This is a genomic window from Micromonospora sp. DT63 (genome assembly GCF_049841615.1).
Classification (GTDB): Bacteria; Actinomycetota; Actinomycetes; order Mycobacteriales; family Micromonosporaceae; genus Micromonospora.
The window spans coordinates 32010-89680 of the sequence record NZ_JBNCKQ010000004.1 but is presented as its reverse complement, the minus strand read 5'-3'; the positions used below and the strand labels follow the sequence as shown (position 1 = coordinate 89680).

The 57671-nt window shown below is 73.0% G+C and carries 45 protein-coding genes (1 of these 45 only partly in view); 32 read left to right on the top strand and 13 right to left on the bottom strand.

What is annotated here, in order from left to right:
- The 5 genes from ACLQ27_RS16180 to ACLQ27_RS16160 form a co-directional block, all read left to right on the top strand.
- Positions 1 to 1115, top strand: the 3' portion of a protein-coding gene (locus ACLQ27_RS16180) for a cysteine desulfurase family protein (RefSeq protein ID WP_425867419.1). The gene continues 61 nt to the left of window position 1, outside the view; the window shows 1115 of its 1176 coding nt (coding positions 62-1176); its start codon lies beyond the left edge, outside the window; the stop codon is at positions 1113 to 1115.
- A 174-nt stretch (positions 1116 to 1289) separates the two neighbouring features.
- Entirely contained in the window at positions 1290 to 2363 is a 1074-nt protein-coding gene (gene mnmA, locus ACLQ27_RS16175) for a tRNA 2-thiouridine(34) synthase MnmA (RefSeq protein ID WP_425867417.1), read from the top strand.
- Positions 2364 to 2423: 60 nt separating this feature from the next.
- Positions 2424 to 3428: a methionine synthase gene (locus tag ACLQ27_RS16170; RefSeq protein ID WP_234581327.1), complete on the top strand. Its 1005-nt coding sequence runs from the start codon at positions 2424 to 2426 to the stop codon at positions 3426 to 3428.
- Positions 3429 to 3465: 37 nt separating this feature from the next.
- Entirely contained in the window at positions 3466 to 3837 is a 372-nt protein-coding gene (locus ACLQ27_RS16165; RefSeq protein WP_234581326.1) for a VOC family protein, read from the top strand.
- Positions 3838 to 3867: 30 nt separating this feature from the next.
- Complete coding sequence (locus tag ACLQ27_RS16160) at positions 3868 to 4878, top strand: ADP-ribosylglycohydrolase family protein (protein ID WP_425867415.1); 1011 nt, start codon at positions 3868 to 3870, stop codon at positions 4876 to 4878.
- 161 nt (positions 4879 to 5039) lie between these two features.
- On the opposite strand, the gene ACLQ27_RS16155 is transcribed toward ACLQ27_RS16160, so the two are convergent.
- Complete coding sequence (locus ACLQ27_RS16155; RefSeq protein ID WP_357494155.1) at positions 5040 to 5585, bottom strand: type II toxin-antitoxin system PemK/MazF family toxin; 546 nt, start codon at positions 5583 to 5585, stop codon at positions 5040 to 5042.
- 694 nt (positions 5586 to 6279) lie between these two features.
- On the opposite strand from ACLQ27_RS16155, the gene ligA reads away from it, so the two are divergent.
- From ligA to ACLQ27_RS16125, 6 genes are all read left to right on the top strand, one after another.
- Complete coding sequence (gene ligA, locus ACLQ27_RS16150) at positions 6280 to 8415, top strand: NAD-dependent DNA ligase LigA (RefSeq protein WP_357494157.1); 2136 nt, start codon at positions 6280 to 6282, stop codon at positions 8413 to 8415.
- 157 nt (positions 8416 to 8572) lie between these two features.
- Positions 8573 to 11131 (top strand): putative bifunctional diguanylate cyclase/phosphodiesterase, encoded by a 2559-nt coding sequence (locus ACLQ27_RS16145; protein WP_425867412.1) that lies wholly within the window; start codon positions 8573 to 8575, stop codon positions 11129 to 11131.
- Positions 11132 to 11253: 122 nt separating this feature from the next.
- Complete coding sequence (gene gatC, locus ACLQ27_RS16140; RefSeq protein WP_210906830.1) at positions 11254 to 11559, top strand: Asp-tRNA(Asn)/Glu-tRNA(Gln) amidotransferase subunit GatC; 306 nt, start codon at positions 11254 to 11256, stop codon at positions 11557 to 11559.
- A 49-nt stretch (positions 11560 to 11608) separates the two neighbouring features.
- Complete coding sequence (gatA, locus tag ACLQ27_RS16135; RefSeq protein ID WP_425867410.1) at positions 11609 to 13084, top strand: Asp-tRNA(Asn)/Glu-tRNA(Gln) amidotransferase subunit GatA; 1476 nt, start codon at positions 11609 to 11611, stop codon at positions 13082 to 13084.
- Between the two features lie 13 nt (positions 13085 to 13097).
- A complete protein-coding gene (gatB, locus tag ACLQ27_RS16130; protein WP_425867408.1) occupies positions 13098 to 14597 on the top strand; it encodes an Asp-tRNA(Asn)/Glu-tRNA(Gln) amidotransferase subunit GatB in 1500 nt (499 codons plus the stop codon).
- A gap of 105 nt (positions 14598 to 14702) precedes the next feature.
- Positions 14703 to 17060 carry a transketolase-like TK C-terminal-containing protein gene (locus ACLQ27_RS16125; RefSeq protein WP_425867406.1) on the top strand — a complete coding sequence of 786 codons (2358 nt, stop codon included), beginning with the start codon at positions 14703 to 14705 and terminating at the stop codon, positions 17058 to 17060.
- A gap of 26 nt (positions 17061 to 17086) precedes the next feature.
- Here ACLQ27_RS16125 and ACLQ27_RS16120 read toward each other — a convergent pair whose 3' ends face one another.
- The 3 genes from ACLQ27_RS16120 to ACLQ27_RS16110 all read right to left on the bottom strand — a co-directional run bounded on the left by ACLQ27_RS16120 (position 17087) and on the right by ACLQ27_RS16110 (position 21781).
- The gene (locus tag ACLQ27_RS16120; protein ID WP_234581315.1) at positions 17087 to 18658 is read right to left on the bottom strand and encodes a metallophosphoesterase; all 1572 of its coding nucleotides are present in this window, start codon (positions 18656 to 18658) and stop codon (positions 17087 to 17089) included.
- Positions 18659 to 18719: 61 nt separating this feature from the next.
- Positions 18720 to 19892, bottom strand: coding sequence for a PQQ-dependent sugar dehydrogenase (locus ACLQ27_RS16115; RefSeq protein WP_357494166.1), 1173 nt, complete (start codon positions 19890 to 19892; stop codon positions 18720 to 18722).
- Between the two features lie 71 nt (positions 19893 to 19963).
- Entirely contained in the window at positions 19964 to 21781 is a 1818-nt protein-coding gene (locus ACLQ27_RS16110; protein ID WP_357494168.1) for a SpoIIE family protein phosphatase, read from the bottom strand.
- 186 nt (positions 21782 to 21967) lie between these two features.
- Between ACLQ27_RS16110 and ACLQ27_RS16105 the strand changes: the two genes are divergently transcribed.
- Entirely contained in the window at positions 21968 to 22894 is a 927-nt protein-coding gene (locus ACLQ27_RS16105; protein ID WP_357494170.1) for a 2-hydroxyacid dehydrogenase, read from the top strand.
- 25 nt (positions 22895 to 22919) lie between these two features.
- Here ACLQ27_RS16105 and ACLQ27_RS16100 read toward each other — a convergent pair whose 3' ends face one another.
- Complete coding sequence (locus tag ACLQ27_RS16100) at positions 22920 to 23312, bottom strand: PH domain-containing protein (RefSeq protein ID WP_425867403.1); 393 nt, start codon at positions 23310 to 23312, stop codon at positions 22920 to 22922.
- A 215-nt stretch (positions 23313 to 23527) separates the two neighbouring features.
- Between ACLQ27_RS16100 and ACLQ27_RS16095 the strand changes: the two genes are divergently transcribed.
- Complete coding sequence (locus ACLQ27_RS16095; protein WP_425867401.1) at positions 23528 to 25987, top strand: EAL domain-containing protein; 2460 nt, start codon at positions 23528 to 23530, stop codon at positions 25985 to 25987.
- Positions 25988 to 26001: 14 nt separating this feature from the next.
- On the opposite strand, the gene ACLQ27_RS16090 is transcribed toward ACLQ27_RS16095, so the two are convergent.
- A complete protein-coding gene (locus ACLQ27_RS16090; RefSeq protein ID WP_425867399.1) occupies positions 26002 to 27021 on the bottom strand; it encodes a LacI family DNA-binding transcriptional regulator in 1020 nt (339 codons plus the stop codon).
- 135 nt (positions 27022 to 27156) lie between these two features.
- Between ACLQ27_RS16090 and ACLQ27_RS16085 the strand changes: the two genes are divergently transcribed.
- From ACLQ27_RS16085 to ACLQ27_RS16075, 3 genes are all read left to right on the top strand, one after another.
- Positions 27157 to 29607, top strand: coding sequence for a glycoside hydrolase family 2 protein (locus tag ACLQ27_RS16085; protein ID WP_425867397.1), 2451 nt, complete (start codon positions 27157 to 27159; stop codon positions 29605 to 29607).
- A 184-nt stretch (positions 29608 to 29791) separates the two neighbouring features.
- Positions 29792 to 30130 carry an ArsR/SmtB family transcription factor gene (locus ACLQ27_RS16080; RefSeq protein ID WP_357494178.1) on the top strand — a complete coding sequence of 113 codons (339 nt, stop codon included), beginning with the start codon at positions 29792 to 29794 and terminating at the stop codon, positions 30128 to 30130.
- Complete coding sequence (locus ACLQ27_RS16075; protein ID WP_425867395.1) at positions 30127 to 31806, top strand: SulP family inorganic anion transporter; 1680 nt, start codon at positions 30127 to 30129, stop codon at positions 31804 to 31806. The genes ACLQ27_RS16080 and ACLQ27_RS16075 overlap by 4 nt, the downstream gene beginning before the upstream one ends.
- Before the next feature lie 66 nt (positions 31807 to 31872).
- Here the strand turns inward: ACLQ27_RS16075 and ilvD are convergent, their stop codons facing one another.
- On the bottom strand, positions 31873 to 33720 hold the full coding sequence (gene ilvD, locus ACLQ27_RS16070) for a dihydroxy-acid dehydratase (RefSeq protein ID WP_234581299.1): 1848 nt from the start codon (positions 33718 to 33720) through the stop codon (positions 31873 to 31875).
- Positions 33721 to 33849: 129 nt separating this feature from the next.
- On the opposite strand from ilvD, the gene ACLQ27_RS16065 reads away from it, so the two are divergent.
- From ACLQ27_RS16065 to serA, 5 genes are all read left to right on the top strand, one after another.
- Positions 33850 to 36204 carry a putative bifunctional diguanylate cyclase/phosphodiesterase gene (locus tag ACLQ27_RS16065; protein WP_425867863.1) on the top strand — a complete coding sequence of 785 codons (2355 nt, stop codon included), beginning with the start codon at positions 33850 to 33852 and terminating at the stop codon, positions 36202 to 36204.
- Positions 36205 to 36392: 188 nt separating this feature from the next.
- Positions 36393 to 38276: an acetolactate synthase large subunit gene (locus ACLQ27_RS16060; protein ID WP_357494184.1), complete on the top strand. Its 1884-nt coding sequence runs from the start codon at positions 36393 to 36395 to the stop codon at positions 38274 to 38276.
- 82 nt (positions 38277 to 38358) lie between these two features.
- Complete coding sequence (gene ilvN, locus ACLQ27_RS16055) at positions 38359 to 38874, top strand: acetolactate synthase small subunit (protein ID WP_124815780.1); 516 nt, start codon at positions 38359 to 38361, stop codon at positions 38872 to 38874.
- Between the two features lie 56 nt (positions 38875 to 38930).
- Positions 38931 to 39944 carry a ketol-acid reductoisomerase gene (gene ilvC / locus ACLQ27_RS16050; RefSeq protein ID WP_234581295.1) on the top strand — a complete coding sequence of 338 codons (1014 nt, stop codon included), beginning with the start codon at positions 38931 to 38933 and terminating at the stop codon, positions 39942 to 39944.
- A gap of 431 nt (positions 39945 to 40375) precedes the next feature.
- On the top strand, positions 40376 to 41974 hold the full coding sequence (serA, locus tag ACLQ27_RS16045; protein ID WP_357494189.1) for a phosphoglycerate dehydrogenase: 1599 nt from the start codon (positions 40376 to 40378) through the stop codon (positions 41972 to 41974).
- 168 nt (positions 41975 to 42142) lie between these two features.
- Here serA and ACLQ27_RS16040 read toward each other — a convergent pair whose 3' ends face one another.
- Both ACLQ27_RS16040 and ACLQ27_RS16035 read right to left on the bottom strand, forming a co-directional pair.
- Complete coding sequence (locus ACLQ27_RS16040; RefSeq protein ID WP_234581292.1) at positions 42143 to 42499, bottom strand: hypothetical protein; 357 nt, start codon at positions 42497 to 42499, stop codon at positions 42143 to 42145.
- Positions 42500 to 42903: 404 nt separating this feature from the next.
- Positions 42904 to 43746 carry an FAD:protein FMN transferase gene (locus tag ACLQ27_RS16035; RefSeq protein ID WP_425867392.1) on the bottom strand — a complete coding sequence of 281 codons (843 nt, stop codon included), beginning with the start codon at positions 43744 to 43746 and terminating at the stop codon, positions 42904 to 42906.
- A 224-nt stretch (positions 43747 to 43970) separates the two neighbouring features.
- On the opposite strand from ACLQ27_RS16035, the gene ACLQ27_RS16030 reads away from it, so the two are divergent.
- Positions 43971 to 45002, top strand: a complete 1032-nt coding sequence (locus ACLQ27_RS16030) for a 3-isopropylmalate dehydrogenase (protein WP_234581289.1) — start codon at positions 43971 to 43973, stop codon at positions 45000 to 45002.
- 162 nt (positions 45003 to 45164) lie between these two features.
- On the top strand, positions 45165 to 46262 hold the full coding sequence (locus ACLQ27_RS16025) for a branched-chain amino acid aminotransferase (protein WP_357494193.1): 1098 nt from the start codon (positions 45165 to 45167) through the stop codon (positions 46260 to 46262).
- 48 nt (positions 46263 to 46310) lie between these two features.
- Here the strand turns inward: ACLQ27_RS16025 and ACLQ27_RS16020 are convergent, their stop codons facing one another.
- Together ACLQ27_RS16020 and ACLQ27_RS16015 are read right to left on the bottom strand one after the other, a co-directional pair.
- Positions 46311 to 47093, bottom strand: coding sequence for a tyrosine-protein phosphatase (locus ACLQ27_RS16020; protein WP_425867389.1), 783 nt, complete (start codon positions 47091 to 47093; stop codon positions 46311 to 46313).
- A 20-nt stretch (positions 47094 to 47113) separates the two neighbouring features.
- On the bottom strand, positions 47114 to 47572 hold the full coding sequence (locus ACLQ27_RS16015) for a PRC-barrel domain containing protein (protein WP_234581286.1): 459 nt from the start codon (positions 47570 to 47572) through the stop codon (positions 47114 to 47116).
- A 344-nt stretch (positions 47573 to 47916) separates the two neighbouring features.
- On the opposite strand from ACLQ27_RS16015, the gene cimA reads away from it, so the two are divergent.
- Positions 47917 to 49515 (top strand): citramalate synthase, encoded by a 1599-nt coding sequence (cimA, locus tag ACLQ27_RS16010; protein ID WP_425867387.1) that lies wholly within the window; start codon positions 47917 to 47919, stop codon positions 49513 to 49515.
- An 82-nt stretch (positions 49516 to 49597) separates the two neighbouring features.
- Here cimA and ACLQ27_RS16005 read toward each other — a convergent pair whose 3' ends face one another.
- The gene (locus ACLQ27_RS16005; protein ID WP_425867861.1) at positions 49598 to 50017 is read right to left on the bottom strand and encodes an endonuclease/exonuclease/phosphatase family protein; all 420 of its coding nucleotides are present in this window, start codon (positions 50015 to 50017) and stop codon (positions 49598 to 49600) included.
- The gene (locus tag ACLQ27_RS16000; RefSeq protein WP_425867385.1) at positions 49900 to 50589 is read right to left on the bottom strand and encodes an endonuclease/exonuclease/phosphatase family protein; all 690 of its coding nucleotides are present in this window, start codon (positions 50587 to 50589) and stop codon (positions 49900 to 49902) included. Before ACLQ27_RS16000 ends, ACLQ27_RS16005 begins: the two co-directional genes overlap by 118 nt.
- Positions 50590 to 50929: 340 nt before the next feature.
- On the opposite strand from ACLQ27_RS16000, the gene ACLQ27_RS15995 reads away from it, so the two are divergent.
- From ACLQ27_RS15995 to ACLQ27_RS15960, 8 genes are all read left to right on the top strand, one after another.
- Positions 50930 to 51433, top strand: a complete 504-nt coding sequence (locus tag ACLQ27_RS15995; protein ID WP_357573127.1) for a hypothetical protein — start codon at positions 50930 to 50932, stop codon at positions 51431 to 51433.
- Between the two features lie 229 nt (positions 51434 to 51662).
- A complete protein-coding gene (locus ACLQ27_RS15990) occupies positions 51663 to 52712 on the top strand; it encodes an AAA family ATPase (protein ID WP_234581276.1) in 1050 nt (349 codons plus the stop codon).
- On the top strand, positions 52709 to 53746 hold the full coding sequence (locus ACLQ27_RS15985) for a DUF58 domain-containing protein (RefSeq protein WP_357494205.1): 1038 nt from the start codon (positions 52709 to 52711) through the stop codon (positions 53744 to 53746). The genes ACLQ27_RS15990 and ACLQ27_RS15985 overlap by 4 nt, the downstream gene beginning before the upstream one ends.
- Positions 53743 to 54702 carry a VWA domain-containing protein gene (locus tag ACLQ27_RS15980; protein WP_234581272.1) on the top strand — a complete coding sequence of 320 codons (960 nt, stop codon included), beginning with the start codon at positions 53743 to 53745 and terminating at the stop codon, positions 54700 to 54702. Before ACLQ27_RS15985 ends, ACLQ27_RS15980 begins: the two co-directional genes overlap by 4 nt.
- 34 nt (positions 54703 to 54736) lie before the next feature.
- Positions 54737 to 55594 carry a S1C family serine protease gene (locus ACLQ27_RS15975; RefSeq protein WP_357494208.1) on the top strand — a complete coding sequence of 286 codons (858 nt, stop codon included), beginning with the start codon at positions 54737 to 54739 and terminating at the stop codon, positions 55592 to 55594.
- A gap of 99 nt (positions 55595 to 55693) precedes the next feature.
- On the top strand, positions 55694 to 55990 hold the full coding sequence (locus ACLQ27_RS15970; RefSeq protein WP_357494210.1) for a hypothetical protein: 297 nt from the start codon (positions 55694 to 55696) through the stop codon (positions 55988 to 55990).
- 34 nt (positions 55991 to 56024) lie between these two features.
- Positions 56025 to 56450 (top strand): alternative ribosome rescue aminoacyl-tRNA hydrolase ArfB, encoded by a 426-nt coding sequence (arfB, locus tag ACLQ27_RS15965; protein WP_234581267.1) that lies wholly within the window; start codon positions 56025 to 56027, stop codon positions 56448 to 56450.
- 113 nt (positions 56451 to 56563) lie between these two features.
- On the top strand, positions 56564 to 57562 hold the full coding sequence (locus ACLQ27_RS15960; RefSeq protein ID WP_357573126.1) for an aldo/keto reductase: 999 nt from the start codon (positions 56564 to 56566) through the stop codon (positions 57560 to 57562).
- Positions 57563 to 57671 lie beyond the last annotated feature (109 nt).

The following is a 57671-nucleotide window of genomic DNA, read 5'->3' as shown; positions in this document are numbered from 1 at the left end:
TCGCTACCGCCCGCGAGGTCGGCAACGCGTCCTCACTGCACGCGGCGGGTCGTCGTGCCCGTCGCCGGGTCGAGGAGTCGCGCGAGCGGGTGGCCGCGGTGCTGGGCGCCCGGCCGTCCGAGGTGATCTTCACCGGTGGCGGCACGGAGAGCGACAACCTCGCGGTCAAGGGCATCTTCTGGGCCCGCCGGGGCGCCGGCCCCGACCGCCGACGGGTGATCTCCAGCGCCGTCGAGCACCACGCCGTGCTGGATTCGGTCGACTGGCTCATCGAGCACGAGAGAGCCGAGGTCGGCTGGCTGCCGGTGGACTCCGCCGGTCGTCTCGACCCGGAGACCCTGCGTGCCGAGCTGACCGCGCATGCCGACCGGGTGGCAGTGGTCACCGCCATGTGGGCCAACAACGAGGTCGGCACCGTACAGCCGGTGGCCGAGCTGGCCGCCGTCGCCGCCGAGCACGGCGTGCCCTTCCACACCGACGCCATCCAGGCCGTCGGTCAGGTGCCCGTCGACTTCGCCGCCAGCGGGGCCGCCGCGCTCACCGTCACCGGGCACAAGCTGGGCGGCCCGATCGGGGTGGGCGCGCTGCTGCTCGGCCGGGACGTCGCGGCCGTCCCGCTGCTGCACGGTGGCGGCCAGGAACGCGACGTCCGTTCCGGCACGCTGGACACCGCGGGCATCGTCGCCTTCGCGGTCGCCGTCGAGACGGCAGTGAAGGGCCAGCAGGAGTACGCGGCCCGGGTCGCCGCGCTCCGCGACGATCTGATCGAGCGGGTCCGTCGGGCGGTGCCCGAGGTGGTCTACAACGGTGATCCGACCGACCGGCTGCCCGGCAACGCGCACTTCTCCTTCCCGGGCTGCGAGGGCGACGCCCTGCTGCTCCTGCTGGACGCCCAGGGCATCGCCTGCTCAACGGGTTCGGCCTGCTCGGCGGGAGTGGCCCAGCCCTCGCACGTCCTGCTGGCGATGGGCGCCGACGACGACCGCGCCCGTTCCTCGCTGCGTTTCACCCTCGGCCACACCAGCACCCAGGCCGAGATCGACGCCCTCGTCGCAGCCCTCCCGGCAGCAGTGGAACGAGCCCGCCGAGCAGCAGCCCCCCGCACCCTCCGCTAACCCCCTGGTGCAGGCCCGGGCGGCTAGCCCCCGTTGATCATGAAGTTGTTGCCGCGACACGCCGATCGGCAGGACAACAACTTCATGATCGACGCGCTGGGGCGTGGGCGCAGGCCGGTGGGGGTGGGGGTTGGGTGGGCTGGTGGTTAGGGTTGGTGGGGGAGGGGATTGCTGGTGAGAGTTCTGGCGGCGATGTCGGGCGGGGTTGACTCGGCCGTGGCGGCGGCGCGGGCGGTGGCGGCCGGGCATGACGTGACAGGCGTGCACCTGGCGCTGGCCCGCAACCCGCAGACGTACCGGACCGGGGCGCGCGGCTGCTGCACCCTGGAGGACTCCCGGGACGCCCGCCGGGCCGCCGACGTGATCGGCATCCCGTTCTACGTGTGGGACATGGCCGACCGTTTCCACGAGGACGTGGTCGACGACTTCGTGGCCGAGTACGCCGCGGGTCGTACGCCGAATCCGTGCCTGCGCTGCAACGAGAAGATCAAGTTCGCGGCGGTGCTGGACCGGGCGGTGGCCCTGGGCTTCGACGCGGTGGTCACCGGCCACCACGCCCGGCTCGGCCCGGACGGGCTGCTGCGCCGCAGCGTCGACGTGGCCAAGGACCAGTCGTACGTGCTGGCGGTCCTCACCCGCGAGCAGCTGGACCGGTCGATGTTCCCGCTCGGCGACTCGACGAAGGCGCAGGTTCGCGCGGAGGCCGCCGAGCGCGGCCTGGCGGTGGCCGACAAGCCGGACTCCCACGACATCTGCTTCATCGCCGACGGCGACACCCGCGGCTTCCTCGCCGGCCGGCTCGGCGAGGCGCCCGGCGACGTCGTCGACGCGAGCACCGGCGCGGTGGTCGGCAGTCACACCGGCGCGTACGCCTACACCGTGGGGCAGCGTCGCGGCCTGCACCTGGACCGGCCCGCCCCCGACGGCCGGCCGCGCTACGTGCTCTCCATCACGCCCAAGACCAACACGGTCACCGTCGGTCCGGCCGAGGCGCTGGAGGTCTCCCAGGTGCGGGCCACCCGCCCGGTGTGGACCGGTGGCCCCCGTCCGGCCGCGCCGCTCGAGTGCGAGGTGCAGTTGCGCGCGCACGGTGACGTGGTGCCGGCGACCGTCGACGTCGACGGCGACACGCTGCACGCCGAGCTGCGTCGGCCGGTCCGCGGTGTGGCCGCCGGGCAGGCCGTGGTGGCGTACCGACCGGACCCGGCCGGCGACATCGTCCTCGGCTCCGCGACCATCACCGGCTGACCGGGCCCTCGGCGCGTGGTCGCCGAGCGGCCGGCGCGGCCAGCGGGATAGCCTTCGGCCGTGACAGATCAGGCGTGGCCCTGGCCGGCCGGCGCGGCGACCGGTATCGGTTCGTTGCCCGGCACCGACATCGCCGAGGCCCAGCGGGTCGTCCTCGGTGAGCTTCCCGAGCTGCCGCACCTGCCCGAGCTGCCCGCACGTGGCCCGGGCGCCGACCTGATCGGCCGCAGCGCCGGGCTGCTGGTCGAGCTGCCCGTCGAGCTGTACACCGGGCGTTGGCGGGTCGCCCCCCGCCCCGGCCGTGACCTGCGCCGGGCCCGGGACCTGATGGAACGCGACCTGGACCAGCTCGCCGAGCAGGCCGAGGGGTACGCCGGCCCGATCAAGGTGCAGGCCGCCGGCCCACTCACCCTGGCCGCTTCGCTGGAACTGCCGATCGGCGGCCGGCTGCTGCGTGACACCGGCGCGGTCCGCGACCTCACCGGCTCCCTCGCCGAAGGGCTGCGCGGGCACGTCGCGGCGGTCGCCCGACGGCTGCCCGGGGCGTCGGTGCTGCTGCAACTGGACGAGCCGTCGCTGCCGACCGTGCTGGCCGGGCGGGTGCCCACCGAGAGCGGGCTGGGCGCGTACCGGGCGGTGGAGTCAGCCGACGCGGCCGCTCTGCTGCGCACTGTCGTCGACGCGGTGGGCGTACCCACCGTGGTGCACTGCTGCGCCCCGCAGGTGCCGCTGGAGCTGATCCGTTCCACCGGCGCCGTCGCGGTCGCCCTCGACCTCGACCTGGTCACCGACCTGGACCCGCTGGGCGAGGCCATCGACGCGGGCCTCGGACTGCTGGCCGGCGCCGCACCGACCCGACCGCCGTCGGCCGGTGGCGCACCGACCTCCGCGCAGGTCGCCGACCGGGTACGCCAGATCTGGGACCGCCTCGGCTTTCCCCGTCGGCAGCTCGCCGAGCAGGTGGTCGTCACCCCGGCGTGCGGCCTGGCCGGAGCCACCCCCCAGTACGCCCGGGCGGTACTCGCGGCCTGCCGGGACGCCGGCCGCCGGTTCACCGAGGAGTGACGTTTTCCTGTCGTACCCCGTGGGCAGGATGACGGTCATGATTGGACAGCTACGTTCAGTGGTGATCGACTGCCCCGATCCGCGGGCGCTGGCCGCGTTCTACTCCGAGCTGCTCGGCATCGCCCTGTTCGAGGCCGAGGGCGAGGCCGATGACGAGTGGGTGGTGCTGGGCGGCCCGCCCGGGCACCAGCCCCGCCTGGCGTTCCAGCGGGCACTCAACCTGCGGCCGCCGGCCTGGCCGGACCCGGAGCGCCCCCAGCAGTTCCACCTCGACGTGACGGTGGACGACATCGAGAGCGCCGAGAAGGCGGCGCTCGCGCTCGGTGCCCGGCGGCTGCCCGGCGAGGGCGAGGGCTTCCGGGTCTACGCCGACCCGGCCGGCCACCCGTTCTGCCTCTGCTGGGACTGAACATGGCGTGGGTTGCGGCGGCCCGGCATCATGGCCGCCGTGATCCACTCCTCTCCGTCGCGCGCCTCCGGTTCGCTCTTCGGCCTCGCCTACGGCGACGCCCTGGGCAAGCCCACCGAGTTCCTGACCGTCGCCGAGATCCAACGCCGCTACGGCCCGACCGGCCCGCGTGAGCTGACCGGCGAGCCGGCGCTGGTCACCGACGACACCCAGATGGCGCTGGCGGTGGGTTGGGCGCTGCACGAGGCGCCGTCGCTCACTCCGCAGGCGGTGGAGCCGCTGCTGCGACAGCGTTTCGTGGCCTGGTCGGTCAGCCCCGACAACAACCGCGCCCCCGGGATGACCTGCCTACGCGCCTGCGCCGACCTGGGCCGAGGGTTGCCCTGGCAGGAGGCGACGATCGCCGACTCCAAGGGCTGCGGCGCCAACATGCGCGTGACGCCGGTAGGGATGCTGGACACCGACCTCGACACACTGGCCGGACTGGCCCAGTTGCAGGCCGGCCTCACCCACGGCCACCCGACCGGGTTGGCCGCCAGCGACCTCACCGCGTACGCCGTCTTCGCCCTGCGTGAGGGCGTCACGCTCGCGGAGCTTCCCGCGACTCTCACCGAGCGGGCGCGGTCCCAGCGCCGCGTCTACCACGGCGAGTGGCTGGGCGATCTCTGGCGGCGCCCCGGGGTCGACACGCCGGAGGAGTTCATCGCTCGCGGCTGGGACGAGTGCCTGGCGGCGCTGCGCCGACTGACCGTCGCCCTCGCCGAGCCGGACGACGGCGGCGACCCGTGCCGGGCAACGGGGGAGGGCTGGGTGGCCGAGGAGGCACTGGCCACCGCGCTGTTCTGCGCCGTACGCCACGCTGACGACCCGGTCGCCGCGCTGGCCCGGGGCGCGGCCACCGCCGGCGACTCCGATTCGATCGCCGCCCTGGCCGGCGCCTTCGTGGGCGCGGCCACCGGGATGGCGGCCTGGCCGCCCGGATGGGCCGACCGCATCGAGTACGCCGATCAACTCGCCACCCTCGGCGCGGCCTGGGACTGACGCCCCCGTGCCCCGGTCGGGGTGGGGTGATCGACTCGGGCTCCTTGAAGTCGGGGTGTTGCTGGCGGGCGGACACCCCGGGTTCCTGGAATCCGAGTCGATCATGGGTGCGGGGCCGGGGTGGCCTGCGGCCGGGGTGGCCGGTGGCCCGTGGCCCGGTGTCAGCTGGTGGGTAGGTGGCGCAGGCTGCGGACCTTGCGCCACAGGTCGGCGTCACAACGGCCGGCGCGGTCGGCGAAGTCGGCCGAGCCGATCCGGATCGGCTCGGTCAGACTCAGGTAGCTGTCGTGCTCGGCGCCGGGATCCCAGTCCCGGGTGGGAATCCGGACGTGGTCGTCCCGGTCGCTCTTGTCCTGACTGGTGATCTTCAGAACATCGGCGCCCCGGGAGTCGGCACGCAGCACCAGGCAGGGCCGCACCTTCGAGCCGCTGCCGTCGACGTACGGCACGTCGGCCCACCAGATCTCGCCGGCCGCCGGAGTGCCGGCCGCCCGATCGGTGTCGCGGGAGCGCGGCGTGGTGGACGGCCGATCGGTGCCGCGTGGCCTCGGCGGCGCGGGACGACGACCACCCGTGCGGGTCGGGGCGCCGCGGCCAGGTCGGCCGGCCGAGCGTCGGCTGTTTGCCCGGTGCCGCCAACTGTTCCACGCCCAGCCGGCGGCCACCGCCAGCAGGATCGCCGCCGCCCAGAGCAACGCCCGGGTCATCGCCACCTCCGCGTCAGGGCGGCACGCCGGCCGCTTCGTTCGGCGATCCTCGCACGTCACCGCCCCTGCCGCCCGTCGACGACACCGCCGCCCGCGCCGCCCGGACCCCTTCCCGCCCGCGGGCCGACCGCGCACACCGGCCGAATCCTCCCGCCGACGGCCGCGCCGCCCGGACCTTCGCGCCTACGGGCCGACCGCCCGCACTGCCCGGACCCTCCCCACTGCTCGCACCGCCCGAACCCCTCCCGTCGCCGGCACCGCCGCACGCGCCGCCGGGACACTCCCGCCCGCGGGCCTCCCGCCCGCGCCCGGCCGGGCCCTCCCGACTGCTGGCCTCCCGCCCGCGCCGGCCGGCCGGGCCCTCTCGACTGCGGGCCGACGGCCTGCGCCGCCCGTGATCCACTCCACATCGCCGAGGTGGGGGCATCAGGGCGCTCGGACACCCCCAGGTCGGCGACCTGGAGTCGATCAACGGCCGGCGCAGGCCGGCGTCGATCGCCGTTCGGCGACGGGTGGGGCGTCGCCGCGCCCCGGGGGCGTGGCCGGGTTGGGCGGGGCGTCGCCGGGTTGGGCGTCGCCGGGCCGCGCGGGGTGGTACCGGTGGCGCAGGTGGGCGTCGGATTGTCACCCCGGACCGATACCGTGCCTTAGTAGCGTGATCAGGGAGGTCGCAGGCGTGTCCGAAGGTGGCGGGGTGTCCGAGGAGCAGATCGGTCAACAGGTCAGCCCGGCTCAGGAGGCGGCGGCCGGCGCGGAGCCGACGCCGCAGGCGCGGGAGCGGCACGCCACGCTGAGCCGTGAGCTGACCGAGCATCAGTACCGCTACTACGTGCTGGACTCGCCGATCGTCACCGATGCCGAGTTCGACAAGCAGTTGCGTGAGCTGGAGGCGTTGGAGGAGGAGTTCCCGGCGCTGCGGACGCCGGATTCGCCGACCCAGCGGGTGGGCGGCACGTTCTCCACCGACTTCACGCCGGTCACGCACGCCGAGCGGATGCTCTCGCTCGACAACGCCTTCGCCGACGAGGAGTTGGCGGCCTGGGCCGAGCGGGTCGAGCGGGACGCGGGCGGGCCGGTTCCCTACCTCTGCGAGTTGAAGGTCGACGGTCTGGCGATCAACCTGACCTACGAGGCCGGTCGACTGGTCCGGGCGGCCACCCGTGGCGACGGCCGCACCGGCGAGGACGTCACCGCCAATGTGCGCAGCATTCGGGACGTGCCCAGCCAGCTCGCGCCGTCCGCCGAGTTCCCGACGGTGCCCGAGCTGCTGGAGGTCCGGGGCGAGATCTACTTCCCGGTGGCCGGGTTCGCCGACCTCAACGCGAGCCTGGTCGAGCAGGGGCGGGCGCCGTTCGCCAACCCGCGTAACGCCGCCGCCGGCAGTCTGCGGCAGAAGGACCCCCGGGTGACCGCCTCCCGACCGTTGCGTCTCGTCGTGCACGGCATCGGCGCCCGCCGAGGGTTCCAGCCCACCGCGCAGTCGGAGTCGTACGCGGCGCTGAAGGCGTGGGGGCTGCCGACGAGTGACAGGTGGCGGGTGGTCCCGGATCTGTCCGGCGTGGCGGAGTACATCGCCTACTACGCCGAGCACCGGCACGACGTCGAGCATGAGATCGACGGTGTGGTGGTCAAGGTCGACCCGGTCTCCATCCAGGGTCGCCTGGGCTCGACCAGCCGTGCACCCCGCTGGGCGATCGCCTTCAAGTACCCGCCGGAGGAGGTGACCACCAAGCTGCTCGACATCGACGTCAACGTGGGGCGCACGGGTCGGGTCACCCCGTTCGCCGTCCTCGAACCGGTGCGGGTGGCCGGTTCCACCGTCGCGCTCGCCACCCTGCACAACGCCCGCGAGGTCGAGCGCAAGGGTGTGCTGATCGGCGACACAGTGGTGCTGCGCAAGGCCGGCGACGTGATTCCCGAGGTGCTCGGCCCGGTGGTCGATCTGCGGCCCGCCGACGCCCGCCCGTTCGTCATGCCGACCACCTGCCCGGCCTGCGGCACCCCGCTCGCGCCGTCCAAGGAGGGCGACGTCGACATCCGGTGCCCGAACACCCGCAGTTGCCCGGCCCAGCTCCGCGAGCGGGTGTTCCACCTCGCCGGTCGTGGCGCGTTCGACATCGAGGTTCTGGGCTACAAGGGCGCGGCGGCGCTGCTGGACGCGGAGATCATCGCCGACGAGGGTGACCTCTTCCAGCTCGACGCCGACCAGCTGTCCCGGTCACCGTTCTTCGTCAACAAGGACGGCAGCCTCGGCAGCAACGCGGTCAAGCTGCTCGACAATCTGGCCGTCGCCCGGGAACGCGACCTGTGGCGGGTGCTGGTGGCGCTCTCCATCCGGCACGTCGGCCCCACCGCCGCCCAGGCGTTGGCCCGGCACTTCCGCTCGATGGAGGCCATCGACGCCGCCAGCGAGGAGGAACTGTCCTCGGTCGACGGGGTCGGGCCGACCATCGCGGCCAGCATCCGGGAGTGGTTCGCCGTGGACTGGCACCGCGAGGTGGTCCGCAAGTGGGCCGAGGCGGGCGTACGGATGGCCGAGGAGGCCGTGGACGAGGGCCCGCGCCCGCTCGAAGGGTTGACGGTCGTGGTGACGGGCACCCTCGCGGGCTTCTCGCGCGACCAGGCCGCCGAGGCCGTGCAGACCAGGGGCGGCAAGGTCAGCGGGTCGGTCTCCAAGAAGACGAGTTTCGTCGTCGTGGGGGACAACCCGGGTTCCAAGGCCGACAAGGCGGCCAGCCTCAAGGTGCCGGTGCTCGACGAGGACGGGTTCCGGGTGCTGTTGGACGACGGTCCGGACGCCGCTCGGGAGGTCGCCCGGGTGGAGGGCTGACCGCGGCGACCTGCCGACGCGGCGGCCCGTCGCGTATACCAACTTAATTACGACTACGACCGATTCGTGACTGTCATACCGGGAAACCCGGGGCCGAGGGCGTTTCATTGGTTCACGGCGTGCTCATCGGCACGTCGACAGTTCCTCGGGAGGTGTGATGGAGGTCGCCGACCCGCGCAACTCCGTCCCACCTGGGCGGGTGACGCCGTTCACCGCCTTCGTCGTCGGCATCCTGGTGGTCGCGGCGGTGACCGCCACGGGTCCACTGACGACGCTCCCCGACGAGCTGCCCCACCTACCTGTGGCGTTCTGGACGATGGCCGCCCTCGCGGTGGTCTGCGACGCGCGCCCGTTCGTCCCGCCGGGGCGACGGCAGACCTCGGCGGTCTTCCCGTCCACCTGTTTCACCTTCGCGATCCTGCTCGGTTGGGGGCTCGGCCCGGCGGTGGCGGTGCAGGCCGTGGGGGTGATCGTCTCTGGTTGGCGGATGCGCCACGCCGCGTGGCGGACCGCGTTCAACGTCGGCCAGTACGCCTGCGCCCTCGCCGCCGCGTACGGCGTCATCCACCTCGGGCCGGGCACCGTCTTCGACGGCGGTCGCCTGCACGGCACCGACGTGGCAGCCGTCGGAGGGGCGACGTTGGCCTGGTTCGTCGTGAACTACGGCCTGGTGAGCTGGGCGGTACGACTGCGCTTCGGCGGCCGCTGGTGGCCCACCGTCCGTCAGGGCGTCGGTTTCGAACTGCTCTCCACCGGCTCGCTGCTGCTGCTCGCCCCGGTGCTGGTCGCGGCCGCCCGTCTCAGCGCGGCGCTGATCCCGCTGGTCCTGGTGCCGCTCTTCGCCGTGTACCGGATGGCCCGGCTGACCGTCGAGCAGCAGCACCTCGCCGCCGCCGACCCGCTGACCGGCCTGCCCAACCGCAAGGCGTTGCTGGCCGAAGTGGCCGAGCAGGTGCACCTGCACGCCGAGCGGACCGCCCGCGGCGAGCCCGGCGGGCACCTGGCGCTGCTGCTCATCGACCTGGACCGCTTCAAGAACGTCAACGACGCGCTCGGGCACGCGGTGGGCGACCGGCTGCTGGTCGAGGTCAGCGCCCGGCTCACCGACGTGGAGCCTCGGCCGCAGATGATCGCCCGGCTGGGTGGGGACGAGTTCGCCATCGTGATGACCGGGCTGACCGACGCCAGCCAGGCGCGTGAGATGGCCGACCGGGTGGTCGGGGCGCTGGCCGAGCCGGTGCCGTTGGACGGGTTGCCGTTGGACGTCGGCGGCTCCATCGGGATCGCCCTCTTCCCGGAGCACGGCGAGGACTTCGCCACGCTGATGCGGCACGCCGACGTGGCGATGTACGACGCGAAGCACCGCAACGACACGGTCGCCGTGTACGCCCCGGAGTCGGACCACAACTCGGCCGAGCGGCTCGGTCTGCTCGCCGACCTCCGCCGGGTACTGGAATCCGGCCCGTCGGCACCCGAGCCGGGTGAGCCCGAGCGGACGGCAGACGTACCCCTCGCCGTGGAGGCCGAGGTGCGCGGCGGTGACGGTGCGGCGCTGCCCACCCCGGCGGCGGCCAAGGCCGCGCCGCATCCGGGCGGTGCGCCGGTGCTCGGCCCGGCGTCGCCGGCGGGCGTGCGCTGGTGGGGCCGCCGGCGACGGTCCGGCGCCGAGCTGCTGCACGACGACGAGCTGATCAACCGGATCGCCACCGCCGCCGACCCGATCCGGGGCCGCAACAGCCGCGCGACGATCCCCGGCACCCGTTCCGGCCCGTTCCGGGATCGGCACGCCGGTGGCCAGGGGCGGCGGTCGCCCAACGGCGGCGCGGTGCCACCGCCGGGCCGGGACCGTCGGGGGCGCGACGGCGGGTCGGCTCCCGAGGTGCAGGCGACCGAGTCGACCGGGTGGGTGCGCGACGGCGGCGAGCCGGTCGACGACGCCGGTGAGATCACCATGTACTACCAACCGCAGATCGCCATCGCGACCGGCGAGGTCGTCGGCGTCGAGGCCCTGCTGCGCTGGCGGCACCCGCGCCGGGGCATGGTCGACCCGGAGGAGCTGATCCGGGTCGCCGAGCAGAGCGCGGTGATGCGGCTGCTCACCCGGCGAGTGGTGGACGACGTGGTGGAGCAGCTCGCCAAGTGGTCGGCGGCCGGCATCGGGTTGCGTGCGGCGCTGAACGTCAGCGTGCGGGATCTGCACACCGGCGAGATCGCCGACCAGATCGCCGACCGGCTGGCCAGCTACGGGGTGCCGGCCGAGCGGCTGCAACTGGAAATCACCGAGGGTGCCCTGATGGCGGATCCGCGCCGGGTGTTGGCCACCATCTCCCGGCTGCACCGCATCGGGGTGGCCATCGCGCTGGACGACTTCGGCACCGGCTACTCGTCCCTGCAACATCTGCGCCGGCTTCCGCTGTCCGAGGTGAAGGTGGACCGGTCGTTCGTGCTTGGCATGGCCGACGACGCCGACGACGCGGCGATCGTCCGGTCGATGATCGAGTTGGCGGGCGCGCTGGGCCTGCGGGTGGTCGCCGAGGGCGTGGAGGACGAGCGGACCTGGCGGATGTTGTACGCCGCCGGCTGCGACGCCGCCCAGGGCTGGTTCTACGCCCGGCCGATGCCAGCCGAGGAGCTGGTCACCTGGCTGGCCCGCTACCGGCCGGTCCGCCCGACGGGTGGCCCCGAGCCGGAGGCCGGCCGCCGGTCGACCCGCTGACCCACCCGAGCAGCCGGCGGAGGGGGCGGAACAATAGACTCGCTCCGGTCACCGCGCGTCACGCCGCACGCGTCGCGCGCCGGCACACCGCCCGACCAGCAGGACATCAGAAGGGGGCACGGATGGCCGCCATCTCCCGCGAGGAGGTCGCGCACCTGGCACGCCTGTCGCGGCTCGCCGTCACCGAGGAGGAGCTGGACACCTTCGCCGGCCAGCTCGACGTGATCCTCCAGGCGGTCGCCCAGGTCGGCGAGGTCGCCGCCGCGGACATCCCGCCGACCTCGCACTCGGTGCCGCTGACCAACATCTTCCGCGAGGACGTCGTCACGCCGTGCCTGACTCCGCAGGAGGCGCTGTCGGGTGCGCCGGACGTCGAGGACCAGCGGTTCCGCGTCCCGCGCATCCTGACCGAGGACGTGGCCTCATGAGCGGACGTGCACGGGCGACTGGCGTCGCGGAGCGAAGCGGAGGGACGGCATGAGCGACCTGACCAGAATGACCGCGACGGAGATCGCCGCGCTGGTCGCCGGCGGCGAGACCTCCGCCGTCGAGGTGACCCGGGCGCACCTGGACCGGATCGCCGCAGTCGACGAGCAGGTGCACGCCTTCCTGCACGTCGACACCGACGGCGCGCTCGCCGCGGCCCGCGACGTGGACGAGCGCCGCGCCGCCGGCGAGGTGCTGGGCCCCCTGGCCGGAGTGCCGGTCGCGGTGAAGGACGTGCTCGCCACCCGTGGCGTGCCGACCACCGTGGGGTCGAAGATCCTGGAGGGCTGGCGCCCGCCGTACGACGCGACGATCGTCCAGCGGCTGCGCGAGGCCGGCACGGTGATGCTCGGCAAGACGAACATGGACGAGTTCGCCATGGGCTCCTCCACGGAGTACTCGGCGTACGGCCCGACGCACAACCCGTGGGACCTGAGCCGGATCCCGGGCGGCTCGGGCGGTGGCAGCGCTGCCGCGCTGGCCGCGTACGAGGCACCGCTGGCGATCGGCTCGGACACCGGCGGCTCGATCCGCCAGCCCGGCGCGGTCACCGGCACCGTCGGCGCGAAGCCCACCTACGGCGGCACCTCCCGCTACGGGCTGGTCGCGTTCTCGTCGTCGCTGGACACCCCCGGCCCGTGCGCCCGCAACGTGCTCGACGCGGCCCTGCTGCACCAGGTGATCGCCGGGCACGACCCGCGTGACTCGACCTCCATCCCGCAGCCGGTGCCGGACGTGGTGGCGGCGGCGAAGCTGGGCGCGACCGGCGACCTGACCGGTGTGCGGCTCGGCATCGTCAGCGAATTCATCGGCGAGGGCGCCGAGCCGGGCGTGATGGCGGCGTTCCGCGAGTCGGTGGACGCGCTGACCAAGATGGGCGCCGAGGTCGTCGAGGTCTCCTGCCCGACGTTCGCGTACGCGCTGCCGGCGTACTACCTGATCGCCCCGAGCGAGTGCTCCTCCAACCTGGCCCGGTTCGACGGCGTCCGGTTCGGCCTGCGGGTCGGCGACGACGGCAACCGGTCGCTGGAGGAGGTCATGTCGCTGACCCGGGAGGCCGGTTTCGGTCCCGAGGTCAAGCGCCGCATCATGGTCGGCACGTACGCGTTGTCGTCGGGCTACTACGACGCGTACTACGGGCAGGCGCAGAAGGTCCGTACGCTGATCACCAGGGACTTCACCGCCGCGTTCGAGCGGGTCGACGCGTTGATCTCGCCGACCACCCCGTTCACGGCCTTCCCGATCGGCGCCCGCACCGCCGACCCGTACCAGATGTACCTGGCCGACCTGTTCACCATCCCGACCAACCTGTACGGCGGGCCGGGCATCTCGGTGCCCTGCGGCCTCTCCGAGGGGCTGCCCGTCGGCCTGCAGGTGATGGCCCCGACGATGGCCGACGACCGGATGTACCGGGTCGCCGCCGCGCTGGAGTCCGCGGTCGGCACGTTCACCCCACCGGCACTGTGAGGCAGGAGCCCAGATGACGACGACGCTTCCCGCGTACGACGAGGTCGTCGCGCGCTACGAACCGGTGATCGGCCTGGAGACCCACGTCGAGTTGGGCACGAACACCAAGATGTGGTGCGGCTGCCCGACGGATTTCGGTGGCGAGCCGAACACCCGGGTCTGCCCGGTGTGCCTGGGTCTGCCGGGGTCGCTGCCGGTGGCCAACAAGGCGGCCATCGAGGCGATCATCCGGATCGGCCTGGCGTTGAACTGCTCGATCGCCGAGTGGTGCCGGTTCGCCCGCAAGAACTACTTCTACCCGGACATGCCGAAGAACTTCCAGATCAGCCAGTACGACGAGCCGATCTGCGTCGACGGCTACCTGGACGTCGAGGTGAACGGCGAGACGGTACGCATCGAGATCGAGCGGGTGCACCTGGAGGAGGACACCGGCAAGACGCTGCACGTCGGTGGCGCGACCGGCCGCATCCACGGTGCGACCGAGTCGCTCGTCGACTACAACCGGGCCGGCATCCCGCTGGTCGAGATCGTCACGAAGCCGGTGACGGGCATCGGTGCGCTCGCCCCCGAGGTGGCCAAGGCGTACGTCACCGAGCTGCGCGACGTGATCCGTACGCTCGGCGTCTCGGACGTGCGGATGGAGGAGGGTTCGCTGCGCTGTGACGTGAACACCTCGCTCAACCTGCCGGGCCAGGAGTGGGGCACCCGCACCGAGACCAAGAACGTGAACTCGCTGCGGTCGGTGGAGCGGGCGGTCCGTTCGGAGATGCTGCGGCAGGCGTCGGTGCTGGACGCGGGCGGCCGGATCACCCAGGAGACCCGGCACTTCCACGAGGACACCGGCGACACCACGCCGGGGCGCTCGAAGGAGACGGCCACCGACTACCGGTACTTCCCGGAGCCGGACCTGGTGCCTGTCGCACCGGACCCGGCCTGGGTCGCCGAGCTGAAGGCCGCCCTGCCGGAGCTGCCCCGGGTGCACCGGCGTCGGCTCCAGGAGCAGTGGGGCCTGTCCGACCTGGACATGCAGTCGGTGCTCAACGCCGGCGCGGTCGAGCTGATCGAGGCCACCGTGGCCGCTGGCACCACCCCGGCGGCGGCCCGCAAGTGGTGGCTGGGCGAGCTGTCCCGGCGGGCCAACGAGAGCGGCGTGGAGCTGGCCGACATCGGTGCCACCCCCGCTCAGGTCGCCGAGTTGCAGGGTCTGGTCGACGCGGGAAAGCTCAACGACAAGATGGCCCGTACGGTGCTGGAGGGCGTGGTCGACGGTGAGGGCTCGCCTACCGAGATCATGACCAGCCGTGGCTTGGAGGTCGTGTCGGACACCGGCGCGCTCACCGCCGCCGTGGACGAGGCGATCGCCGCGAACCCCGGCATCGCCGACAAGATCCGTAGCGGCAAGGTCGCGGCGGCCGGCGCTCTCGTCGGCGCGGTCATGAAGACCACCCGTGGTCAGGCCGACGCGAAGACCGTCCGTGAGTTGATCCTGGAGCGCCTCGGCGTCCAGGGCTGATCCGCAGGGACGAACACCGCTGGCGCAGTGAGCGCCGGCGGTGTTCGTCGTGCACCCCGCCACCCCTCGTGTGGGCGTCAACGGCGACGCCCGGATGGAGCCACCGTGAACCAGCACGACCTCGATGTCCTCGACGAGATCCAGCGGCGGGTGCTCTGGCTCGCCACCCGGATCGTGGACGCCGCCAACCACGATCGGGCCACCGGCGACGGCGTGAAGGTCGGCGGCCACCAGGCGTCCAGCGCGTCCCTCGTCACGGCGATGACCGCGCTGTGGTTCGCGCACCTGGACGCCGAGGACCGTGTCGCCGTCAAGCCGCACGCCTCGCCGGTGTTCCACGCGATCCAGTACCTGCTGGGCAACCTGGACCGCTCGTACCTGCCCCGGCTGCGGGCCCGGGGCGGCCTCCAGTCGTACCCGTCGCGCACCAAGGACCCCGACGAGGTCGACTTCTCCACCGGCTCGGTGGGCCTGGGCGCGGCGGCGCCGCTGTTCGCCGCCGCCACCCGCCGGTACGTCGACGCGCACTTCGGCGCCCGGCCGCACTCCCGGTTCGTGGCGCTGATCGGCGACGCCGAGCTGGACGAGGGCAACATCTGGGAGGCCGTCGCCGATCCGGCCACCACCGGGCTGGGCAACGTGATGTGGCTCGTCGACTTCAACAGGCAGTCGCTGGACCGGGTGGTGCCCGGCATCCGGATCAAGCAGTGGCGGGGTCAGTTCGAGGCGGCCGGCTGGCACGTCGTGGAGGTCAAGTACGGCCGCCGGCTCGCCGAGGCGTACGCCCGGCCGGGTGGCGGGGCGCTGCGCGACTGGATCGACGCGATGCCCAACGAGCAGTACCAGTCGCTGTTCGGGTTGACCGGCCCGGCCCTGCGCAAGCAGTTCCTGGACGGTGCGCCGGCCGAGGTGGGCGCGTTCGTGGCGGGCATCGACGACGAGGAGCTGCGCCCGCTCGTCACCGACCTGGGTGGGCACGACCTGTCCGCGATGCTCGACGCGTACGCCCAGTGCGACGCGGTCACCGGCCGGCCCAGCGTCGTCTTCGCGTACACCGTGAAGGGTTGGGGGTTGCCCATCGCCGGCAATCCGCGCAACCACTCGGCGCTGCTCAGCACCGAGCAGGTCGACGCGCTGCGGGCCGCGCAGGGCCTGACCGCCGAGACCGAGTGGGACCGCCTCGACCCGGCGTCACCGGCCGGCATCCAGGCCGGCGCCCGCCGCGAGGCGCTGTCCCGCGCGCCGCGCGAGCGCGCGCTGGGGGTCACCGTTCCAGAGAGCACGGGAGTACGCGCCAACAAGCCGATCTCCACGCAGGAGGTCTTCGGTCGGGTGCTGGTGGACCTGGCGCGGGACCGGGAGGTCGGCCGCTACCTGGTGACCACCGCCCCGGACGTGGCCACCTCCACCAATCTTGCCGGGTTCATCAACAAGACCGGGGTGTTCGCCCCCACCGAGCAGCGTTCCTGGACCGAGGACCGGATGCTGCGCTGGACCGAGAGCCCGTCCGGGCAGCACATCGAGTTGGGCATCTCGGAGATGAACCTGTTCCTGCTGCTGGGTCAGCTCGGCCTGTCGTGGGACCTGTCGGGGCAGCCGCTGCTGCCGGTCGGCACCGTCTACGACCCGTTCGTGCTGCGCGGCCTGGACGCGTTCCTCTACGGCACGTACTCCGGTTCCCGGTTCGTGGTGGCCGGCACCCCGTCGGGCATCACCCTCGCCCCCGAGGGCGGCGCACACCAGTCCACCATCACCGCCTCCGTCGGCCTGGAACTGCCCGGGGTGACGTTCCTCGAACCGGCGTACGCGGGCAGCCTCGACTGGCTGCTCTGCGACGCGCTCGGACAGATCGCCGGCGGGGTGACCCCGGCCGCGACGGCAGCGCCGACCGAGGACGGGGCGTACTACTTCCGGCTGAGCACCCGCCCACTGGACCAGGCGCCGTTCGAGGCGGCCCGGGCCCGGCTCGGCGACGCGGTGCTGCGCCGCCAGGTGGTCGCCGGGGCGTACCGGCTGGTCGACGCGCACCAGGCGTACCCGCACCTGGCCGACGCCCCGGTGGTGCAGCTGGCCGCCTCCGGCGCGGTGCTGCCGGAGGTGCTGGCCGCCGCCGCGGAGCTGGCCGAGGAGGGCGTCGCCGCGCACGTGGTCGACGTGACGAGTCTCGACCGGCTCTACCGGGCCTGGCAGCGCACCCTGCGTCAGGGCGTACGGACCGCGACCGTGCCCAGCGTGCCGGGCGCCCTGCGGTCCGCGTTCGCCGACCGGGTGCCGGTGGTGACCGTGCACGACGCGGCGTCGCACGCGATGGCCTGGCTCGGGTCGGCGCTCGGCGCCCCGGCGGTGCCGCTCGGGGTGGACGAGTTCGGCCAGTCCGGCAGTGTGGCCGACCTGTACGAGCTGCACGACCTGATGCCGGGCAGCATCGTCAACGCCGCCCTGGCCGCGCTCGCCCTCCGCTGACGCGCCCCGTCCGCCCCGGCCCGCGCTCAGCGGGTCGGGGTGGGGGTGACCGACGCGGGAGTGCCGGCGTTCGGGTCCTGCACGATGTGGCGTTCCAGGTTGACCTGGGCCTGGCCGGTGCCGCCGACGGTGATGTCGTCGTACGCCTGGAGCATCTTCTGCGGGTCGAAGTAGAGCACTGTCATGGACAGCGGGGTCGGCTTCTCACCCTCCAGCCCGCGCAGCCCGGCCCCGCCGGTCGAGCCCTCCACGAACAGGGTGGTGGGCTGCTGGCCGGGGGCCTGCGGCAGCTTGGAGACCTGCCGGGCGTGGGTGTGCCCGGCGAGCACCAGCGGGCAGGTGCCGGCGAGCGGCCCGGCGGACGCCGGGTCGTGCACCAGCGCGATGTTGACCGGCCGGGGCGAGCTGCGCACCGTCGCGGCGAGCTGCGTACCGACGCCGATCACCTGGTCGGCCACCTCCTGGGTCAGCCCGCTGCCGGCCGGTGAGGTGTTCTTGTCCGGGGTGAAGCGCGGGTCGCCGATACCGGCGATGGTCAGCCCGGCGACGGTGGTGGTGGAGTTGTTCAGCACTATCGCGTTCGGCTGGCGGGCCACCGCCGCGGCGGTCTTGCCCGAGTCGTGGTTGCCGCGGATGAACACGTACGGCTTCTTGAGCAGGCTGATCGAGCCGACGAAGGACGCCTCCGGCTCGCTGCCCCAGTCGGTGATGTCCCCGGTGTCGATGACCACGTCGATGCCGAACTGCTCCACCACCGTGCGGATCAGCTGCCAGCCGGTCGGGTTGAGGTGCATGTCGGAGACGTGCAGGACCCGGGTGGTGCCGGGCGCCGGCTCCAGCACCGGCAGCGCCGACACGGTCGTGTAGAGCTGGCTGACGTTGCCGACGATGCGTTGCAGCTGCTCGGCGTACTTGGTGTAGTCGTTGGCGATGCGGCGTGCGTCGCCGACGATGGCGGGGGCGTTGACCAGCAGGCCCTCGTAGCGCGGCTCCTCGATCGCCTGGGGGCGCAGGGTCGCCGCGGCCGTGCCGAGGCTGCCGGCGGTGACCAGCAGCGCCAATCCGCCCGCCCAGGCGGTACGCCGCACATCGCGGAAGATCAACCCGGCCAGGATGAGGGTGACCAGCACCGCCGAGGCGAGGGTCCGCAGGCCCAGCCGCATCACCCCCGAGCGGACGTCCTCCACGGCGCTCTGGCTGGCTCGGCTGATGCTCGCCGGGTCGTCGAGCAGCGCCTCGGTGCGTCCCTGGTCCAGCGCGCCCAGCCGCACGGTGAGGTGGGTCGGCCCGCTGTGGCTGTCCAGCAGCAGGGCGCCGAGCGGTGGCACGTCGATCGTCGTCCCGCCCTCGCTGGCCGGGGAGAGGGTGAGGTTGGCCCGGAACGGGCCGATGTCGGTGTTCACCCGCCCACCGGCCAGCACCCCGAGCACGGCGCCGGCCAGGGCCACCACGAGCACCGCGAGGATCACACCCGTGCGCCGCACCGGCCCGCCGGGCCTACCGATCCGCCGGCGCGACGGGCGCGACGGCTCGCCACCGGTCACCGGGTCACCCCGGCCCTCGGCGTCGTCGTGCTGCTCGTCGCGTTGCCCGTCCATGCTGAGATTCTGACCTGCCCGTCGGAAGATCTTGGCAAACCCGCGCGGAAGGTGACGCAGGTCAGCTGCGACCGCCGTCGCCGCCGGCGAAGACCACCCGCAGGAGGCGGTCGTCGTCGGCCGCCGGGTCACCCCGCCCGTCGTGGTTGGAGGTGCTCACCCAGAGCGAACCGTCCGGTGCGGCGGCCACCGCGCGCAGCCGACCGTACCGGTTGGTGAGCAGCTCGCTGGGCTGCCCGAGCAGCGTGCCGGTGTCGGTCAGCTCCATCACCCAGAGTCGCTTGCCGCGCAGGCAGCCGGTGACCAGCAGCCGGTCCGTCGCCGCGAGCCCGGAGCAGGACGCGTCGGCCGTCGCCCACTGCGTGATCGGGTCGGTGAACCGCTTGTCGCCGGCCCGCCCCTCGACGTCCGGCCACCCGTAGTTGCCGCCCTTGGTGATCTGGTTGATCTCGTCCCAGGTGTTCTGGCCGAACTCCACGGCGTACATCCGCTTGGCGTCGTCCCAGGCGAAGCCCTGCACGTTGCGGTGACCCAGCGACCAGACCGGGGAGCCGGGGTACGGGTTGCCCGGCGCGGGCTTGCCGTCGGCGGTGATCCGCAGGATCTTGCCGCCGAGGCTCTTCGTGTCCTGTGCGTTGGGGCGCTCGCCCGCGTCACCCGTGCTGACGTAGAGCTGCCCGTCCGGGCCGAAGCCCAACCCGCCACCGTTGTGCACGTTCGCCTTCGGGATGCCGGTGAGGATCGCTGTGGGTTGGCCGCCGAGTTGCAGGCGGGCGACCCGGTTGTCCTGCTCGGCGGTGTAGTAGACGAAGACCGTCCGGTCCCGGGCGTAGCCGGGGGAGACGGCGATGCCGAGCAGGCCACCCTCGCCCGCCGCCGCCACGTCGCTGATCGTCTGCACGACCCGCACCCGCAGCCCGTCCGGGCCGGACTCGGGACCGACCTGGAGGATCCGGCCGCTGTCCCGTTCGGTGACCAGCGCGCCGCCGTCGGGCAGGAACGCGATGGCCCACGGCACCCGCAGCCCCTTGGCCAGGACGGTTGTCACCGCCTGCTGGCCCGCGCCGCCGGCGCTCGCCGGCGCCGACGGGGTCGGCAGGTTGGGCGGCTCGCCCGCCGGGTCGGGCTCCGGCTCGCCGAAGCTGCAACCCGTGGCGAGCAGCAGCGCCGCGCAGGACGCCGCGAGGACCACCCGGAGGCGGCGGACGCGAGAATACGGGAGACGGGCTCTCACCCGGCCCAGGGTAGCCCGCCGGACGGCCCGGCCGGGCCCGACGGATGGGCCCCGGCTCGTGCCGCGACCGCTCAGCGGGCCCGCACGGCCAGCAGCGCCGTGTCGTCCTCGCGGTGCTGGATCGAGGCGAGGAGCAGGTCACACAGGTCGTCGAGGGGGACGGTGTCGGTGCCGGTCAACCGGTGCACCAGCTCGGCGAGCCCGTCGTCGATGGACCGGTCCCGACGCTCGATCAGCCCGTCGGTGTAGAGCAGCAGCGTGTCGCCGGTGGCCAGGCTTGTCGAGTGGCTGGTCCGCGGCGTCGGCCGGGCCAGGCCCAGCAACGGCTCCGGCGTCGCTTCGAGGACCTCCACCGCACCGCCGGCCCGCACCACCAGGGCCGGCGGGTGCCCGGCGTTGCACCAGGTCACCGCACGGACGCCGGAGCGCGGGTCACAGATGCGCACCAGCGTCGCGGTGGCCGCGATGGGCAGCCGCAGCCCCCGGATGGCGCTGTCCAGGTGGCTCATCAACGCCCCGACCGCGTCCGGCCGGCCGAACGCGTTGCCACGCACCAGGTTGCGCAGCTGGCCCATGGTCGCCGCCGCCTCGATGTCGTGCCCCGCCACGTCCCCGATCGCCGCGATCAGGTCACCGTCGGGTTGCACGAAGGCGTCGTACCAGTCGCCGCCCACCTCCACCCGGTCGGCCGCCGGCTGGTAGCGGGCCGCCAGCTCCAACTCCGTCACGACCGGCAGCCGCGGCAGCATGCTGTGTTGCAGCACCTCGGCGACGTGCCGCTGCTCGCCGTACATCGAGCTGTTGCCGACGGACTGCCCGGCCCGGCGGCCGATGTCCACGGCGGTGAGCAGGTCGCGGTCGTCGAACTGCTGACGGTCGGCGGCGTTGACCAGCGTGATCGCGCCCAGCACGGTGCCTCCGACGGCGCGCACCGGCACGCTGAGGTAGGAGGCGATGCCCAGCCGCTCGGCGATCGCCGACATCTCCGGATCGGTGGTGCCCCGCGCCACGTCGTCCAGCGACGCCACGCCGCCGAGCCGCGGCTGGCCGGTGCGCAGCACCGCCCGGATGATGGAATCCTGGCTCAGCCCCGTACGCAGCAGTTCGGCGAAGCGGTCGACGTCCGGCGCCCGGGCCGGATCACGGTGCACCGCGACCACCTCCCGGGGCTGTCCCGATGGCCCGACCAGCGTGAGCAGGCACCAGTCGGCGAGCAGCGGCACCATGGTGGCGGCGAGCCGGCGCAGCAACGTGCCCACGTCCAGCGTGCCGGCGAGCGTCTCGCTCACACCGGCCAGCAGCTCCAGCCGCTGGTGTGCCCGGACGACCCGCCGACGCGCCTCCTGCGCGCCGTCGAGCGCGATCCGCAGTCGCAGCTCCGACGAGCAGGCGGCGGCGAGGTCGGCGAGCGTCCGCAGCTGCCCGGCGGTCCACGCCCGGGGCTTGTTGTCGATGGCGCACAGCGAGCCGAGCACCCGGCCGGAGAGGTCGGTCAACGGCATCCCGGCGTACGCGACGACGCCGAGGTCGTCGATGGCCAGGTTGTCGCGTACGCGGGGGTAGAGCCGGGCGTCCGGCAACACCATCGGCACCTCGATGTCCACCACGTGCTGGCAGAACGAGTGGCTCAACGGGGTCTGCCGCCGCTGCGACCACGGCTCGGGCAGACCCACCGCGCCCGGGAAGAACTGTTGGTCGGCGGAGACCAGGGAGACCAGCGCGACCGGGACCTCCAGCAGGTCACTGACCAGTCGGGCGAACCTGTCGAACGCCTCGTCAGGTGCGGCCTCCAGACCGGTGTCGGCCAGCGCGCGCAGCCGCGCCGCGTCGCCGAGCGCCGGGGGTGGGGCGGTCGAACGTCGCGCGCTGGCGGGGGAGCCGTCGGTCATCGAGCACCTGTCTGCCGGGGCGGAGGCCGACCGGCCCTCCGATCCTTGGTTATACCTCGTCAGGGCCGGGACCGAACATCGGTGTGCCGAGTCTCGCCCGCGTCGACGCTGCGCGCCATCCCCCGGGACGCCGGATCACCGCCGTGCCCGCACCGGCCGTCGCGCCGGAGGCTATCGTCGGCGGACGTGAAGGTATGGATCCCGCATCAGGCCGGCCTGAACCTCGTCGGCGAGCTGCCCCCGGACGTGACTGTGGAGGTCGCCGAACACGCCGACCGGTTGCCGTCCGACCCGGCCGACGTCCGTTTCTGGGTGCCGCCGTTCCTGAGCGGGTCGGACGCGACCGCGCTGTTGCACGAACTCCCCGATCTGGAGGCGGTGCAGCTGCTCTCCGCCGGGGCGGACGCCTGGGTCGGCCGGATGCCCGAGGGGGTCACCCTCTGCGACGCCCGAGGGGTGCACGACCCGTCCACGGCCGAGTGGGTGGTCACCGCGATCCTCGCCCAGCTGCGGGCCTTCGGAGCCTTCGCCCGCGCGCAGGCGCAGCGGCGGTGGGCGTACGACGGCAACGCGCCGACCGACGAGCTGACCGGCAAGCGGGTGCTGATCATCGGGGCCGGCTCGATCGGCACGGCGGTGCGGGACCGGCTCGCGCCGTTCGAGGTGAGCTTCACCCTGGTCGCCCGGACGGCCCGGCCCGAGCAGGGCGTGCACGCCGTCGCGGAGCTGCCCCGGCTGCTGCCCGACGCCGACGTGGTGGTCGTGCTGGTGCCGCTCACCGACCAGACCCGTGGCCTGATCGACGAGGACTTCCTGGCGGCGATGCCGGACGGGGCGCTGCTCGTCAACGCGGCGCGCGGCCCGGTGGCCCGTACCGAGGCGCTCGTCGCCGAACTGGCCACCGGTCGGATCTCGGCCGCGCTGGACGTCACCGACCCGGAGCCGCTTCCCGCCGACTCTCCGCTGTGGACGATGCCGAACGTGCTGCTCACCCCGCACGTGGCGGGCTCGGTGCGCGGGCTGCTGCCGCGCGCGTACCGGCTGGTCGGCGACCAGGTACGGCGGTTCGCCGCCGGTCAGCCGCTGATCAACACGGTGGTCGACGGCTACTGATCGGGCCGCGCGGCACGGGTCGGGCTCACGGGCCGGGTGTTTCGGCGGCCCCGTCCGGCAGCGTCTGGCCGGTGGCCGAGACCAGTCGGGGCAGGTCGGTGCCGCGGACTGCCGGTAGGAGGACCTGCTGGCCGTCGTCGAGGCGGGCGACGGCACGCCCGCGCGCGTCGGTGGCCAGCTCGACGACCCGGTCCCAGCCGATCCGACGTTGCCCGAACAGCGCCCGCAGGCGCAGTTCCCGGGCGTCGGCGTCGGTGCCGGCCCGCCAGGCCCACACGCCGACGGCGAGGGGGACGAGCAGCACCGGCAGCAGGTACGCCCGGGCGTTGGCCAGCGGCAGGGCGCCGACGAAGGCGATGACGGCGGCGGCCAGGACGGCTTGGTTGTAGCGGAAGCGGACCGTGTCGGGCGTACTCACCCCGCGATGATCCCACCCCTGGTCGGCGCGGGTCGCGGCGGGCGGCGCCACGGGGCCCGGACGCCGTACAGTGACACAGGTCACTGCTTCGCGCCGGTGATCGACGCGTAACCAATCTGGTCGCCGGTCGTTTCCCTCTGTTGGGCAGCGGACCCGCAACGTCCGCCGCCTCGCACCGCCGCACCGCCCCGTGCCCCCTCACGAAGGCGACCGCCGTGCTCCTCGCGTACCCGTTCCGTGTTCTCGTCCCCCGCCGGGCGGCCCCGGAGGTCGCCGTGTCCACGGCCGTGGCGCTGCTCGTCTTCGCCGGGGCCGCCGATCTGGTCCCGACCCCGGTGGTGATCGCGCTGTCCGGCGGCGCGGGCGCCACGCTCGCCGGCGTACGACTCTCCCGGCTCGCCGGCCACCGATCCGGCGACCCGCCGTCCACCGACCCCTCGTGGCGGACGGCAGCTGTGCTGCTCGACGCGGCGGTGGTGGCGGCCGGCTGCGTGGCCGCCGCGTTGCCGCTGGTCGACGCCGGGCACCGCGCTGCCGCGCTGCTCGGATCGCTGACCGTGGCGGTCCTGTCCGTGGCCGGGCTGCGTCGGCTCCCCGTCCGGCCGCCGCGCGCGGCGCGGCTGCGAGGGCTGGTCGAGGCGACCGGCCCGACTGTCGGTCTGACCCTCGCCGGCTGGTTGCTGCTGCCCCCCGACACTCTGCCGGCGCCGGCCCGACTGGTGGCGGCGCTGGCGCTCGGAGTGTTGGGCATGGCCGCGCTTCACACGTTCACCGGGTCTTCTCGGCGCTCGGGCGACGCGATCTGCCGGGGCGGCGTCCTGCTCACCCTGGTCGGGCTGGCGCTGCTGACGGTCCTGCCACCCGCGCCGACGGGCCGGGCGGCGCTGCTCGCGGTGCCGCCGCTGGTGCTCGGGATGCTGCTGACCGCGCTGGGCGCGAGGTCCGCGGTGGCGACGGCCAGCGCGCAGCCGGTGACCGGGCCGCCCGCCGTGACCTGGCCACGGGTGGTGCTCCCGGCGTCGGTGCTGCTGCTCGCGGCGGGGCTGCACCTGGGATCCGGCCGCACTCCGGACCGGACGAGTGTGCTGCTCGCCCTGGCGGCGGTGCCACCACTGGTCCTGCGGGAGCTGCTGCGCGGCGGCGACGCGGGCGCCGGGGGGCGGCCCGCCGCACACCGCCGACGCCCCGATCGCACGGTCCGACAGCATCGGGCGGCGCAACCGCCCTGGCCGGGTACGACCGAGGGCGCGTCCACGCACGACCTGAGCCCCGACGCCACGCCGTGGTCGTCCGAGCCGGGCGCGACCGCCGGCGTCGACGGCGCCTGGCTTTCCGACGGTGGTGCCGCCGCGATGAACGGTGGTGCCGCCGCGACGAGCGGCGTCGACGAGGCGTGGCCCGACGTGGGTGTCGCCTGGTCGACGTTCGACCACCGGTCCGGTTCGGCCGGGGACCGGGCGGCGCTGCTGGACGCCCTCGCCGCCATCGGCGACGTGCCCGCGCCGACCGGCGCGCTGCTGCTGGTGGAGCTGCACGGCGTGGACGGGCTCGGCCCGGTCGCGCGGGAGGACGTGCTGGCCGAGGCGGTCCGGCGGGCTCGCGCGGTCGTCGGGCCCGACGACCTGGTGACCGGCTGCACCGGCACCGGCTTCGCGGTGGTCACCCCCGCCGGGCCGGTGCTGGCGTACGCGCTGGGCACCCGGCTGCTGACCGCGCTGACTCCGCCCTACCAACCGGCCGGGTCGGTGCTGCGCGTGCAGGCGAGCATCGGGCTGGCCGAGGTCGGTGGGGCGGGGCCTGCCGACGTGCTCCGTCAGGCCGAGCTGGCCCGGCGGCGTGCGGTGCAGCTCGGCCGGGACCGGGTCGAGTGGTACGACGCGTTCCTGGAGGAGCAGTTGGTGCGCCGGCTCGACCTGGAACGTGAGCTGCCCGGCGCGGTGGCGCGGGGGGAGCTGGACCTGGTCTACCAGCCGGTGCTCGACCTGACCGACCGGCAGCCGGTGGGCGCCGAGGCGCTTCTGCGCTGGCGCAGCCCGGTGCTGGGCACGGTGCTTCCGGCCGAGTTGCTGCCGGTCGCCGAGGATCTGGATCTGGTCGGTGAGTTCGAATGGTGGGTGCTGGACCGGGCCTGCCGACAGTTGGCCGACTGGTCGGCGGGCCCCCGTGAGCTGTGGATGGCGATCAACGTGACCACGCGGGAGTTGACCATTCCCGACTTCGTGCAGCGCACCGCCGCGGTGCTGGCCGCGTACGGGGTGTCGCCGGAGCGGTTGGTGGTGGAGGTGGCCGAGCCGCAGATCGGCACCGACCTGTCGACAGTGGTGGCCCGGCTGGCGGGGCTCCGGTCGCTGGGTGTCCGCACCGCGCTCGACGACTTCCGGGCCGAGCACGCGTCACTGGCGCAGCTGCGCCGCCTGCCGATCGACCTGCTGAAGGTGGGCCCCGAGCTGGTGGGGGCACAGCCGGCGGGCCAGCCGCCGTTGATCGACGTGGTGGTCAGCGTGGGCGAGCGGTTGGGTGTGGAGATCGTCGCCGAGGAGTTGGAGTCACCGGCCCAGGTCGAGGGGGCGCGTCGGGCCGGCTGCCGCTACGGGCAGGGCTTCGCGCTGGCCCGTCCGGCCACCGCCGAGCGGGTCGAGGCGTACTTCGAGGAGTTCCCCTCGGCGTCCCGCTGAGGCACTGAACCGGTTCACTTGCCGCGTGGCGGTGCGGTGCTGCCGCGCGGGGTCAGCTGCGGGCTCTCGTCCTGCACGCGCGTCGCCGGTTGCCCCCCGATGACGGCCAGCAGGTGGCGGGCGGCGTGCGCGCCGTACGCCGGGATGTCGCGGCCCAGCGCCGTCAGGGGCGGGTGCACCAGCCGGCACAGGGGCGAGTCGTCCCACGCCACGATGGACAGGTCGTCCGGCACGGTGAGGCCCATCTCCTGGGCGACCGAGAGCCCGGCGACGGCCATCACGTCGTTGTCGTAGATGACCGCCGTGGGCCGCGCGGCGGAGCTGAGCAGTCGGCGGGTGACCCGGCCACCCTCCTCACCTGTGTAGTCGGAGAAGACGGTGACCGCCTCGGTCAGGCCGAGGCGCTGGCACACCGCCGCGAAGGCGTCGGTACGGATCTCGGTGTGGCGCAGGTCGGGCAGGCCGCCGACCCGGGCGATGCGGTGGTGCCCGAGCGCCACCAGGTACTCCACCGCCTCGGTCAGCGCGACCGCGTCGTCGGACCAGAGGCTGGCCAGCTCGCCGGTGCCGCCGGGCCCGCCGATCACCACGGCCGGCAGTTGGAGCTGTTGCAGGGCGGCGATGCGGCGGTCGTCGGTGCGCAGGTCGCAGACGAGCACCCCGTCCACCCGGCGCTCGCCCCACCAGCGCCGGTACACCGCGATCTCGGCGTCGTGGTCGGCCACCACCTGGAGGGTCAGCGCGTACGAGCGGGCCGAGAGTTCGGCCTCCACGCCACTGATCAGCGCCATGAAGAACGGCTCGACGCCCAGCGTCCGGGCGGGCCGGCACAGGGCCAGGCCGACGGCGCCGGCGGTGGCGGCGGAGAGCGCCCGCGCGGCGCTGCTCGGGCTGAACCCGATCTCGGTAGCGATGGCGAGAATGCGTGCCCGGGTGGCCGCCGAGACCCCGGGCTGCCCGTTCAGCGCGTACGACACGGCACCCTTGGACACGCCCGCGCGACGGGCGACGTCGGCGATTGTCGGCCGCTTCACCGGCGTGCTCCTCTACCGCTCGGGGCTCGTCAACCGGTCTTTGACAGCCCGGAAGTCGAATCGTACGGTGGCTGAGCTTATCCGGTTCAGTCCACGTTCTCTCGACCACGAAGGTCACGAAGGTGCGGTGAAGTCTTGAGTCGACAGGCACTCCACGACGGCTGGACCCTGCGGGCGGCACCCGGAGCGCAGGTGCCGGCGGAGATCGCCGGTCGGTCCGTGCCGGCGACCGTCCCCGGGTGCGTGCACACCGACCTGCTCGACGCCGGACTGATCGCCGATCCATACCTCGACGACAACGAGCTGTCCCTGGCCTGGATCGGGCGTACCGACTGGCACTACCGGACGACCTTCGGGGCTCCGGCCGGCGACCACGACCGGGTCGACCTGGTCTGCGCCGGCCTGGACACCGTCGCCACCATCAGCGTCAACGGGGTCGAGGTCGGCCGTACCGAGAACATGCACCGCGGCCACCGGTTCGACGTCTCCTCGTCGCTGCGCGACGGCGACAACGACCTGGCCGTCGCGTTCGGATCGGCCTACCGCTACGCCGAGGCGCAGCGCGACCGCCTCGGCGACCGCCCCAACGCGTATCCGGAGCCCTTCCAGTTCGTCCGCAAGATGGCCTGCAACTTCGGCTGGGACTGGGGGCCGACGCTGGTGACCGCCGGCATCTGGCAGGACATCGCCCTGCACGCCTGGTCAACGGCCCGGCTGGCAGGCGTCCGCCCGCTGGTCACCCTCGGCGGCGGCGACGGCCGGGTCGACGTGCACGTCGAGGTCGAGCGGGTCGCGGACGTCCCGCTGACCGTCCGCGCCACAGTCGCCGACGCCCATGCCGAGGTGGTCGTTCCGGCCGGGCAGCGCACGGCCGTGCTGACCCTCACCGTCCGCGAGCCCGCGCTGTGGTGGCCACGAGGGTACGGCGAACAGAGCCGTCACCTGCTGGAGGTGACCCTGCACGCGCCCGACGGGGACACCCTGGACGGCTGGTCGCGGCGGATCGGCTTCCGCTCGGTGCGGCTGGACACCACCCCCGACGAACACGGCACCCCGTTCGTGCTGTCGGTCAACGACGTTCCGGTCTTCGTCCGGGGCGTCAACTGGATCCCCGACGACGCGTTCCCCACCCGGATCACGCGCGATCGGCTGGCCGGGCGGTTCGACCAGGCGATCGGGGCCAACGTCAACCTGCTGCGCGTCTGGGGCGGCGGCCGGTACGAGTCGGAGGACTTCTACGAGCTCGCCGACGAACGCGGTCTGCTCGTCCAGCAGGACTTCCTCTTCGCCTGCGCCGCGTACCCCGAGGAGGAGCCGTTCGCCAGCGAGGTCGCCGCCGAGGCCGCCGAGCAGGTGACCCGGCTGACGCCGCACCCGTCGCTGGTCCTGTGGACCGGCAACAACGAGAACATCTGGGGCTGGCACGACTGGGACTGGCAGGAACCCCTCGCCGGCCGCACCTGGGGCCGGGGCTACTACCTCGACGTCCTGCCCCGCATCGTCGGCGAACTGGACCCGACCCGCCCGTACTGGCCGGGCAGCCCCTGGTCGGGCACCGACGCCGTCCACCCCAACGACCCGGCGCACGGCACCACCCACATCTGGGACGTGTGGAACACCGACGACTACACGAAATACCGGGAGTACGTCCCGCGCTTCGTCGCCGAGTTCGGCTACCAGGCCCCACCGGCGTACGCGACGCTGCGCCGGTCGATCTCCGACGAGCCGCTCGCGCATGACTCACCCGGGATGGCGCACCACCAGAAGGCCGCCAACGGCGACGCCAAGCTCCAGCGGGGCCTGGACGCGCACCTGCCCGCCCCGGCCGACTTCGACGACTGGCACTACCTGACGCAGCTCAACCAGGCGCGGGCCATCCAGCTCGGGGTGGAGCACTTCCGCTCCCACCGCGACGTCTGCGCCGGCACGATCGTCTGGCAGCTCAACGACTGCTGGCCGGTCACCTCCTGGTCGGCCGTCGACGGCGACGGTCGCCGCAAACCCCTGTGGTACGCGCTGCGCCACGCGTACGCCGACCGGCTGTTGACAGTGCAGCCCCGCGACGGTGGGCTGGCCCTGGTGGCGGTGAACGAGACAGCCGAGGCATGGACCGCGCCGGCCACGGTCACCCGCACCACCCTCGCCGGGGAGCCGAGGGCGAAGACCTCGGTCGACCTCGACGTCCCGGCGTACTCCTCGGTGGTGCTGTCGCTGCCGGCGGAGCTGGCGCGGCCGGACGAGAGCCGCCGTGAGCTGCTGGTCGCGGAGGCTGGCGACGCCGTGGAGCGGGCGCTGTGGTTCTTCGCCGAGGACCGGGACGTCGAATGGCCGGCGGCGGCGTGGGACGCGACCGTCGAGCCGGTCGAGGGCGGTCAGCGGGTCCGGGTGACGGCGCGCACGGTGCTGCGCGACCTGACCCTCTTCCCGGATCGGCTGGATGCCTTAGCCACAGTGGACAGCGCCCTGGTCACCCTGCTGCCCGGCGAGTCGACGACGTTCACGGTGAGCGCGGGCGCGTCACTGGACGGGGCGGCCCTGACCCGTCGGCCGGTGCTGCGCTGCGTGAACGACATCGAGCGGAGCTAGGAGACCGTTACCGGCCGACCGGCCCGGAGGCTGGTGCGGTGGTAAGCGTCATACCTGTGAGTCATATCTATGACTCACAGGTATGACGCTCGTCGGCGCGTGTGCCGTCCGGCCACCGCCTTGGCCGCTAGTTGAAGATTTCTTCAAGTGATAAAGTCTTCGTGTCGACCGGGGAGGGGTGTTCATGTCGGTGCCGCTGTACCAGGCGAAGGCCGAGCTCTTTCGCACCCTCGGGCATCCGGTGCGCATCCGGGTGCTGGAGCTGCTCCAGGACGGCCCGAAACCGGTCCGCGACCTGCTCGCCATGATCGAGGTCGAGGCATCGAATCTCTCCCAGCAGCTCGCCGTGCTGCGGCGGGCCGGAATGGTCACCTCACACCGCGACGGCCCCCTCGTCATGTACGAGCTCAGCACCCCCGACGTCGCCGACCTGCTGGCCGCCGGTCGACGCATCCTCGGCTCGGTCCTGACCGACCGGGACTCCCTCCTCGACGAGTTGCGCGCCACGAGCGGCGACCGGTGAGCGTCGCCATCCGGGCGACCCGTGAGCGGATCCTCGGGCTGCTGCCCGGCCGGGCCGACTGGGCGGCCGTCCACCGTTCACCGCGCCGCGACCTGCTGGCCGGGCTCACCGTGGCGGTGGTGGCGCTGCCACTGGCGTTGGCGTTCGGCGTCACCTCGGGGCTCGGCGCCCAGGCCGGTCTGATCACCGCCGTGATCGCCGGCGCGGTGGCCGCCGTCTTCGGCGGCTCCAACCTCCAGGTCTCCGGGCCGACCGGGGCGATGACCGTGGTGCTGGTGCCGGTGGTGCAGCAGTTCGGAGCCACCGGCGTGCTCATGGTCGGGGCGATGGCCGGCCTGGTGCTGATCGCGCTCGCCGTGGCCCGCCTGGGCCGGTACGTCCGCTACCTGCCCACCCCGGTGCTGGAGGGCTTCACCGCCGGCATCGCCGTGGTCATCGCCCTGCAACAGGTGCCCGCCGCGCTCGGCGTCACCGACGCGCACGGGGAGAAGGTCTGGGCCGTCGCCGCCGACGCGGTAGCCCGTTTCGTCGTACACCCGCGGCCGGCGGCGCTCGCGGTGGCCCTCGCCGTCGCGGCGCTGATGCTGCTGGGCGCCCGGTGGCGGCCGGGCCTGCCGTTCTCCCTGCTCGGCGTGGCGGCCGCCACCGTCCTCGCCGAGGTCGCGCCGCTCGACCTGGTCCGGATCGGTGCGCTGCCGCAGGGCCTACCAGCGCCCTCACTCGGCTTCCTCGACCTCGGCGCGCTCGGCGTGCTGCTGCCCAGCGCGCTCGCCGTCGCCGCGCTCGCCGCCCTGGAGAGCCTGCTCTCCGCCACCGTCGCCGACGGCATGACCGTCGGCGAGCGGCACGACCCGGACCGGGAACTCTTCGGTCAGGGGCTGGCCAACCTCGCCGCCCCGCTCTTCGGCGGCATTCCGGCGACCGCCGCCATCGCCCGTACGGCGGTCAACGTCCGCGCCGGGGCGGCCTCGAAGCTGGCGGCCCTCACCCACGCCGTCGCCCTCGCCGCCATCGTGCTGGCCGCCGCGCCGTTGGTCGGCCGGATCCCGCTCGCCGCCCTGGCCGGGGTCCTGCTGGCCACCACGGTCCGCATGGTGGAGGCTGGTTCGTTGTGGGCGCTGGCCCGCGCCACCCGGGGCGACGCGATAGTGCTGGTACTCACCTTCGCCGTCACGGTGATCTGGGACCTCGTCACCGCCGTGGCGGTCGGCGTCGGCGTCGCCGTGGTGCTGGCCCTGCGCGCGGTAGCCCGCAGCGCCCGGCTGGAACAGGTGCCCCTCGACCCCGGTGAACACAGCGACGAGGAGTACGCGCTGCTCACCGAACACATCGTCGCGTACCGGCTGGACGGGCCGCTCTTCTTCGCCGCGGCCCACACCTTCCTGCTCGAACTCTCCGAGGTCGCCGACGTTCGCGTGGTCATCCTCCGGATGTCCCGCGTGACCACCATGGACGCCACCGGCGCGCACGTCCTCGGTGACGCGATCCGACGGCTGCGCGGACGCGGCATCGCCGTCCTGCTCTCCGGCATCACACCCGCCCACGACCAGGTGCTCACCACCCTGGGGGTGGCTGACGAGCTGCGCCGCGAAGGGCTGGTCTTCACCGACACGCCGGCCGCGATCCGGCACGCCCGTGCGGCCGCGCTCTCCGTGGCGATCGGCCCGACCGGCTGATATCGGGGCATCCGGGTCGACGGGATGCCCCGATATCGCCGACGTCGCGTGGTCGCGGCCTGTTGTCTACTCCGGGACGCGGCGGTAGGCGCCGTCGCTGGCCGAGGTGGCCATCGAGGCGTACGCGCGCAGCGCCGCCGACACCGGCCGCTGCCGGTCCACGGGGGTGTACGGCTTGTCGCGCTTCTCCTCGGCCACCCGTCGCGCCTCCAGCTCGTCGGCGGGCACGTTCAGCTCGATGGACCGGCCCGGGATGTCGATGACGATCTCGTCGCCCTCGCGGACCAGGGCGATCAGCCCGCCGGAGGCGGCCTCGGGGGAGGCGTGCCCGATGGAGAGGCCGGACGTGCCGCCGGAGAAGCGGCCGTCGGTGAGCAGCGCGCAGGAGCGGCCCAGCCCACGACCCTTGAGGAACGAGGTGGGGTAGAGCATCTCCTGCATGCCGGGGCCACCCTTGGGGCCCTCGTAGCGGATCACCACGACGTCGCCGGCGACGACCTCCTTGGCGAGGATCGCGGTCACCGCGTCGTCCTGCGACTCGTAGACCTTCGCCGGGCCGCGGAAGGTCAGACAGTCGTCCGGCACGCCTGCGGTCTTCACGACGCAGCCCTCCGGGGCCAGGTTGCCGTGCAGGATGGCGAGGCCGCCGTCCGCGGAGTACGCGTGCTCGCGGTCGCGGATGCAGCCCTCGGCCGCGTCGGTGTCGAGCGTCGACCAGCGGTTGGTGGTGGAGAAGGGCTCGACGGTGCGGACCCCTCCCGGTGCCGCGTGGAACAGCTCGACAGCCGTCGGCGTCGGCGAGCCGCCGCGCACGTCCCAGTCGGAGAGCCACTGCGCCAGCGAGGGGGAGTGCACGGCGTGCACGTTCCGGTTGAGCTGCCCGGCCCGGTCCAGCTCGCCGAGGATCGCCGGGATGCCACCGGCCCGGTGCACGTCCTCCATGTGGTACTTCGGGGAGTTCGGGGCGACCTTGGCCAGGCACGGGACCCGCCGGGAGATGGCGTCGATGTCGGCGACGCCGAAGTCCAGCTCCGCCTCGCGGGCGGCGGCCAGCAGGTGCAGCACGGTGTTGGTGGAGCCGCCCATCGCCACGTCCAGGGCGACCGCGTTCTCGAAGGCGGCCTTGGAGGCGACCGTGCGGGGGAGCACCGAGTCGTCGTCGCCGTCGTACCACCGCTTGGCGATGTCCACGACGGTGCGGCCGGCCTCGACGAAGAGCGACCGGCGCGCGGCGTGGGTGGCCAGCGTCGAACCGTTGCCGGGCAGGGCGAGCCCGATCGCCTCGGTGAGGCAGTTCATCGAGTTGGCGGTGAACATCCCGGAGCAGGAGCCGCAGGTGGGGCAGGCGGAGCGTTCGATCTCGCCGAGCTGGTCGTCGGTGACCGCCTCGTTCGACGACGCGATCATCGCGTCGATCAGGTCGATCTTGCTGTGCACGACGCCCTCGATCGCCGTCGTCTTACCGGCCTCCATCGGGCCGCCGGAGACGAAGACGGTCGGGATGTTGAGGCGCAGCGCGGCCAGCAGCATGCCCGGGGTGATCTTGTCGCAGTTCGAGATGCAGACCAGGGCGTCCGCGCAGTGCGCGTTGACCATGTACTCCACCGCGTCGGCGATCAACTCCCGGCTGGGCAGGGAGTAGAGCATGCCGCCGTGGCCCATCGCGATGCCGTCGTCGACAGCGATCGTGTTGAACTCCCGCCCGACGCCGCCGGCCTCGGCCACCGCGTCGGCGACCAGACCGCCCATGTCCTTCAGGTGGACGTGACCCGGCACGAACTGGGTGAAACTGTTCGCGATGGCGACGATCGGCTTTCCGAAATCGTCGTCGGTCATCCCGGTGGCCCGCCAGAGGGCCCGGGCGCCGGCCATCGTCCGACCGTGTGTGGAAGTCCTCGATCGCAGCTCAGGCATGCGTACCAGCATGACACCGCCGCCGCGTCAGGCATCCGGTGTATCCGCCGTGTCCCAACAGATGCACATCCGGTCTCCCACGGCGTGCGCTCATCCGGCACTCTTGATGGCGTGCATCTCCCCCCGGGCATGGTCGCCGTCGCGGCGTTGAGCGGTCTGGTCGCAGGCGCGGCCACCGTGCTGCTGACCATTGTCGCGCGGAGGCGCAGCGGGCCGCGCCGGCCGGCGCACCTGCTGCTCGCGGCCGCCGCCGGGACGTCCCTGGCCAGTCTGTTGGTCGGTCTGGTGGCCGTGCTCTCCACCAACGAGCACTGGGCCCACGAGCAGAGTCAGCGCACCGGCTGGGCCACCGTGGCGGCGATCGGCACGGCGGTGAGCGGGCTGGCCTTCGCGGCCGGGCTGCTCCGGCTGCCGGGGGTCGCCGCCACCGCCGCGGGGACCGCCCGGCTCGCCCTGGACGGTCTGACCATGGCGGCGGCGCTGTGGTTCGTCGGCTGGGTGCTCTTCTCCGAGCCGACCCGGCTGCTCGGCGCCGCCACGCCGATGGCCTGCCCGGCGATCCTGGTGGCGACGGTGAGCGCTGCGCTCGGCGCCGGCCTCGCCGTGATCGTCGTCTTCCGGGCGGCCGCCCCGCGTCAGCGGCTGGCCGTGCTCACGGCCGGGATCAGCGCGGTGAGCTGCGGCGGGCTGGGCCTCAGCGCCGGGCTCTGCCAGGCGGGGCCGACCATGGCGCTCGCCGGCGCCGCGGTGCTGGCGGCCGGCCTGCTGACCACCGCGCTCGCCGTCCACCAGGCCGACCGGCCCGGGCACGTCGAGCTGGACCTGATCGGTCGCGACGGCGAGTACGCCATCGCCCCGATGCTGGCCATGGCGGCCTCGGCGATGTACCACCTCCTGCAGGACGGGCGGTTCACGGCGCCCGCCATCGTCGCCGGCAGCGTCGAGGGCTTCGCCCTGGTGGCCCGGCAGTACCTCACCCTCAAGGACGTCCGGGACTACGCCGGCCGGCTGGCCGAGCGGGAGGCGCACTTCCGCGAGCTGGCGCACACCGACCCGCTGACGTCGCTGGCCAACCGGCGGGGGCTGCTGCGCGCGCTGCACGACGGCGCGGCGGCGGGCACCCCGTGCGTGCTGCTCGGTCTGGATCTGGACGGCTTCAAGAACGTCAACGACATGCGCGGCCACGACGTGGGCGACGCCGTGTTGGCCGAGGTGGGCCGCCGGCTGCGCGGCAACCTGCGCCCGGGTGACGTGGCGGCCCGGCTCGGCGGCGACGAGTTCGCCGTGCTCATGCCGGCCCCGCCCACCGAGGCGGACCGGGTGGCCGAGCGGCTGCTCGGCGTGCTCAACCGGCCGTACGACCAGCCGGAAGGCCCGGTCTTTCTGTCCGTGAGCATCGGCGTGGCCGGGTGGGCCGGCGAACCCGACGTGGAGCTGCTGCTGCGCCACGCCGACCTGGCGCTGCGCTACGCCAAGCAGCGGGGCAAGAACCGGATCGAGCGTTACGACGCCGCGTACGACCAGTTGCTGCGCCGCCGCACCACGCTGGAGCACGAGCTGCGGGGCGCGATCGAGCGCGACGAGCTGCGGTTGGCCTTCCAGCCGGTGGCGTCGCTGCCGTCGGTGCGGCCGGTCGGCGCCGAGGCGCTGCTGCGCTGGCACCACCCCGAGCTGGGCAACATCCGCCCGGACGAGTTCATCCCGCTCGCCGAGGAGTGCGGGATGATCGCCACGCTCGGCGCCTGGGTGCTGCACCAGGCCTGCTACCAGCTCTCCCGTTGGCTGAGCGACGGGCACGACGTCTGGGTCTCGGTGAACGTCTCGCCGCGCGAGCTGCACGCCCCGGAGTACGTGGTCCAGGTCGCCGAGGCCCTGCGCGCCCACCATGTGCCGCCGCAGCGGCTGGTGCTGGAGGTCACCGAGCACGCGGTCGCCACCGACCTGGACGAGCTGATCCGGCGACTGACCGCGCTGCGGCTGACCGGCGTACGGATCGCGCTGGACGACTTCGGCGCCGGCTACTCGTCCCTGGGGCAGCTGCGCCGGCTGCCGATCGACATCCTGAAGATCGACCACAGCCTGGTGGCCGAGCACGAGCCGGTCCGCCCGGTGGGCCAGGACGGTCCGGCGTTCGCGCCCATGGTCGACATCGTGATGCGGCTGGGCCACCAGTTGGGCCTGGAGGTCATCGCCGAGGGGGTCACCACGCCTACCGAGCTGGCCGCGGTGGTCGCCGCGGGCTGCCGGTTCGGGCAGGGCGCGCTGTTCGGCTGGGGAGTGCCGGCCGAGCACCTGGAGGCGATGCTGGAGGCGGCCACCTCGCCGGGTGCGCGGCCCGCTCCGCTGCCCGCTCCGCGCCGGGTTTCCGGCGGGTCCGGCCAGGTCATGCCGTCTGGTGACGGCGCGGCGTCGGCCGACTCGCCGCCCTCCGTTAACCAACATGTGGGATCAGTTGACTCATCGCGTGAGATGCGTCAGGCTTAGCCGCATGTCGTCGTACCGGTCGCTGCGAGTACTTACCTGAGCGCACTCTCCCTCATCGAGAGTGCGCTGGCCCCGTGCATCTGCACGAGGGCCGTTTTTATTGCCGTCGGAACCTGTCGCGACGGGCCCATGCCCGCCTCGCATCGCTGAACAAGCCCCAGCCACTCCAGCCGAAGGCCAGAACCGCCATGACGAGACCCACGCCCGAGACCCTCGCCCACACCGCCCGGCGGGCCCGCGCGACCGCCGACCCGGCCGGCACCGTCGACCCCGCCGCCGCGCGCGCCGCGGCCACCCCGGCTGTCCCGGCCGTACGGACAGCCGCGCCGGCCCAGGTCTCCGGCGCCGGCTCGCTGGTGCGGTCCCTGGAGGCGCTCGGCGTCGACGTCGTCTTCGGCATCCCGGGCGGCGCGATCCTGCCGGCGTACGACCCGCTCTACGACTCCACCGTCCGGCACATCCTGGTCCGCCACGAGCAGGGCGCCGGGCACGCGGCGACCGGGTACGCGCAGGCCACCGGCAAGGTCGGCGTCTGCATGGCGACCTCCGGTCCGGGCGCGACCAACCTGGTCACGCCGATCGCCGACGCGTACATGGACTCGGTGGCGATGGTGGCGATCACCGGTCAGGTGGCCCGCCCGTCGATCGGCACCGACGCCTTCCAGGAGGCGGACATCCAGGGCATCACGCTGCCGATCACGAAGCACAACTTCCTCGTGCAGACCGCCGAGGAGATCCCGCAGGTGCTGGCCGAGGCGTTCCACCTGGCCAGCACGGGCCGGCCCGGCCCGGTGCTTGTCGACATCCCCAAGGACGTGCTCCAGGCGTCGACCACCTTCTCCTGGCCGCCCACCCTGGACCTGCCCGGCTACCGGCCCACGCTGCACCCGCACGGCAAGCAGATCCGGGAGGCGGCGCGGCTGATGGCCGCGGCCCGGCGGCCGGTGCTCTACGTCGGCGGCGGGGTGCTCAAGGCCGGTGCCACCGACGGGCTGCGCCGGCTGGCCGAGCTGACCGGAATCCCGGTCGTCACCACGCTGATGGCGCTCGGCGCGTTCCCCGACTCGCATCAGCAGCACCTGGGCATGCCCGGCATGCACGGCACGGTCGCCGCGGTCTACGGCCTGCAGAAGGCGGATCTGATCGTCGCGCTGGGCGCACGCTTCGACGACCGGGTCACCGGTAAGCTGGACTCGTTCGCCCCGGACGCGGCGGTCGTGCACGCGGACATCGACCCCGCCGAGATCGGCAAGAACCGGCACGTGGACGTGCCGATCGTCGGTGACGCCAAGCACGTCATCGACGAGCTGATCGCCGCCGTCACCGCCGAGCGGTCGGCGGGGCACACGGCCGACCTCGGTGACTGGTGGACGCAGCTGGACGACCTGCGCAACCGTTACCCGCTGGGCTACGACGAGCCGGTCGACGGGACCCTGTCCCCGCAGTACGTGATCAAGCGGCTGGGCGAGATCGTCGGCCCGGACGCGATCTTCGTGGCCGGGGTGGGCCAGCACCAGATGTGGGCGTCGCAGTTCATCTCCTACGAGAAGCCGTACACCTGGTTGAATTCCGGCGGCCTCGGCACGATGGGCTACGCGGTTCCGGCGGCGATGGGCGCCAAGGTCGGCAAGCCGGACACGGTGGTCTGGGCGGTGGACGGGGACGGCTGCTTCCAGATGACCAACCAGGAGTTGGCCACCTGCGCGTTGGAGGGCATCCCGGTCAAGATCGCCGTCATCAACAACGGCAATCTCGGCATGGTCCGCCAGTGGCAGACGCTCTTCTACAACGAGCGCTACTCCAACACCGAGCTCGGCACCCACAAGCACCGCATCCCGGACTTCGTCAAGCTCGCCGAGGCCCTGGGCTGCGTCGGGCTGCGGTGCGAGAGCGCGGCTGACGTGGACAAGACCATCGCCGCCGCGATGGAGATCAACGATGCGCCAGTGGTGATCGACTTCGTGGTCGGCAAGGACGCGATGGTCTGGCCGATGGTCGCCGCCGGCACCAGCAACGACGAGATCATGTTCGCCCGTGGCGTCCGCCCGGTCTTCGACGAGGATGACATCTGACCATGAGTGAGCGAAGCGAACGAATCATCAAGCTCAGTGCTGCGCATGGCCATGCCATGACCGAGCGAAGCGAGGCCATGGCATGACGATGCACACGCTGTCCGTGCTGGTGGAGAACAAGCCCGGCGTGCTCGCCCGGGTCTCCGGCCTGTTCTCCCGGCGCGGGTTCAACATCGACAGCCTCGCCGTCGGCGAGACCGAGAACCCGGACGTCTCCCGGATCACCATCGTGGTCAACGCGGAGTCGTCCCCGTTGGAGCAGGTCACCAAGCAGCTGAACAAGCTGGTCAACGTGCTCAAGATCGTTGAGCTGGATCCGCAGGTCTCGGTTGCCCGCGAGCTGCTGCTGGTGAAGGTCCGTGCCGACCGGTCCGCGCGGTCGCAGGTGCTGGAGACCGTCAACCTGTTCCGCGCCCGGGTGGTCGACGTCGCACCGGACACCCTGACCATCGAGGCAACCGGCACACCGGACAAGCTCGACGCGCTGCTGCGCGACCTCGAGTCCTTCGGCATCAAGGAAATGGTCCAGTCCGGGCTGGTGGCGATCGGGCGCGGCTCGCGTTCGATCACCGCCGGCCCCGCGCTGCGCGCCGCCTGACCCATCCGCACAGACCACGACGGGCACTCAGGCCGTCGTACGAAAGGGAAGTTCTCATGAGCGTTGAGGTGTACTACGACGACGATGCCGACCTCGGCCTGATCCAGGCCAAGAAGGTCGCGGTGATCGGCTACGGCAGCCAGGGGCACGCCCACGCGCTGTCGCTGCGCGACTCCGGCGTCGACGTGGTGATCGGTCTGCCGGAGGGCTCGAAGAGCCGCCCGAAGGCCGAGGAGCAGGGCCTGCGGGTGCTCACGCCGGCAGAGGCCTCGGCCGAGGCGGACGTGATCATGGTGCTCGCGCCGGACACCGCCCAGCGCAAGATCTACGCCGAGTCGATCGAGCCGCACCTGGCTCCGGGCAAGGCGATCTTCTTCGGCCACGGCTTCAACATCCGGTACGGCCTGATCAAGCCGCCGGCCGAGGTGGACGTGGCGATGGTCGCGCCCAAGGGCCCCGGCCACCTGGTCCGCCGCCAGTACAGCGACGGCAAGGGCGTGCCCTGTCTCGTCGCCGTCGAGCAGGACGCCAGCGGCAACGCGCTCGCGCTCGCCCTCGCGTACGCCAAGGGGATCGGCGGCACCCGGGCCGGCGCGATCAGGACCACCTTCACCGAGGAGACCGAGACCGACCTCTTCGGCGAGCAGGCGGTGCTCTGCGGCGGCGCCTCGGCGCTGGTGCAGACCGGTTTCGAGGTGCTCACCGAGGCGGGCTACGCCCCGGAGGTCGCGTACTTCGAGTGCCTGCACGAGCTGAAGCTGATCGTCGACCTCATGTACGAGGGCGGCATCGCGAAGATGCGTTACAGCATCTCCGACACCGCCGAGTACGGCGACCTGTCCCGGGGCTCGCGCATCATCGACTCCCGGGTCAAGGACGAGATGCGCAAGATCCTGGGTGAGATCCAGTCGGGCGAGTTCGCCCGCGAGTGGGTCGCCGAGGACGAGGCCGGCAGGCCGAACTTCACCAAGTGGCAGGCCGAGGGTGCGGCGCACCCGATCGAGGAGACCGGCCGGAAGCTGCGCGGGATGATGAGCTGGGTCGACCGTCCGATCACCGAGACCGCCTGACCGTCCGGCCAGACGAGTCTCCGACGGCCCCGGGCCCGCGCTCTCCCCAGCGCGACCCGGGGCCGTCGACGATGCGCCTCCGCCGGTGGCGGCCCCGGCACGTCCTCGGGTGCAGTGTCGCCGGTGAGCCGTATACCTGGCAGGCATATTCATACCTCTGCGGTATGTCGCCCACCACAGTGGTGAGCCCCACCCCCCGCGCACGGCGCGCGACGACGGTTTCGCGGTGGTGAACGGGTGATGTCCATCGCTCGACCGCGCGTGTGAGGGCACTCACCCCGAAGACCGGAACACGCCGGCCAGCGTGGCCCCTACGATCGCGGGTAGGTGCGCTGAGCCGGCACCTGACGGCCACGGCACGGATCAGCGCGGGGCGCAGTGCGGCGCCCCGCCGCCCGGGCCGATCGCAAACACGACCTCTACGAGGACCGATGAATCCTGTCGTACTGATCGCCGAAGAACTCGCCCCCGCCGCCATCGAGGTGCTCGCTCACGACTTCGACGTCCGTCACGTCGACGGCACCGACCGTCCGGCCCTGCTCTCGGCGCTCTCCGAGGCCGACGCCGTCATCGTGCGCAGCGCGACCCAGATCGACGCCGAGGCGGTCGCCGCCGCGCCGCGACTCAAGGTGGTCGCCCGGGCCGGCGTCGGTCTGGACAACGTCGAGGTGCCGGCCGCCACCGCGCGGGGCGTCATGGTCGTCAACGCGCCCACCTCCAACATCGTCTCCGCCGCCGAGCAGGCAGTCGCACTGCTGCTCGCCGTGGCCCGCAACACCGCGAGCGCCAGCTCAGCGCTCAAGGCGGGGGAGTGGAAGCGGTCGAAGTACACAGGTGTCGAGGTGCAGGGCAAGACCGTCGGCGTGGTCGGGCTCGGTCGTATCGGGGTGCTCTTCGCGCAGCGGATCGCCGCCTTCGGCACCCGGCTGATCGCGTACGACCCGTACATCCAGCCGGCCCGTGCGGCGCAGCTCGGCGTCCGCCTGGTCGGATTGGACGAGCTGCTGCGCGAGAGCGACTTCATCTCCATCCACCTGCCGAAGACCCCTGAGACGGTGGGCCTGATCGGTGAGAAGGAGCTGGCGATCGTCAAGCCCGGCGTCCGCATCGTGAACGCCGCCCGCGGTGGCCTGGTGGACGAGCAGGCGCTCGCCAACGCCATCGCCGAGGGTCGGGTCGCCGGCGCCGGCGTCGACGTGTACTCCAAGGAGCCGTGCACCTCCTCGCCGCTGTTCGCCTTCGACAACGTGGTGGCCACCCCGCACCTGGGCGCCTCGACGCACGAGGCGCAGGACAAGGCGGGCCTCGCGGTGGCCAAGAGCGTGAAGCTGGCGTTGCAGGGCGAGTTCGTCCCCGACGCGGTGAACGTCCAGGCCGGCGGCGTGGTCGCCGAGGACGTCCGCCCGCTGCTCCCGCTGGCCGAGAAGCTGGGCCGCGCGTTCACCGCCGTCGCCGGTGGGGTCGCCGCAAGCGTCGCCGTGGAGGTGCGCGGCGAGATCGTGGGCCACGACGTGTCGGTGCTCAAGCTCGCCGCGACGAAGGGCCTGTTCAGCTCCGTCGTCGAGGAGCAGGTCACCTACGTCAACGCCCCGCATCTGGCCGCCGAGCGCGGCGTCGAGGTCACGCTGGAGAGCCTGGCCGAGACGGCCGACCAGCCCACCCTCGTGACGGTGCGCGGCGCTCTGCCGGACGGCCGGACGGTCAGCGTCTCCGGCACGGTCACCCACTCCGGCGCCCGCGACGTCCCCCGGCTGACCGAGGTGGACGGTTTCGACGTGGAGATCGCCGCGGAGGGCATCCTGCTCTTCCTGCGCTACGCCGACCGGCCGGGCGTCGTCGGCACCGTCGGCACCCTGCTCGGCGAGTCGGGCATCAACATCGCCGCGATGCAGGTGGCCCGGCGTGAGGCGGGCGGCGAGACCCTGATGACGCTCACCGTCGACCAGGCGCTCGGCGCGGACCTGCTCACCTCGGCGGCCGACTCGATCGGCGCGACCGCCGCCAGCGCGGCGGACCTGCGCGACGAGTAGTCGGCGGTCACGCCACCGGCCGCGCACGATCGGCCGCGACGGCACAGACGGCAGCACCACGGGGGGCCCGGCGACGCGCCGGGCCCCTCTGTCGTACCCCCGGGTGCGGGGGATGCCCAGCCCTCGGGGTGTCACGCGGCCGGGATGCCCGGCCCACCCCGCCTCGGGTCAGTGGGGCAGCCGGGCCGGGGGCGGGTAGACCGAGCCGTCCTGCGGGTCGAAGAGCATCAACCCGTGCTCCCCGGCCAGTCGCTCGATGTCCAGCAGCACCTGGTCCGCGCAGGTCGGGTGCAGGTTCAGCTCGACGTGGTCGTGGGCGGCGTGCAGCGGCGCCACGGCCCACGGGCTGTCCGGGCCGGGGTGTCGGTCCGGATAGGACGCCGTGATCGCCCGGTAGAAGCCGACGACGCGCGGGTCCGGGTAACGGTCCACGTGCCGCCCCTGCCGGCAACCGTCGACAGCTGCCCGCACGTCCTCGGGCGTCGCCCCGTCCTCCAGGGCCCACACACTCAGATCGAAACTCACGGCGGACAGCGTGCCATCCGTCGTTCACCATGTCGAAACTGCCTCGCCGCAGGCCAATCGCCGACCCGCCACGCACCGGTCGGGAGAGTCCGCTGTGGAGACTCTTGCGTCGAGTTGCGTCGATTCGCTAGCGTACGACTGCGGTTACTGGCCGCAGGTCGCGACGCCGGCCCGTCTTCGGGTGGCGCGGCCGACGTCCGGCCCGACCGGTCCGCACCCCTCGATTGTGCGAGCCACGCGCACTCGTCGCTGACCGGCCCCCACGGCCGTTGCCGAGGCCGTGGGGGCCGATCGCAGCGGCCCGACCGTGCCGGACGGCCGAGGTGCAACCGCTATCCCCGACCGCCCGAGCGCGGGTCACGGCCGCAGCCCCGTGGGGAGCCGGGGCTCGTGTGCGACGGGGTTCAGCGCCGGTGGGCGAAGAGCGCGCGATAGTCGGAGCCGCCCCGGAACCACGCCAGGCCGGTGGGCCCGGCGGCGTACAGCGCGGTGGCGTACGCGTCGGCGACCGTTAGGTCCGGGCCGACGACAGTCGCGGCGACGAGCTGGTTGGCCGGCTCGCCGGTGTGCGGGTCGACCACGTGCCCCTGGCGCCCGGTCACTCCCGAGGTGCCGACGGCCCCGGCGGTCATCTCCAGCACCAGCGGTGCGCGCTCGGGTGCCGTCGGGTGGTGCACCGCCACCCGCCACGGTCCGCCGTGCGGCGCCCGGCCGCGGACCACCAGGTCGGCGCCGGTGAGTACTGCATAGTCGTGGATGCCCGCGGCGCGCAGCCGGGCGGCGGCACGTTCCACTGCCCAGCCGCCCAGCAGGCCGCCCGGGTCGAAGCCGCCGGGCACCGCCCAGGCGTCGAACCAGCCGTCGGTGGCGGCCCGCATGGCCGTGCAGCGGTCCACCAGGTCGGCCAGCGGCGGGTACGACTCCGGGGTGATCTCCCCCCGCCGCAGCATGGAGACCAGGCTCTCCGGGCGGTTCGGGCCGTAGGTCAGGTCGATGGCGCGCAGCTCCGCGACGCTGTCCCGCAGCGCCTCGCCGACGCCTCGACGGCCGAGCCGGGCGGGAGCGTTGAGCAGCAGGGTGTATTCGGCGGTGGCGGTGCGTACGGTGTGCTGCACGGCGATCCGGCCGTCGGCCGCGGCGGTCGGGTCGATCCGGTGCCGGCGCTGGCCGAGTCGCAGGTCCGGCCGGCGGTTCCGGAACGCCGAAGGATCCGGCCAGCGGGTCCGCGGCTGCTCGTCGATGCGCATGGCACCTGCCCCCTCGCAGTTGACGTCGCGTCGTCACGACCACCGTTCGCGGGACCCCTGACCCGCTGCCCCCACCGTAGGCAGCGCAGATGATCGCCCCATGAGTCCCAGCTGAGAGGGTGCTGTGTATCCGCCGGTCCCAGATATTGGAAGGATCGTACCGGGTTGCGGGACACCGACGTACCGTTGCCGGGACAGGGCAGTCGAGCGTGGGGAGTACGGGCGTGGCGCGGATCGCGGTGGTGGCCGGGGACGGCATCGGGCCCGAGGTGGTCGCGCAGGCTCGGAAGGTCCTCGACGCGGTGCTCCCCGGCGTGCAGGCCACCGAGTACGACCTCGGCGCCGCCCGCTGGCATCGTACCGGTGAGGTGCTGCCCGACTCGGTGCTGACCGAGCTGGCCGGGCACGACGCGATCCTGCTCGGCGCGGTGGGTGACCCCACGGTTCCGCCTGGTGTCCTGGAACGCGGCCTGCTGCTCAAGCTCCGGTTCGCCTTCGACCAGTACGTCAACCTGCGCCCGTCGCGGCTCTGGCCCGGCGTCGCCGGGCCGCTGGGCAACGTGAAGCCCGGCGAGGTCGACCTGGTGGTGGTGCGCGAGGGCACCGAGGGGCTCTACGCCGGCGCCGGCGGCACCCTGCACCGCGACACGCCCGCCGAGGTCGCCACCGAGGAGAGCCTCAACACCCGACACGGCGTGGAGCGGGTCATCCGTGACGCGTTCGCCCGTGCCGACCGCCGGGAGCGGCGCAAGGTCACCCTGGTGCACAAGACCAACGTGCTGACCCACGCCGGGTCGCTGTGGGCGCGGGCCTTCGAGGCGGTCGCCGCCGAGCACCCGGACGTCACGACGGAGTACCAGCACGTCGACGCGGCCGCGATGTTCCTGGTGACCCAGCCGCAGCGCTACGACGTGGTGGTCACCGACAACCTGTTCGGCGACATCCTCACCGACATCGCCGCCGCGGTCACCGGCGGGATCGGGCTGGCCGCCAGCGGGTGCATCAACCCCGAGGGCGCGTACCCCTCGATGTTCGAGCCGGTGCACGGCTCCGCGCCGGACATCGCCGGGCAGGGCGTCGCCGACCCGGTGGCCGCGGTGCTGTCGGTCGCGTTGCTGCTGGAGCAGCTCGGGCACGCCGAGGCGGCGACGCGGGTCAACGCGGCGGTCGCCGCCGAGCTGGCCGGCCGCACTCCGGGGGCGGCACTGCGCACCGCCGAGGTCGGCGACCGGCTCGCCACCCACGCCGTAGCCTGACCGCTGCGACCCGCCAGGGTCAGCGGCGGCATCCGCCTGTCCGGGCAGTCCACCCGGTCCCGAGCGGCCCTACCTTCTGAACGACCGTTCGGGGTAAGTTTCTGGCACAACCATGTCGGTGTGCGATCCCGCATGCCGTTGTTCCCCAGGGAGGTCAGCGCTATGAGCGGTGGTGACAAGCTCGACTTCGAGATCCGTCCGAATCCCGCGCCGGTATCCGCCGCCGACCGGGCCGCCCTGCTGGCCAACCCGGGGTTCGGCCGCGTCTTCACCGACCACATGGTCACCGTGCGGTACGCCGACGGCAAGGGCTGGTACGACGCCCGGGTGGAGGCGCGTGGCCCGATCCCGATGGACCCGGCCAGCGCGGTGCTGCACTACGCGCAGGAGATCTTCGAGGGGTTGAAGGCGTACCGGACCGCCGACGGCGGCGTGACGATGTTCCGGCCGGACGCCAACGCGGCCCGGTTCGTCGAGTCGGCGCAGCGGATGGCGATGCCGGAGCTGCCGCCCGAGGTGTTCGTCGACTCGCTGCACAAGCTGATCGAGATCGACCGGGAGTGGATCCCCACCGGCGAGGACGGCAGCCTCTACCTGCGGCCGTTCATGTTCGCCAGCGAGGTCTTCCTCGGCGTCCGCCCGGCCAACGAATACCTGTACATGGTGATCGCCTCGCCGGTGGGGGCGTACTTCACCGGTGGCGTCAAGCCGGTCACGGTCTGGGTCTCCCCGGATTACACCCGCGCGGCGCCCGGAGGCACTGGCGCGGCCAAGTGTGGCGGCAACTACGCCACGTCGCTGGCGGCCCAGGCGGAGGCCATCGAGGCCGGCTGCGATCAGGTGGTCTTCCTCGACGCGGTGGAGCGCCGTTTCGTCGAGGAACTGGGCGGCATGAACGTCTTCTTCGTCTACGACGACGACTCGGTGGTCACCCCGCCGCTGAACGGCACGATCCTTCCCGGCATCACCCGGGAGGCGATCATGACGCTGGCCGGCAAGGCCGGGCACTCTGTCGAGGAGCGGCCGGTCTCGTTCGCCGACTGGCAGGCCGACGCGGCCAGCGGCCGGCTGCGCGAGGTCTTCGCCTGCGGCACCGCCGCGGTGATCACCCCGATCGGTCAGGTGAAGTTCCCCGACGGTGAATTCCTGATCGGTGGCGGCGAGCCCGGCCGGGTCAGCATGTCGCTGCGGCAGCAGCTGGTCGACATCCAGCGCGGCAAGGCCGCCGACCCGCACGGCTGGGTGCGCAAGGTCCTCTGACGACCGGCGCTGACCGGCCCGTGCGAACGGGCCGGTCAGCGCGGCGGGTCAGATCTCGTCGAGCAGGTGGTCGCGCAGGGCCGCGAGCTGCTCGTCGGTCACCCCGGCGTGGCGCAGGTACGCCTCGATCGAGCCGTGGCCCGCGCGCAGCTCGTCCAGGAACATCTGCATGGCCTCGGCGGGCGAGGCCAGGAACGGCGCGGGCACCGCCGCCGCGTTCGGCATGGTCTCGGCCAACCAGGCGCTGAACCGGGCCGACGCCTCCGTGCTCAGCGCGTAGTCGGCGGTGATGTCGGCGTCGTCGACGCCCAGGACGGCGAGGGTGAGGGCGCAGACGATGCCGGTGCGGTCCTTGCCGGCCACGCAGTGCACCACGACCGGGGCGTTCGCGGAATCGGCGATCAGTCCGATCGCCTCGGCCAGCCCCGCGGTGCCGGTCTGGGCCAGGTCGGCGTACCGGTCGGCGAGGTAGCGGGCCAGGTCGGTGCCCTTCTCGTGCGGTGTACCCGACCAGTCCTCGTGCTCCGGGTGGATGTTGCGGTAGGTCAGCCCCTGGTACGCGGGCACCCGACCGTCGCGCTCCACCTCGGTGGGGCGGCGCAGGTCGATGACGGTGCGGATGCCGATCGCGGCGAACGCGTCCCGGTCCTGCTCGTCGAGGCGGTGCAGGGAGTCGGAGCGGTAGAGGCGGCCTCGGCGCACGGTGCGGCCGTCGTGGCTGAGGTAGCCGCCGACGTCGCGGAAGTTGAAGGTGGCGGGCAGCGGGATGTGTCGTTTGTCCTCGGTGGCGTCCACGTTCACACGGTAACGGCCGGTGGGCTCGCGTCCCACCGGCCGTTGAGCCCGATCGTTCAGCGTGCGGTGCCCGGCGGGAGAGCGCCGTACGTCTCGTCGTAGTAACCGCCCAGCTGGTCCCGGTACGTCGGGTCGCTGTGGCTGGTCTCGTCGTACTCCGGGGCGGCCTTGATCTGGTCCCGGGTGCGATCCACGGAGACGGTGCGCTGGTCGTGGTCGACCTGGTTGACGGTGCCGGCGGGCAGCATCACCTTCTTGCCGAAGATCCACGGCCCGGTGTCCACGACCAGGTAGCTGCCGCCGACCTCGTGACTGGCGCTGTCGATCTTGCCGACTCCGCCGTCGGTGGCCTCGACCTTGTAGCCGACCAGGTCGGCGTCGGCCACTCCGGCCGCGTCCCGGTAGCGCCAGGGGTCGAAGGTGCCGGTCGGTGCGCCGCCCGCGACGGCGCCCTGGTCACCGCCGTGCAGCGGGTCGGGCCCGGCGTGGGCGGCGTGCGGGTCGATCCTGTCCATGCCGTTAACTCCTGACTGTCGCCGATCGTCTCGGCGTCGCTGGGTGCGTCCCCGCAGGAGCTACCCGGCGGCGGGGTCCCGGAAACGGCGACCGGCAGGCGTGCGGGGTGTCAGGCCAGAGCTGCCCGGGTGTCGTCTTCCGGCGGGTCAGGCGTCGCGACACCGAACGTGCCGTCCCGAGATGTGGATAGTTTCTCCCACGAACGGGGGCGAGTGGCAGAGTAGCGAGCGTGACCAGCACCGCCCTGATTATTGCGACCTAGCGCGCCGGCTCTCCCTCCGCCGAGCGCGCAGACCTCCCGCATCCGCGGGGGGTCTTTTTGTTGCTCCGAGAAAGGATCCTGATGACGTTCCAGGTCTTCGACACGACATTGCGCGACGGCGCCCAGCGCGAGGGGCTCACCTACTCGGTGGTCGACAAGCTGGCGGTGGCCCGACTGCTCGACGAGTTCGGTGTCGGCTTCATCGAGGGCGGCTGGCCGGGCGCGGTGCCCAAGGACACCGAGTTCTTCCGCCGGGCCCGCACCGAACTGGACCTGCGGCACGCCGTCCTGGTCGCGTTCGGCGCCACCCGCAAGGCCGGTGTGGCGGTCGCCGACGACCCCCAGGTGCGCGCCCTGCTGGACGCGCAGACCCCGGCCGTCGCGCTGGTCGCCAAGGCCGACATCCGCCACGTCGAGCGTGCGCTGCGCACCACCGGCGCGGAGAACCTGGCGATGATCCACGACACCGTCAGCCACCTTGTCCGCGAGGGCCGCCGGGTGTTCGTCGACGGCGAGCACTTCTTCGACGGCTACCGCCACGACCCGGCGTACGGCGCGTCAGTGGTGCAGACCGCGCTCGCCGCGGGCGCCGAGCGGATGGTCCTCTGCGACACCAACGGCGGCATGCTGCCGTCCCAGGTGACCGCCGCGATCGTCGACCTGACCAACCGGCTCGGCGTCGACCCGGCGCTGTTCGGCATCCACGCGCAGAATGACACCGCCTGCGCCGTGGCCAACACGATCGCGGCCGTCGAGGCCGGCGTCCGTCACGTGCAGGGCACCGCCAACGGGTACGGCGAGCGCCCCGGCAACGCCGACATCTTCGCTGTCGTCGCCAACCTCCAGCTCAAGCTCGGCATGCCCGTCCTACCGGAGGGCTGCCTGGCGCAGATGGTGCGGGTCTCGCACGCCATCGCCGAGATCGCCAACATCGCCCCCGACACCCACCAGGCGTACGCCGGGGCCGCCGCCTTCGCCCACAAGGCCGGGCTGCACGCGAGCGCGATCAAGGTCGACCCGTTGCTCTACAACCACGTGGACCCGTCGGTGGTGGGCAACGACATGCGGATCCTGGTGACCGAGATGGCCGGTCGGGCCAGCGTCGAGCTCAAGAGCCGTGAGCTCGGCCTGGACCTGACCGACCGTCCGGAGGCGCTGACCCGGGTCACCAAGCGGGTCAAGGAGTTGGAGGCCGACGGTTGGTCCTTCGAGGCGGCGGACGCCTCCTTCGAGCTGCTGGTCCGCTCCGAGCTGCCCGAGGGCGGCCCGGCCCGGCCGTTCACCCTGGAGTCGTACCGGGTGTTGGTCGAGCACCGCGAGGACGGCGCGGTCGTCTCCGAGGCGACCGTGAAGATCCGGGTACGCGGCGAGCGGGTGATCGCCACCGCGGAGGGCAACGGCCCGGTCAACGCCCTCGACGAGGCGCTGCGGGTGGGCCTGGCGCGGCACTATCCGCGGCTGCGCGAGTTCGAGCTGGCCGACTACAAGGTGCGCATCCTGGAGGGCAGCCACGGTACCGGCGCCGTCACCCGGGTGCTCCTGGAGACGGCCGACGACACCGGCCGCGACTGGACGACTGTGGGCGTGCACCCCAACGTGGTCGAGGCCAGCTGGCACGCCCTGGTCGACGCCCTCACCTACGGCCTCGCCCCCGCCTCCGCCAAGGCCCCAACCTCCTGACCTCCGCGATCTTGCACTTTGTGTCGCCGTTCTGCGGCTTGTGCCCCGAATGTCGGGGCAGAAAGTGCAAGATCGCGGGGGTTCAGGCCGCGGGCAGGCGGAGGGTGGCCAGGACGGGGCGGTGGTCGCTGCCGCCCAGGCCGAACACTTCCACCTTGTTGGCGGCGATGCGGCGGTCGACGAGCACGTGGTCGATCGTGACCGGGGGGATGAGGTCGCCGTCGTACGGCCCCCACGTGCCGGTCAGGCCCGTGCCGGTGGCGTCCGCGGCGTCGACGTAGCCGGTGCGCAGCAGCGCGCGCAGCGGCCCGTGGTCCAGTGTGGAGTTGAAGTCTCCGGCGAGGATCCGCAGGCCACCACCGGGGGTGGCCGGTGGTTGGGCGATCAGGTCGGCACGCCAGGCGCCGACCTGTCCAGCGCGGACGGCGCCGCGGGGTGGGCCGACTCGACCCGGACCGGGGGCCCACCGGGGACGGCGAGCGTCCCGTACGCCTGGGTGAATCCCCAGCCACCGCGGTTGTTGCGGATGCCGACGTCGCTGATCGGCCACCGCGAGTAGAGCGCGGAACCGGGCGTGCCCACCTGCGCGTTGAGCTGCCGGTACGGCAGCAGCCGGTCGAGGCCGACGCGGTCCAGGCCGGCCTGCGCCTCAGGTGTGAACTCCTGCACGGTGAGCACGTCGACCCGGTGCTGCCGGACCAGCTCGACGAGTGCCCCCGGGTCGGCGGCCCCGACGAGCAGGTTGGCCGTGAGCAGCCGGATCGTCGGGCCGGTCGCCGCCGGCTGTGGGGCGGCCAGCGCCCGGGGGGCTACCACGCCGACAAGTGCCACCGCGGCCAGGGCCGCGACCGCCGCCGGCCACCAGCGCCGCAGGGCGACGGTGAGGCCGAGGGCCAGCACGCTGAACGCGGCGACGTACGGGGTGAAGGCGAGCGCCTGCACCAGTGGCCCCCGGTCCAGCCCCGCCAGTCGTACGGCGGCCCAGGCGGCAGTGGGCCCGACCGCCACCCAGCAGAGCGCCGTGCCGATCGACGCCCGGCGGCGGGTCGGCGTGAGCGCAGTGTCGACGATCATGGCGGTCAGCGTAGCGGTGGCGGGTCCCCGCCATTTGTGTGAATGGTTGACACGTTCATCTTTCACAATTATCTGACGGCTGCACGACAGGCCGATAATGCGAGATCAACTATTGACCTCCCGCTTTTTGCGGTGCTACGTTCCATCTGGTTAAACGACGCAACGCTGAGTAGTAACAGCAGCTCAGGCCGGATGCAGATCAACGAGAAATCAGCTTTCCCGACTGCGGGCGAGCGAGCTTCAACCGCTTCTCGTGTCGTCGTCGATCCCATTATTGGCAGTCATCCGTCCCGCCCCGCGGGTCGGCCGAATTCGCACGGTCACACAAGGGGGACCTGTCATGAGAACATTCTTCCGACGTAAGGCGGCGGCGGTCACGCTCGCTGTCCTGGCGCTCACCCTGGCTGGTGGGGGGATCGCCGTCGCCCAGCCGTCGGCGAAGACGCCGCAGGCGTCCGTCCAGCCGGCGGCGCGCGGCACCAACGCCCAACCACCGGTCACGGCCGAGTCGGCCCGCAAGGCCAAGGCCGCGCTGAAGGCCAACACCACGCTCGTCGCCTCCACCACAATCGTCGTCGTCAACTCCAACGGCACCAAGGCGCGCGGCACCGGCACGGTCATCAAGTACGGCACCGGGCAGTACGAGGTGCAGTTCGGCCAGGTCGTCACGGCTGGTGTCTTCGTGGTCACCGTCGGTCGCGCCGACGCCTGCTGCATTCCGCCGGCCGGCGAGATCTCGGTGGCGCCCCGGCTCAGCACGCCGAACGCGGTCTTCGTGCAGACCCGCAACTCGGCGGGCACCCCGACCGACCTGGGCTTCCACCTGGTCGTCCACCTGCCCTGACCGATTCGAACGTCCGGCCCCCGCAGTCGACTGCGGGGGCCGTGTCGTGTCCGGGGGTTCCTCGTCGCCGCCGGCCGGCTCCTGCCTCGTCGGGGTGGTCATGCCCGTGCGAGCGAGTCCTCCCGGTTGTTCCCCGTCCGGGCGGCTCCTGCTCATTCAGGACACAACGGACCCGTCCGGCGCTCACAATCCGACGTTTGCCGAGGCCCCCGCCCGGGAAGCAAGCACCGTGACGGACATCTCGGACACCCTGGCCAGCCTGCCCACCTCGGTCGATCCCGAGCCGACCGGCGCCGAGCTGGAACAGACCCTCTTCGAGGTCAAACGCGTGATCGTCGGGCAGGATCGGCTCGTCGAACGTCTGCTCACCGCACTCATCGCCAACGGGCACTGCCTTCTGGAGGGCGTGCCCGGCGTGGCCAAGACCCTTGCGGCGCAGACCCTCGCCACAGTGGTCGGCGGGACCTTCTCCCGGATCCAGTTCACCCCGGACCTGGTCCCCTCCGACATCGTCGGCACCCGGATCTACCGGGCCTCCAAGGAGACCTTCGACATCGAGCTGGGCCCGATCATGGCCAACCTGGTGCTCGCCGATGAGATCAACCGCGCGCCGGCCAAGGTCCAGTCGGCGCTGCTGGAGGCGATGGCCGAACGGCAGGTCTCCATCGGCGGGCGCAGCTGGCCGGTGCCGACGCCGTTCCTGGTGCTGGCCACGCAGAACCCGATCGAGTCCGAGGGGGTCTACCAGCTCCCCGAGGCGCAGCGCGACAGGTTCCTCATGAAGGTCGTCGTCGACTATCCCAGCGACGCCGACGAGCTGGCCATCCTCTACCGGATGAGCACCGACCGGCCCCGGGCCCGCCAGGTGCTCGACCCGCAACGCCTGCGACTGCTCCAGGAGCACGCCGAGCGGGTCTTCGTCCACCACGCCCTGGCCGAGTACGTCGTCCGGCTCATCCTCGCCACCCGCGACCCGGGCCGGTTCGGGCTGGCCGAACTCGCGCCGCTGCTGGCGTACGGCGCCAGCCCACGGGCGACGCTCGGCCTGGTCGCCGCCGCCCGCGCGCAGGCGCTGCTGCGGGGACGCGAGTACGTGCTGCCCGAGGACGTCCGGGAACTGGCGGTGGACGTCCTGTCCCACCGGCTGGTGCTCTCCTTCGACGCCGTGGCCGACGGGGTCTCGGCCGAGAGCCTGGTCCGGCGGCTCGTGGAGGCGGTGCCGCCGCCCCGGGTGGCCACCGGGCACCCTCAGCACGCCCCCGACCTGGCGGCGGCGTGAGACGCGCCGGCCGTACGTCGGTGGCCACCCCGCCCGACCCGAGCCTGGCCGAGCTGACCCCCGACCAGCGGCTGCGCCGACTGGAACTGACAGTCACCCGCCGGCTCAACGGTCTGCTGCACGGCCAGTACCGTGGCCTGCTCCCGGGGCCGGGCAGCGAACCCGCCGGCAGCCGCGAGTACCGGCCGGGGGAGGACGAGGTCCGCCGGATGGACTGGGCGGTGACCGCCCGGACCGCCGTGCCGCACGTCCGACAGGTCGACGCCGACCGGGAACTCACCACCTGGCTGCTCGTCGACGCCAGCGCCAGCATGGAGTTCGGCACCGCCGCGCTGGACAAGCGGGAGCTGGCGGTGGCGGCCGTGGCGGCGGTGGGCTTCCTGACCGCCGGCATCGGCAACCGGCTGGGCGCCCAGGTACTGCGCGCCGACGGGGTACGACGCTTTCCCGCCCGCAGCGGGCGTACCCATCTGCTCGGTCTGCTCCGCGCGCTGCTGACCGCGCCGCGCGCGACCGAGCCCGGCGACCGGTCCCGGTCGCGGCCGGAGACCCCGCAGCCGGCCGCGGCGGCGGAGTTGGCGGACGGGCTCGACGCGGTGCACCGGGTCGCCAACCAGCGCGGGCTGGTCGTGGTGGTCTCCGATTTCCTCGACGGCCTGCCCGACGACCCCGAGGAGCCGCCACCCTGGGAGCGGACCCTGCGTCGGCTGTCCGCCCGCCACCAGGTGCTGGCGATCGAGGTGACCGATCCGCGCGAGCTGGAACTGCCCGACGTCGGGCTGATCACGCTCGTCGACCCGGAGACCGGCCGCCGCCGCGAGGTGTGCACATCGGACCGCCGCCTGCGGGAGCGGTACGCCGCGGCCGCCGCCGCCCAGCGTGAGCAGGTCCGCCAGGCGCTGCGCCGGAGCGCGGCCACGCACCTGGCGCTGCGCACCGACCGGGACTTCAGCGCCGACATCGTCCGGCACGTGCACGCCCAGCGGCGGATGGCCGCCGCACCGGCCGGAGCCGTCCGGGGAGGTGCCGCGTGACCTGGGAGTCCCCGTTGCGACTCTGGCTGCTGATCGGCGTGCTCGCGCTGGTCGGCGCGTACCTGGTGATGCAGCGCAGACGCAGCCGGTACGCCGTCCGCTTCACCAACCTGCGGCTGCTGGACCGGGTGGCGCCCGTTCGTCCGGCCTGGCGCCGGCACGTCCCGGCCGGGCTGTTCCTGGCCATGCTGGCGCTGCTCGTGGTCGGTTTCGCCAGGCCCACCGCCGAGGTCCGGGTCCCCCGGGAACGCGCCACGGTGATGGTCGCCGTCGACGTGTCCACCTCCATGCTCGCCACCGACGTGGAGCCGGACCGGCTGGCGGCGGCCAAACAGGCGGCCCGACGTTTCGTCGAGGGCCTGCCCGACGAGTTCAACGTGGGGCTTGTCGCGTTCGCCGGCAGCGCCGCCGTCCTGGTGCCGCCCGGCACCGACCGGGACGCCCTGGACGAGGGCATCGGTCGTCTCGCCGAGGGGGTGACCGGGGTGCAGGGCACCGCGATCGGTGAGGCCATCAACACCTCGCTCGGCGCGGTCAAGAGCCTGGACAGCGAGGCCGCGAAGGAGCCACCGCCGGCCCGGATCATCCTGCTCTCCGACGGGGCCAACACCTCCGGGATGGACCCGATGGAGGCGGCGGGAGAGGCGGTCGCGGCGAAGGTGCCGGTGCACGCGATCTCCTTCGGCACGCCGTCCGGCTTCGTGGACCGGGGCGGACGGCCGATCCAGGTGCCGGTCGACGGGCAGACCCTCAAGGCCGTCGCCGACGAGACCGGCGGAATGTTCCACGAGGCCAGCACCAGCGACGAGTTGCGCGCGGTCTACGACGACATCGGCAGCTCGGTCGGCTACCGCACCGAACGCCAGGACGTCTCGGCCCGGTTCATCGGCCTCGGGCTGGTGTTCGCGATGGGCGCCGCCGCCGGCTCGATGCGCTGGTTCTCCCGACTGCCCTGATCCACAGCGCCGACGTCGACCGTGAGGAGTACGCATGGCAGTGCAGACCGGACTGGGCGAACCGCGCGGTCCCTGGTTCATCTCGCCGGAGCTCGACCCGGACGGGCGCGGGTGGTGGGACGCGCCCGGCTCGGGGCGGGACCCCGGCGGGCGGCGCCCCGGCCGGCTGCTCGCCGCGTTGGCGGTCATCGCGGTGTCGGCCGTCTCGGGCGCCCTGGCCGGCGGTGTGGTGGCCAGTCGGGACGGCACGGGATCGTCCGCGGCGTCCGCCGCACCGGTGCCGGCGGAGCTGGTCACCGCCGCCGAGCGGACCGTGCCCGGTGTGGTGTCGGTGCTCGCCGGTGGCGCGAACGGCGCGTCCGCGACCGGTTCCGGGTTCGCCATCGACGACCAGCAGCACCTGGTCACCAACGACCACATCCTGGCCAAGGGCGGTGGTGGACCGGTCACGGTGGAGCTGCCCGACGGCCGCCGGTACGAGGCCGAGGTGGTCGGCCGGGAGCCGCGCAGCGACCTGGCGGTGCTGAAGGTGCCGCCGTCGGCCGGCCTCGCCCCGTTGCCGCTGGCCAAGCCGGGTGCCACCCGGGTCGGTGAGCCGGTGCTGGCGGTGGGCTCACCGCTGGGGCTGTCGGGGACGGTCACCGCGGGCATCGTCAGCGCGCTGGACCGCCAGGTGCGGTTGGGCAACAGCCGGCACCGCGCGGTGCAGACCGACGCGTCGATCAACCCCGGCAACTCGGGCGGGCCGCTGGTCAACGCCCGAGGCGAGGTGGTCGGGGTGAACACCGCGATCGCCACGATCGACGGCAACGGGTCGATCGGCATCGGCTTCGCCATTCCGATCGACCAGGTGCAGCAGACCGCCGACACGATCATCGGCAAGGGCGGCTGAGCTGCTCGTACGGCCCATCGGGCCGCCTCCAGTGTCGGATATCCGGCCACACGTCATCGGGCCATGGAAATATGACGCTCGGTATGGATACTGGCGGAGGTGGAGCGTCCTCTTCTCACGGTCCTCCTGCTGGTGGGCCTGATCATCGGATGTGCGGTGGGGTCGGCGTACGCCCGGGCGCGACGCGGGTGGACCGACTACCAGACCGCGAAGAAATCGGTGCCCGGCGCTCGCCGGGGCGCGTGGTTGCTGATCCGCGGGGTCGCGGTGAAGGCCGCCGTGATCGGGCTGCTGCTGTTCGGCGCCGTGGCGTACGCCGCGGTCGGCTCGCACGACGAGACCGCCGGTCCGGCGCCGAGCCCGTCCACGACGCAGAGTGAGCCTCCGCGCCGGTGACCCGGGGCGGGCCGCAGCCGGCTAGCCTCGGGGCGTGGACGACGGACTGCGGGTGACCGATCGGTGGGTCGTCCCCGCCGGGGAGCTGCGGGAGCGCTTCTCCCGCTCGTCCGGCCCCGGCGGGCAGGGCGTGAACACCGCCGACTCGCGGGTCGAGCTGAGCTACGACCTGGCCAACTCTCCGTCGGTGCCCGACTGGATCCGGTCGCGGGCGCTGGAACGACTCGCCAACCGGCTGGTGGACGGCGTGCTCACGATCGCGGCCAGCGAGCACCGGGCGCAGCTCGCCAACCGGGAGGCGGCCCGCGAGCGGCTGGTCGCGCTGTTGCGCGAGGCGGCCGCGCCGCCCCCGCCGCCGCGTCGGGCGACCAAGCCGTCCCGGGGTGCCAAGGAGCGCCGGCTGGCCGAGAAGAAGCGCCAGTCGCAGCGCAAGCGCGACCGCCGCGTCGACGGCGACTAGTCCATCGTCACCGAGCTGTGTGAGTGACCTCTCCGACTGGCGAGTGACAGAATCTGGAATCTGTCAGCCGAAGTGTGTATGGTCGGCATGTCACCCCAGGAGAGGAACACCCCATGGACCCCCGCACCCTCGGCACCACCGGCCCCACCGTCTCCGCGCTCGGACTCGGCCTGATGGGCATGTCGGATCTCTACGGCCCCGCCGACGAGGCCGAGAGCATCGCCACCATCCACGCTGCCCTGGACGCCGGCATCACCCTGCTCGACACGGGCGACTTCTACGGCATGGGCCACAACGAGATGCTGCTGCGCGACGCGCTGCGCGGCCGCAACCGGGACAACGCGGTGATCAGCGTGAAGTTCGGCGCTCTGCGCGACGTCGACGGCGGTTGGAACGGCAACGACGTCCGACCCGTCGCGATCAAGAACTTCCTGGCGTACACGCTGCGCCGGCTCGGCACCGACCACGTCGACATCTACCGCCCCGCCCGGCTCAACCCCGACGTGCCGGTGGAGGACGTCGTGGGCACCCTGGCCGAGCTGGTCAAGGCGGGTCATGTCCGGCACATCGGCCTGTCCGAGGTCAGCGCCGACACGCTGCGCCGGGCGCACGCCGTGCACCCCATCAGCGACCTCCAGATCGAGTACTCGTTGATCTCCCGCGCCCCCGAGGCCGAGATCCTGCCGACCGCACGTGAGCTGGGCGTCGGGATCACCGCGTACGGAGTGCTCTCCCGAGGGCTGATCAGCGGCCACTGGACGCCGCAGCGGGAGACCGCCGGCACCGACTTCCGCAGCCACCTGCCGCGCTTCGCCGGCGCGAACCTGGACCGCAACCTCGCCCTCGTGGACGCGCTGCGCGCCATCGCCGAGGCGCGGGGCGTCACCGTGGCGCAGATCGCCATCGCCTGGGTGCTCGCCCGGGGCGAGACCGTCGTACCCCTGATCGGCGCCCGCCGTCGGGACCGGCTCACCGAGGCCCTCGGCGCCGTCGCGATCACGCTGACCGAGACGGACCTGGCCGCCATCGAGGCCGCCGTCCCCGCCGACGCGGTGGCCGGCAGCCGGTACGACGAGGCGCAGATGGCGTTCCTGGACAGCGAGCGGTCATGACAACCCGGTCGTGGGGGGGGGGGGGGGGGGGGGGGGGGGGGGGGCGGGGGGGGGGGGGGGGGGGCGGGGGGGGGGGGGGGGGGGGGGGGGGGGGGGGGGGGGGGGGACG

Bases quoted from the DNA above. Each gene is read 5' to 3' on its own strand.
- ACLQ27_RS16015 (WP_234581286.1), bottom strand. From the start codon at position 47,572: ATGGACAGGATCGACCCGCACGCCGCCCACGCCGGGCCCGACCCGCTG.
- cimA (WP_425867387.1), top strand. From the start codon at position 47,917: ATGACGTTCCAGGTCTTCGACACGACATTGCGCGACGGCGCCCAGCGC.
- ACLQ27_RS16165 (WP_234581326.1), top strand. From the start codon at position 3,466: ATGATTGGACAGCTACGTTCAGTGGTGATCGACTGCCCCGATCCGCGG.
- ilvN (WP_124815780.1), top strand. From the start codon at position 38,359: ATGACGATGCACACGCTGTCCGTGCTGGTGGAGAACAAGCCCGGCGTG.
- ACLQ27_RS15960 (WP_357573126.1), top strand. From the start codon at position 56,564: ATGGACCCCCGCACCCTCGGCACCACCGGCCCCACCGTCTCCGCGCTC.
- ACLQ27_RS15995 (WP_357573127.1), top strand. From the start codon at position 50,930: ATGAGAACATTCTTCCGACGTAAGGCGGCGGCGGTCACGCTCGCTGTC.
- ACLQ27_RS15975 (WP_357494208.1), top strand. From the start codon at position 54,737: ATGGCAGTGCAGACCGGACTGGGCGAACCGCGCGGTCCCTGGTTCATC.
- ACLQ27_RS16000 (WP_425867385.1), bottom strand. From the start codon at position 50,589: ATGATCGTCGACACTGCGCTCACGCCGACCCGCCGCCGGGCGTCGATC.
- ACLQ27_RS16080 (WP_357494178.1), top strand. From the start codon at position 29,792: ATGTCGGTGCCGCTGTACCAGGCGAAGGCCGAGCTCTTTCGCACCCTC.
- ACLQ27_RS16060 (WP_357494184.1), top strand. From the start codon at position 36,393: ATGACGAGACCCACGCCCGAGACCCTCGCCCACACCGCCCGGCGGGCC.
- ACLQ27_RS16035 (WP_425867392.1), bottom strand. From the start codon at position 43,746: ATGCGCATCGACGAGCAGCCGCGGACCCGCTGGCCGGATCCTTCGGCG.
- ilvD (WP_234581299.1), bottom strand. From the start codon at position 33,720: ATGCCTGAGCTGCGATCGAGGACTTCCACACACGGTCGGACGATGGCC.
- gatC (WP_210906830.1), top strand. From the start codon at position 11,254: ATGGCCGCCATCTCCCGCGAGGAGGTCGCGCACCTGGCACGCCTGTCG.
- gatB (WP_425867408.1), top strand. From the start codon at position 13,098: ATGACGACGACGCTTCCCGCGTACGACGAGGTCGTCGCGCGCTACGAA.
- serA (WP_357494189.1), top strand. From the start codon at position 40,376: ATGAATCCTGTCGTACTGATCGCCGAAGAACTCGCCCCCGCCGCCATC.
- ACLQ27_RS16155 (WP_357494155.1), bottom strand. From the start codon at position 5,585: ATGACCCGGGCGTTGCTCTGGGCGGCGGCGATCCTGCTGGCGGTGGCC.
- ACLQ27_RS16120 (WP_234581315.1), bottom strand. From the start codon at position 18,658: ATGGACGGGCAACGCGACGAGCAGCACGACGACGCCGAGGGCCGGGGT.
- ilvC (WP_234581295.1), top strand. From the start codon at position 38,931: ATGAGCGTTGAGGTGTACTACGACGACGATGCCGACCTCGGCCTGATC.
- ACLQ27_RS16110 (WP_357494168.1), bottom strand. From the start codon at position 21,781: ATGACCGACGGCTCCCCCGCCAGCGCGCGACGTTCGACCGCCCCACCC.
- ACLQ27_RS16065 (WP_425867863.1), top strand. From the start codon at position 33,850: ATGGTCGCCGTCGCGGCGTTGAGCGGTCTGGTCGCAGGCGCGGCCACC.
- ACLQ27_RS16025 (WP_357494193.1), top strand. From the start codon at position 45,165: ATGAGCGGTGGTGACAAGCTCGACTTCGAGATCCGTCCGAATCCCGCG.
- ACLQ27_RS16145 (WP_425867412.1), top strand. From the start codon at position 8,573: ATGGAGGTCGCCGACCCGCGCAACTCCGTCCCACCTGGGCGGGTGACG.
- gatA (WP_425867410.1), top strand. From the start codon at position 11,609: ATGAGCGACCTGACCAGAATGACCGCGACGGAGATCGCCGCGCTGGTC.
- ACLQ27_RS16160 (WP_425867415.1), top strand. From the start codon at position 3,868: ATGGCCGCCGTGATCCACTCCTCTCCGTCGCGCGCCTCCGGTTCGCTC.